The organism is Streptomyces himalayensis subsp. himalayensis (genome assembly GCF_013778455.1).
Lineage (GTDB): Bacteria > Actinomycetota > Actinomycetes > Streptomycetales > Streptomycetaceae > Streptomyces > Streptomyces himalayensis.
On sequence record NZ_JACEHE010000017.1, the window covers coordinates 172,539 to 221,718 of the forward strand.

The 49,180-nt window shown below is 70.4% G+C and carries 39 protein-coding genes and 1 pseudogene (1 of these 40 running past the window's edge); 25 read left to right on the plus strand and 15 right to left on the minus strand.

Annotated features, from left to right (window positions below; genetic code table 11):
* A protein-coding gene (locus H1D24_RS26400) for a hypothetical protein (protein ID WP_181660182.1) crosses the window boundary here: on the plus strand, window positions 1-900 show its 3' portion. The gene continues 171 nt to the left of window position 1, outside the view; 900 of the gene's 1,071 nt are visible here — the last part of the coding sequence; its start codon lies off the left edge, out of view; it ends in the stop codon at window positions 898-900.
* Between the two features lie 78 nt (window positions 901-978).
* On the opposite strand, the gene H1D24_RS26405 is transcribed toward H1D24_RS26400, so the two are convergent.
* Window positions 979-2,733 carry a TIGR03767 family metallophosphoesterase gene (locus tag H1D24_RS26405; protein ID WP_181660183.1) on the minus strand — a complete coding sequence of 585 codons (1,755 nt, stop codon included), beginning with the start codon at window positions 2,731-2,733 and terminating at the stop codon, window positions 979-981.
* 346 nt (window positions 2,734-3,079) lie between these two features.
* On the minus strand, window positions 3,080-3,541 hold the full coding sequence (locus tag H1D24_RS26410; protein ID WP_181660184.1) for an NUDIX hydrolase: 462 nt from the start codon (window positions 3,539-3,541) through the stop codon (window positions 3,080-3,082).
* A gap of 265 nt (window positions 3,542-3,806) precedes the next feature.
* On the opposite strand from H1D24_RS26410, the gene H1D24_RS26415 reads away from it, so the two are divergent.
* Window positions 3,807-7,139, plus strand: a complete 3,333-nt coding sequence (locus H1D24_RS26415; protein ID WP_181660185.1) for a S8 family serine peptidase — start codon at window positions 3,807-3,809, stop codon at window positions 7,137-7,139.
* A 117-nt stretch (window positions 7,140-7,256) separates the two neighbouring features.
* Here H1D24_RS26415 and H1D24_RS26420 read toward each other — a convergent pair whose 3' ends face one another.
* Together H1D24_RS26420 and H1D24_RS26425 are read right to left on the minus strand one after the other, a co-directional pair.
* Window positions 7,257-7,997 carry a hypothetical protein gene (locus tag H1D24_RS26420; protein ID WP_309484447.1) on the minus strand — a complete coding sequence of 247 codons (741 nt, stop codon included), beginning with the start codon at window positions 7,995-7,997 and terminating at the stop codon, window positions 7,257-7,259.
* 1 nt (window position 7,998) lies between these two features.
* Window positions 7,999-8,514 (minus strand): sigma-70 family RNA polymerase sigma factor, encoded by a 516-nt coding sequence (locus tag H1D24_RS26425; protein ID WP_220137272.1) that lies wholly within the window; start codon window positions 8,512-8,514, stop codon window positions 7,999-8,001.
* 180 nt (window positions 8,515-8,694) lie between these two features.
* On the opposite strand from H1D24_RS26425, the gene H1D24_RS26430 reads away from it, so the two are divergent.
* Complete coding sequence (locus tag H1D24_RS26430) at window positions 8,695-9,723, plus strand: aspartate-semialdehyde dehydrogenase (protein WP_181660187.1); 1,029 nt, start codon at window positions 8,695-8,697, stop codon at window positions 9,721-9,723.
* 43 nt (window positions 9,724-9,766) lie between these two features.
* Here H1D24_RS26430 and H1D24_RS26435 read toward each other — a convergent pair whose 3' ends face one another.
* The gene (locus H1D24_RS26435; protein WP_181660188.1) at window positions 9,767-9,931 is read right to left on the minus strand and encodes a hypothetical protein; all 165 of its coding nucleotides are present in this window, start codon (window positions 9,929-9,931) and stop codon (window positions 9,767-9,769) included.
* The gene (locus tag H1D24_RS26440) at window positions 9,931-10,521 is read right to left on the minus strand and encodes a Uma2 family endonuclease (RefSeq protein WP_181660189.1); all 591 of its coding nucleotides are present in this window, start codon (window positions 10,519-10,521) and stop codon (window positions 9,931-9,933) included. The genes H1D24_RS26435 and H1D24_RS26440 overlap by 1 nt, the downstream gene beginning before the upstream one ends.
* Window positions 10,522-10,679: 158 nt before the next feature.
* Between H1D24_RS26440 and pepN the strand changes: the two genes are divergently transcribed.
* Entirely contained in the window at window positions 10,680-13,250 is a 2,571-nt protein-coding gene (gene pepN, locus H1D24_RS26445) for an aminopeptidase N (protein ID WP_181660190.1), read from the plus strand.
* A 57-nt stretch (window positions 13,251-13,307) separates the two neighbouring features.
* Here the strand turns inward: pepN and H1D24_RS26450 are convergent, their stop codons facing one another.
* Window positions 13,308-14,237, minus strand: coding sequence for an EamA family transporter (locus H1D24_RS26450; RefSeq protein WP_181660191.1), 930 nt, complete (start codon window positions 14,235-14,237; stop codon window positions 13,308-13,310).
* Between the two features lie 145 nt (window positions 14,238-14,382).
* Between H1D24_RS26450 and H1D24_RS26455 the strand changes: the two genes are divergently transcribed.
* Window positions 14,383-14,910 (plus strand): MarR family winged helix-turn-helix transcriptional regulator, encoded by a 528-nt coding sequence (locus tag H1D24_RS26455; RefSeq protein ID WP_181660192.1) that lies wholly within the window; start codon window positions 14,383-14,385, stop codon window positions 14,908-14,910.
* Between the two features lie 16 nt (window positions 14,911-14,926).
* On the opposite strand, the gene H1D24_RS26460 is transcribed toward H1D24_RS26455, so the two are convergent.
* Entirely contained in the window at window positions 14,927-16,453 is a 1,527-nt protein-coding gene (locus tag H1D24_RS26460; RefSeq protein ID WP_181660193.1) for an FAD-dependent monooxygenase, read from the minus strand.
* Between the two features lie 100 nt (window positions 16,454-16,553).
* On the opposite strand from H1D24_RS26460, the gene H1D24_RS26465 reads away from it, so the two are divergent.
* Window positions 16,554-17,156: a TetR/AcrR family transcriptional regulator gene (locus tag H1D24_RS26465; protein ID WP_181660194.1), complete on the plus strand. Its 603-nt coding sequence runs from the start codon at window positions 16,554-16,556 to the stop codon at window positions 17,154-17,156.
* 116 nt (window positions 17,157-17,272) lie between these two features.
* Here H1D24_RS26465 and H1D24_RS26470 read toward each other — a convergent pair whose 3' ends face one another.
* The 3 genes from H1D24_RS26470 to H1D24_RS26480 form a co-directional block, all read right to left on the minus strand.
* Entirely contained in the window at window positions 17,273-17,512 is a 240-nt protein-coding gene (locus H1D24_RS26470; protein WP_181660195.1) for a hypothetical protein, read from the minus strand.
* 93 nt (window positions 17,513-17,605) lie between these two features.
* Entirely contained in the window at window positions 17,606-19,639 is a 2,034-nt protein-coding gene (gene malQ, locus H1D24_RS26475) for a 4-alpha-glucanotransferase (protein ID WP_181660196.1), read from the minus strand.
* The gene (locus tag H1D24_RS26480) at window positions 19,640-19,906 is read right to left on the minus strand and encodes a hypothetical protein (protein WP_181660197.1); all 267 of its coding nucleotides are present in this window, start codon (window positions 19,904-19,906) and stop codon (window positions 19,640-19,642) included.
* A gap of 377 nt (window positions 19,907-20,283) precedes the next feature.
* On the opposite strand from H1D24_RS26480, the gene H1D24_RS26485 reads away from it, so the two are divergent.
* From H1D24_RS26485 to H1D24_RS26505, 5 genes are all read left to right on the plus strand, one after another.
* A complete protein-coding gene (locus H1D24_RS26485) occupies window positions 20,284-23,490 on the plus strand; it encodes a beta-N-acetylglucosaminidase domain-containing protein (protein ID WP_181660198.1) in 3,207 nt (1,068 codons plus the stop codon).
* A 276-nt stretch (window positions 23,491-23,766) separates the two neighbouring features.
* The gene (locus tag H1D24_RS26490; protein ID WP_181660199.1) at window positions 23,767-24,186 is read left to right on the plus strand and encodes a hypothetical protein; all 420 of its coding nucleotides are present in this window, start codon (window positions 23,767-23,769) and stop codon (window positions 24,184-24,186) included.
* Window positions 24,187-24,273: 87 nt separating this feature from the next.
* Window positions 24,274-25,560, plus strand: a complete 1,287-nt coding sequence (locus H1D24_RS26495; protein ID WP_181660200.1) for a hypothetical protein — start codon at window positions 24,274-24,276, stop codon at window positions 25,558-25,560.
* A 38-nt stretch (window positions 25,561-25,598) separates the two neighbouring features.
* Window positions 25,599-26,147 carry a hypothetical protein gene (locus H1D24_RS26500; RefSeq protein WP_181660201.1) on the plus strand — a complete coding sequence of 183 codons (549 nt, stop codon included), beginning with the start codon at window positions 25,599-25,601 and terminating at the stop codon, window positions 26,145-26,147.
* Window positions 26,144-26,884: an ABC transporter ATP-binding protein gene (locus H1D24_RS26505; RefSeq protein WP_181660202.1), complete on the plus strand. Its 741-nt coding sequence runs from the start codon at window positions 26,144-26,146 to the stop codon at window positions 26,882-26,884. The genes H1D24_RS26500 and H1D24_RS26505 overlap by 4 nt, the downstream gene beginning before the upstream one ends.
* Before the next feature lie 259 nt (window positions 26,885-27,143).
* Here the strand turns inward: H1D24_RS26505 and H1D24_RS26510 are convergent, their stop codons facing one another.
* Window positions 27,144-27,680, minus strand: coding sequence for an HNH endonuclease (locus tag H1D24_RS26510; protein ID WP_067273458.1), 537 nt, complete (start codon window positions 27,678-27,680; stop codon window positions 27,144-27,146).
* 460 nt (window positions 27,681-28,140) lie between these two features.
* Between H1D24_RS26510 and H1D24_RS26515 the strand changes: the two genes are divergently transcribed.
* On the plus strand, window positions 28,141-29,205 hold the full coding sequence (locus H1D24_RS26515; protein ID WP_181660203.1) for a mechanosensitive ion channel family protein: 1,065 nt from the start codon (window positions 28,141-28,143) through the stop codon (window positions 29,203-29,205).
* Between the two features lie 94 nt (window positions 29,206-29,299).
* Here H1D24_RS26515 and H1D24_RS26520 read toward each other — a convergent pair whose 3' ends face one another.
* The 3 genes from H1D24_RS26520 to H1D24_RS26530 are packed head-to-tail and all read right to left on the minus strand — an operon-like array spanning window position 29,300 to window position 31,101.
* Window positions 29,300-30,238 (minus strand): hypothetical protein, encoded by a 939-nt coding sequence (locus H1D24_RS26520; RefSeq protein WP_181660204.1) that lies wholly within the window; start codon window positions 30,236-30,238, stop codon window positions 29,300-29,302.
* Between the two features lies 1 nt (window position 30,239).
* Entirely contained in the window at window positions 30,240-30,770 is a 531-nt protein-coding gene (locus tag H1D24_RS26525; RefSeq protein WP_181660205.1) for a tetratricopeptide repeat protein, read from the minus strand.
* Window position 30,771: 1 nt separating this feature from the next.
* The gene (locus tag H1D24_RS26530; protein WP_181660206.1) at window positions 30,772-31,101 is read right to left on the minus strand and encodes a hypothetical protein; all 330 of its coding nucleotides are present in this window, start codon (window positions 31,099-31,101) and stop codon (window positions 30,772-30,774) included.
* Between the two features lie 357 nt (window positions 31,102-31,458).
* Here H1D24_RS26530 and H1D24_RS26535 point away from each other — a divergent pair, with 357 nt between their 5' ends.
* The 13 genes and pseudogenes from H1D24_RS26535 to H1D24_RS26595 all read left to right on the plus strand — a co-directional run.
* Window positions 31,459-32,688 carry an ROK family transcriptional regulator gene (locus H1D24_RS26535; RefSeq protein WP_181660207.1) on the plus strand — a complete coding sequence of 410 codons (1,230 nt, stop codon included), beginning with the start codon at window positions 31,459-31,461 and terminating at the stop codon, window positions 32,686-32,688.
* A 326-nt stretch (window positions 32,689-33,014) separates the two neighbouring features.
* Window positions 33,015-34,346, plus strand: coding sequence for an ABC transporter substrate-binding protein (locus H1D24_RS26540; protein WP_181660208.1), 1,332 nt, complete (start codon window positions 33,015-33,017; stop codon window positions 34,344-34,346).
* Window positions 34,347-34,357: 11 nt separating this feature from the next.
* Window positions 34,358-35,317 carry a carbohydrate ABC transporter permease gene (locus tag H1D24_RS26545; protein WP_181660209.1) on the plus strand — a complete coding sequence of 320 codons (960 nt, stop codon included), beginning with the start codon at window positions 34,358-34,360 and terminating at the stop codon, window positions 35,315-35,317.
* A gap of 6 nt (window positions 35,318-35,323) precedes the next feature.
* Window positions 35,324-36,241 (plus strand): carbohydrate ABC transporter permease, encoded by a 918-nt coding sequence (locus tag H1D24_RS26550; RefSeq protein ID WP_181660210.1) that lies wholly within the window; start codon window positions 35,324-35,326, stop codon window positions 36,239-36,241.
* The gene (locus H1D24_RS26555; protein WP_181660211.1) at window positions 36,238-37,503 is read left to right on the plus strand and encodes a 6-phospho-beta-glucosidase; all 1,266 of its coding nucleotides are present in this window, start codon (window positions 36,238-36,240) and stop codon (window positions 37,501-37,503) included. Before H1D24_RS26550 ends, H1D24_RS26555 begins: the two co-directional genes overlap by 4 nt.
* A complete protein-coding gene (locus H1D24_RS26560) occupies window positions 37,500-38,498 on the plus strand; it encodes an N-acetylglucosamine kinase (protein WP_181660212.1) in 999 nt (332 codons plus the stop codon). The genes H1D24_RS26555 and H1D24_RS26560 overlap by 4 nt, the downstream gene beginning before the upstream one ends.
* Before the next feature lie 429 nt (window positions 38,499-38,927).
* Window positions 38,928-40,394, plus strand: coding sequence for a GlnX family signal transduction membrane protein (locus tag H1D24_RS26565; protein WP_181660213.1), 1,467 nt, complete (start codon window positions 38,928-38,930; stop codon window positions 40,392-40,394).
* A 14-nt stretch (window positions 40,395-40,408) separates the two neighbouring features.
* Window positions 40,409-41,392 (plus strand): glutamate ABC transporter substrate-binding protein, encoded by a 984-nt coding sequence (locus H1D24_RS26570; protein WP_181660214.1) that lies wholly within the window; start codon window positions 40,409-40,411, stop codon window positions 41,390-41,392.
* 89 nt (window positions 41,393-41,481) lie between these two features.
* A complete protein-coding gene (locus H1D24_RS26575) occupies window positions 41,482-42,834 on the plus strand; it encodes a hypothetical protein (protein ID WP_181660215.1) in 1,353 nt (450 codons plus the stop codon).
* Between the two features lie 47 nt (window positions 42,835-42,881).
* Window positions 42,882-45,494, plus strand: a complete 2,613-nt coding sequence (locus H1D24_RS26580; protein ID WP_181660234.1) for a serine/threonine-protein kinase — start codon at window positions 42,882-42,884, stop codon at window positions 45,492-45,494.
* Between the two features lie 100 nt (window positions 45,495-45,594).
* Window positions 45,595-47,040 carry a PP2C family protein-serine/threonine phosphatase gene (locus H1D24_RS26585; RefSeq protein ID WP_181660235.1) on the plus strand — a complete coding sequence of 482 codons (1,446 nt, stop codon included), beginning with the start codon at window positions 45,595-45,597 and terminating at the stop codon, window positions 47,038-47,040.
* Between the two features lie 78 nt (window positions 47,041-47,118).
* A complete protein-coding gene (locus H1D24_RS26590) occupies window positions 47,119-48,468 on the plus strand; it encodes a vWA domain-containing protein (protein WP_181660216.1) in 1,350 nt (449 codons plus the stop codon).
* A gap of 103 nt (window positions 48,469-48,571) precedes the next feature.
* Window positions 48,572-49,180 (plus strand): annotated as a pseudogene (locus tag H1D24_RS26595) (FHA domain-containing protein); the annotation flags it as partial.

Here is a 49,180-nt window from a genome sequence, read left to right on the forward strand (position 1 = left end):
CATCTTCTCCACTCCGGGCCACCCACCAGCGAGGAACGGCTGCACGCCGTGCTGCTCTACGCCGGGAACGCGTCTCCCCGCCGCGCGGCGCTCACCGTCCCGGCGCAGCCCGCCCCGGGAGAGCCGCATGGCCCCGGAGAGCAGCGGATCTCCTACGGCGACGCAATGATCACCGGCCTGGCGGCGCTCACGCTGCACCGTCTCCCGTCCGCTCCTCCGCTGCTCTCCCTCAACCGCATCGACGTGCTGGTGCCGCGCACGCGTCGGCTGCGCTCGACGGGTTTCGCCCGGCTGGTCCGCGCGCCCGAGCTGCCCGTACCGGAGCAGGTCACCGGCCTGCCGGTGGCGCCGGTGCCGCGGGCGCTCGCCGACGCGGTCGCGGAGCTGTCGGACGCCGAGGCGGTACGCCGCCTGCTCACCGAGGCCGTACGGGGCGGTCACTGCGACCCGGCAGCCGTCGTAAGGGAGTTGGCCGAGGCGCAGCTGCTGAACCGGCCGCACGTCGTGGACGCCGTCGAATCGCTGCTCGCCGAGGGACGGGCCATCGCGGAGGACCGGCTGTACCGGATGGTGCGCGAGCACCGGCTGCCCGACCCGCTGTGGAACGTGGACCTGCGGCTGCCCGGAGGGCCGCACCTGGGTGGCGTGGACGCGTACTGGCCCGACCAGGCGGTGGCCGTCGAACTGGACACGCGGGCGCCCCGCCAGGACGAGGACGCGCTGTGGTCCGAGTACGCCCGCAAGCGCGAGCACTTGGAGCGGCTCGGCATCACCGTCGTCCACCTCACGCCGAAGAAGCTGCGTGACGCGCTCGAGCAGCAGGCGACGGTCGTACGGACGGCGCTCATGGCCTCTGCCGACCGCGAACCGGCGGCGTATGTGGTGGTGCTGCCCCGCTGACGTACCGGATGGGAACCAACCGGAGGGAGTGAAGGGGCGGATCCCGCAGGACCGGGACCGTCCCTTCACCGTTGCGCGTCACGCCTTCTTGAGGACCAGCTCCGTGTTGCGGTCGCCTGCCGTGCCGGACAGGGTGTCGCGCCTGCCCGGCGCGTTGAACGACAGTTCCCGGTACAGGGCCGCCAGGCCCGTCTGGGAGAGGTCGGCGAAGTCCGTGGCGTGCGGGGCCGCGGACTCGATCAGCGTGGTGAACAGCGAGATGGTGCCGTCGTTGTTGTCCACCAGCTCGATCACTCGGGCCAGCTGCGGGAAGTCGATGTGGGAGGCCGTGGAGATCTCCCAGAAGGTGCCATGCGGGGTGATCTTGTTCTTGTGGCTGTGGCCGTTGACCCAGGCCAGGACGCCCCGGTGGCGGCCCAGGAGTGCGAGGACCTCGTCGCCGCCGTGCCGTGCCTCGCCCGCGCGCGCGGGGTCGCGGTTCAGATTGCGCATCGTCTTGCTGGTGTGGTGGCTGAAGACGATGACGTACTCGTCCTTGTGCGCCTTCAGAGTGCGTTCCAGCCACTTGAGCTGGGCCGTGCCGAGCGAACCCTCGTAGTGGCCGCCCGGGTCGGTCGTGTCCAGGCTGATGCCGAGCACGTCGTCGGCGATGCGGAAGGAGTAGTACTGGGTGACCGAGGCGAGGTTGGCGGCGGTGTAGCCGTGGCCGACCGGGCCGGGCCCGGTGTGGGCCGGGTCGAGGTGCGCCTTGAGGTACTCGGCCGGGGTGAAGGGCGCGCGGGACTCGTCCGGCGTGACCGAACGCATGCGCCGCGCCTCGCTCTTCAGTACCTCCTTGAAAACCGCGCCCTTGGGGTCGCCGCCCTGCTTGACGTTCTTCCACAGGGCCGCGCCCTGCGCCTCGGGCAGCGACATCAGCTTGCGCCCGCCCACGGCGAAGTCGGCGAAGAAGGAGTCGCCGGGCGCATAGCAGCCGCCCGGGAGCGAGTCGTGGTTGCCGACCGTCGAGTACCAGGGGAGGTTGAGGCCCGGGCTGCGCACCTCGCGGATGGCCGCCTCCAGGAACCCGTCGACGCGCGGGAACCCGAGCTGCTTGTCCGCGTCGCGCAGGGCGTCGTCCGGCTGCCAGTACAGCTTCAGGCCCGAGTTCTGCACACCCTCGTAGCGGCGGGGATCGCCGGTGTTGGGCGTGATGCGGCCGCCGCTCATGGTCTTCAGGAACCATTCGAGCTCGGAGCGTGCGTTGTTGTCGGTGTTGTCACCGGTCGTCATGACGAAGTGCAGCGGGGATCCGGTGGCGGGGGCGCCGCGCAGCGCGTTGACGCGTTCCACGAGGGAGATCGCACCGGCCACGGACAGCGCCTCCTGCGGCCGCCAGGCGCTGGCGGTCGACGCGCGCAGGTACTCGTAGCGCAGTGGATGCTGGACGTCGACCAGGTGCAGATCGGTGAACTGCACGAAAGCGGCGAGTGCCGTGCGCCGTTCGGTGCGGCCGGACCTGGGGGCGGCCAGATCGGACCGTACGACGCGCTCCCAGGCAGGGCCGTCGCCGAGCCGCCGGTAGCCGGACGCGCCGGAGCGCGGCGCGGCCACCGTGCTCAGCGTGGTGCCCGCCTCGTACGGGGCGAGCGGCGCGGGGGGCGCCTCCCGGGAGGACACGGACACCGCCGTCGGGACCGCCGCGGGGGCCGCCGCGGCCTCCGCGCTGCCGGGACGGAGCGCGTAGCCGATGCCCGCGGAGAGGGACACGGCTCCGGTGGCGGCGAGCAGCGTACGGCGGTTGACGGACGTGGCGGCGGCAGCGGCTGTGGCCACTGAGCGTATGCGCGACATGGCGCGGTCTCCCCGAGTGCGAACGCGTCGGCAGTGGGCACGAGGAGTCAGGAGTGCGAAACTCCTCGTTTCCACTGGATCGTTGGCAGCGGGGATGACCTGCGCGTTAACTCGGCGGCAACGGGCAGCACCGATCGCCGGACGTGGATCTTGGACTACCGTGCGTGACACGGAGCCCTCTCCGGCCGGAGAGGAGGCAGTCACTCCGCGTTCACTTTCCGGGGTACCGGAGCGGTTCAAGAGCGCCGAGCCGGTTCAAGAGCGCCGAGCCGGTTCAAGAGCGCTGAGCCGGTTCAAGAGCGCCGAGCCGGTTCAAGAGCGCCGAGCCGGCTCCCGAGCGCTTGAGCTACGTGCGGCGCTCCGGCACCGCATGGCCGTCGGCCGGCCGTTCCCGCCACATCCGCAGTCCGATGTCGACGAGCTCGACCCGCTGCAACCGCTCGACCTCCTCCAGCGCGTGCCAGGCGGCCATGTCCGTGGAGCCGTTCTCCTCGTACCGCAGGGAGCCGCCGGTGATCTGGGCCTCGTAGACGATGCGCAGCCCGTGGAAGTCGGCGACCGCGCCGAGCCTGCGCGGATAGCGGCGCAGCACCGAGTGGACGCCGAGCAGCGCCGCCGGCTGAACCGCGTAGCCGGTCTCCTCGCCGACCTCGCGGATCACGGTGTCGTAAGGGTCCTCGCCGTGGTCCATGCCCCCGCCCGGCAGCGTCCAGTGCCTGCTGCCGTCGCCCGCCACCCAGCGGGCGAGCAGCATCTGACCGTCCCTCACGCACACGGCGTAGGCCGCCACCCTCAGTTCCTTCTGCATGCGCAGACGTTAGGCCGCGTCGGCTCACCGCACCTACCCGTCGGGCCCCCGGTCCGTTGCGTCGCCTACGCGCGTCACACGGCCCAAATCCCTCTATCGCCCGCCTTATCCCCCATGGCGTATGGCGGAAGTACGCCACGGACCCAATCCGCCACAGGCAAAAACTCCACAAACAGTGGTCTCATACGTAAAGCTGAGCGGCCATCAGGCACCGAATTCCGGACTCACGTACGAGAGTCCCGGACCTTCACCCACAAGGATGCTGATGACCTCCGACTCCCAGCGCGTACCCGCGTCCGGTGCGAGACGCGTGGCACGCGTCGTCGTGGCCGCGGGCCTGGTGGCCGCGCTCTCCGCGGCCGGGCCGCTACCCATGGCCTTCTCCGCGGACGCGGACCCGACGCCGGCACCGGCACCGGCACCGGCCGACTCGACCGTCAAGTCGGCCGACGACAAGCTCGGTTCGGCGGACGCCGAGCTCCTCGCCGAGGCCAAGGCCGAGGGCGACAAGAACGTCACCTTCATGGTGGCGACGACGCCCGGCAAGACCGAGCAGGTCGCCGAGCAGCTCGACGCCGTCGACGGCGGTCTGGTCGGCAAGACCATCGACAAGCTCGGCTATGTCCGCGCCACAGTTCCCACGGGCAAGGCGGACAAGGCCATTGCGGCCGCGCAGAAACTTTCCTCCGTCCAGGCGATCGACCTCAAGCAGGAGATCCCGCTGGACGACCCGACGCCGGCCGCCGACAAGGCCAAGGGCGCCGGTACCGCCGCCGAGGGCGCCTACGCCGCTCCCGGCAAGAACACCCCGGCCAAGAACCCGTACAACCCGTCCTTCGAGACGGGCTCGGTGGACTTCGTCCAGGACCACCCGACGTACGACGGCCGCGGCATCACCATCGGCATCCTCGACTCCGGTGTAGACCTGGGTCACCCGGCGCTGCAGAAGACGACCACCGGCGAGCGGAAGATCGTCGACTGGGTGACGGCGACGGACCCGGTCTCCGACGGTGACGGCACCTGGCGCCGTATGACCACCTCGGTGTCCGGTCCGAGCTTCACGATCACCACGGCGAGCCAGGGCACCGAGAAGTTCACCGCCCCCGCCGGCGGCTACAAGTTCAACTACTTCGCCGAGGCCGCCACCACCGGCGGCGACATGGCCGGCGACCTGAACCGCGACGGCGACACCACCGACGTCTGGGGCGTGCTGTACGACGCGGCCGCGGGCACCATGACCGTCGACCTCGACGACGACCTGGACTTCACCGACGAGACGCCGATGAAGCCGTACAAGGACGGCTTCCAGATCGGCTACTTCGGCACCGACGACCCGTCCACCGAGGTCGCCGAGCGCATCCCGTTCGTCGCCGAGATCCGCAAGGACGTCGTCTACAACGCGGCCGGCGACAAGGCCGACTACGTCAACATCGGTGTCATCGAGGGCTCCCACGGCACCCACGTGGCCGGTATCACCGCCGCCAACAGCCTGTTCGGCGGGAAGATGAGCGGCCAGGCGCCCGGCGCCAAGCTGGTCTCGTCCCGTGCCTGCACCTGGTCCGGCGGCTGCACCAACATCGCGCTGACCGAGGGCATGGCCGACCTGGTCATCAACCGGGGCGTGGACATCGTCAACATGTCCATCGGCGGTCTGCCCGCGCTCAACGACGGCAACAACGCGCGCGCCCGCCTCTACACGCGCCTCATCGACGACTACGGCGTGCAGCTGGTCATCTCGGCCGGCAACTCCGGCCCGGGCACGAACACCATCGGCGACCCGTCGCTCGCCGACAAGGTGCTCTCCGTCGGCGCCACCGTCTCCAAGGAGACCTGGGCCGCCAACTACGGCTCGGTCGTGGAGAAGAAGTACGCCATGTTCCCCTTCTCCTCGCGCGGTCCGCGTGAGGACGGCGGCTTCGCCCCGACCATCTCCGCGCCGGGTGCCGCGATCAACACCGTCCAGACCTGGGTGGCGGGCCAGCCGGTCGCCGAGTCGGGCTACAGCCTTCCGGCCGGCTACGGCATGCTGCAGGGCACCTCGATGGCGTCCCCGCAGGCCGCCGGCGCCTCCGCGCTGCTGCTCTCCGCCGCCAAGGCGAAGGGCATCCACCTCACCCCGGCGAAGCTGCGCACCGCACTGACCAGCACCGCCGACCACATCACCGCGGTGCAGGCGTACGAGGAGGGCGCGGGCCTGGTCAACGTGCCCGACGCGTGGGAGGCCGTCGAGGAAGGCGCGACCGCTCACGAGTACACGGTCAAGGCGCCCGTCGACACCAACATCGACGAGTTCCTCGCGGAGCCCGGCGTCGGCACCGGCGTCTACGACCGCGAGGGCGGCCTGAAGCTGGGTCAGAAGAAGGTCTACGAGGTCACGGTCACCCGTACCTCGGGTCCCGACCGGGCGGTGCGCCACGAGCTGGACCTGGCCAACAACTCGGGTGACACCTTCTCGATCGTCGGCCCGGACGAGATCAGCCTCGGTCTGAACAAGCCGGTCACCGTCAAGATCGCCGCGAAGTCGCGCTACTCGGGCGTCCGCAGCGCGATCCTGGAGGTCGATGACCCGAGCACCGAGGGGATCGACAAGCAGATCCTCAACACGGTCGTCGTGTCCAACGACCTGACGAGCGGCTCGTACACCTTCGCCGCCTCCGGCTCGGTGCAGCGCAACAGCACCAAGTCGTACTTCGTGACGGTGCCCGAGGGCGCCACCTCCCTCGAGGTCGCGATCGGCGGGCTGGTGGGCAAGAGCCAGACCCGGTTCATCGCGATCCACCCGTACGGCGTTCCGGTCGACGTGACCTCCACGCCGAACTGCTACAACAACTACCTCGACGGCAACGGCTGCCGCCCAGACCTGCGCTCGTACGCGAACCCGCAGCCGGGCGTCTGGGAGATCGAGGTCGAGTCGCGCCGTACGTCGCCGCTGCTCGACAACCCGTACAAGCTCGACGTCACCGTGCTGGGCGCGGCCTTCGACCCGGCCGTGCAGACGATCCCGGAGGCCAAGGCCGGCACCCCGGCCGCCGTCTCCTGGAAGGTGACAAACGGCTTCGCGGCGATCGACGGGACGCTGAAGGGCGGCCCGCTCGGCTCCTCGAAGACCACGCGACCGACCATCGCCGAGCGCGAGACGCAGACCACCACGGTCGTCGTGCCCGAGGGCGCGGAGCGGCTCGACGTCGCCATCGGCAATGTGTCGGACGCGGCGGCGGACCTCGACCTGGTGGTGAAGGACGCCTCCGGCGAGGAGGTCGGTTCGTCCGCCGACGGGGACTCGGAGGAGTCCGTGAGCCTCTCGAAGCCCGCCGCCGGCACGTACACCATCGAGGTGTACGGCTACGGCATCCCGTCCGGCTCGACGGCGTACGACTACCTCGACGTCTTCTTCTCCTCCTCGCTCGGCGAGGTCAAGGTCGACGAGTCGAAGGCCGTGCAGCTCGGCCACGGCGCGTCGACGGACGTCACGGCCGAGGTCGTCGCGAACGCGGCGGCTCCTGAGGGACGCGAGTTCTTCGGCGAGGTGCAGCTGCTGAACGGGCGCGGCACGGTCGCGGGCGTCGGCAGCGTGAAGATCGAGAAGGTCACGCCGTAACGGGTGACCCCTCGCAGGGAGGGGCGGGCGCTCTTGCGGGCGCCCGCCCCTTCCGCTTCCCCCTTCCCCCGCGCCCCGCTGCCGGGTCCCCCGCCGGGCCCCCGCGCCCCCACCGGCTCAGTCGCCGCACTCCATGCCGCGGGCCTTGGGCAGCGCCTTCGTGATCCAGTCCCGCTCGTCGGCGACGTCCTTGCCCACGGACCAGATGTCCGGCGTCGCCTGGCCGAGCGGGATGCCGATCAGCACGTGGTCGCCCTGTTTCAGACGGGGATCCACGTCCACGTCCATCGGGAACGAGATCTGCTCCTTCCCGCTGCCCGGCTTGTAGTAGCGCTCCACGTCCAGGTGGATGAGGTCGAGCCGGGAGCCGGTGACGGGCTCGACGCGCTCCACGGTGCCCTCGACGATCAGACGGGCGCAGGCCACGTACCCCACGGCGGACTGGCTCTGGCTCCCGGAACCTGCCTTGGCGTCACCGTTCTCCCCCTGCACCACGCCCTTGTCGGCAGCAGCGCTGTCGCTCGCCCCGCTCCCGGCCTGCGTCACCAGCCAGCCCCCACCGACGACCATGGCGGCGGCGGCCGTCACCGCCGCGACGCCGAGCGCCAGGGTGAAGCCGCGCCGGACGCGACCGGGCCGGACCGCCACCGGGCGGCGCACGGGACGCGGCTCCGGAGGCCGAGCCAGCGCGTCCCCCACCGTCCGCAGCTGCTCCCTCAGCAGTGCGAGATCCGTCACAGCGGCGTCGTACTCCGCCATGAAGTCGGTGTCCCCCCGGATGTCGTCCGGTACGGGCGCGTCGGTGATCGCTAGCATCAGAGCGTCCTCGTACGACCCGTACGCATTCTCCCCGGCCACGTCACACCACCTCGTCCTCGTGCAGCCGTGCCCGCAGCGCCCGTACGGCCGTGTGCAGCCTGCTCTTGACCGTCCCCTCGGGGATGCCGAGCTGCTCCGCTATTCCCCGTACCGGCAGATCCGCGTAGAAGCGCAGCACCACGACCTGACGCTGGTCGTCCGGCAGCGTGTCCAGGCCCTTGGCCACGGCGAGCGAGAGCACCCGGGTCTCCTCGACCACCGGGTGCTCCTGCCGCAGCGAGGCCAGCCGCTCGCCGAGCCGCTCCTGACGGCGGCGTGCCCGGTGCCAGTCCATGGCAAGGTTCGACGCGACGACCGCGGCCCACGCGGACACGTCGCGCGGCGCGTCCTGCCCCTTCGCGGCCCGTTCCAGCAGCCTGAGCCTGACCTGCTGCACACCGTCCGGCAGATCCGCGTACGGCACTCCCCCCAGTGCCAGCACGGCCCGCACCCGGTCCTCCTGGGCCGCGTCCAGCGGGTCCGCGTCACGGACTCTTCGGACTTTTCGCCGCAGCAATGCCACCCTCCCCTCCCCGCATTTCCCCTACGACGCCGGAGCGCCCCGAAACGTTCGCGCGACTCTCCCCGTCCGCGAACCGTCCGCCCCTCGGACAATGGATTGGAAAAGCGGCCGGGGGCATACGCATCATGGAGCCGCACCCGCAGCTCAGCCACACGCATGCAAGAAGGAGTCCTCGTGAGGGTCGGAATCGTCGGAGCCACCGGTCAGGTCGGCACAGTCATGCGCAGGATCCTCGCGGAGCGGGACTTCCCGGTGAGTGAACTGCGCCTGTTCGCCTCGGCCCGGTCAGCCGGTTCGACGATCGACTGGAAGGGCAGCCCCGTGACGGTGGAGGACGCCTCCACCGCCGACTACACGGGCCTGGACATCGTCCTCTTCTCCGCGGGCGGCGCGACCTCGAAGGCGCTGGCCGAGAAGGTCGCCTCGCAGGGCGCGGTCGTGATCGACAACTCGTCGGCCTGGCGCAAGGACCCCGAGGTCCCGCTGGTGGTCTCCGAGGTGAACCCGCAGGCGATCGCGAACCGCCCCAAGGGCATCATCGCCAACCCGAACTGCACGACGATGGCCGCGATGCCGGTTCTGCGTCCGCTGCACGAGGAGGCGGGCCTCGAGGCGCTCGTCGTCGCCACCTACCAGGCCGTCTCCGGCTCGGGCCTCGCGGGCGTCGCCGAGCTGCACGGCCAGGCGCAGAAGGTGATCGCCGACGCGGACAAGCTCACGCACGACGGCGAGGCCGTGGACTTCCCGGAGCCGGGCGTCTACAAGCGCCCCATCGCCTTCAACGTTCTCCCCCTCGCGGGCTCCATCGTCGACGACGGCCTGAACGAGACCGACGAGGAGCAGAAGCTCCGCAACGAGTCCCGCAAGATCCTGGAGATCCCGGAGCTCAAGGTATCCGGCACCTGCGTGCGCGTCCCGGTCTTCTCCGGCCACTCCCTGCAGGTCAACGCCCGTTTCGCCCGCCCGATCAGCGTGGAGCGCGCCACGGAGCTGCTGTCCGACGCCCCCGGCGTCGAGCTCTCGGAGATCCCGACCCCGCTGCAGGCCGCGGGCAAGGACCCGTCGTACGTGGGCCGCATCCGCGTCGACGAGACCGTCGAGAACGGCCTCGCGCTGTTCGTCTCCAACGACAACCTCCGCAAGGGCGCGGCGCTGAACGCGGTGCAGATCGCGGAGCTGGTGGCGGCGGAGCTCGGCCGCTAGTCGTACGCGGTGAAGGGGGCGGCCACCGACCGGTGGCCGCCCCTCAGTCATCGTCCCCACAGATCAGAGCGGTGGTCTCGGCGCGCATCCGCGCACGCGCCTGCTCGGCCTCGGGAGAGTTGAGCCACGGATGGCGCTCCATGGCTTCTGCACGTACCTCGCGCCATGAACGCCCCGGCACCTGACCCTCGACCTCGTTTTCGCCCATCACGGCAGCTTCGGCGGGTAGAGCTTGAACTGCGAGGTGTCGACCGCGAACGAGAACGGTTCCGGCAGCTCGATGGCATCGCCGAACTGGTACGGGTCGACCCTGCGGTAGGTCATCTTCTCCGGCTTGGAGTGCAGCTCGATGAGGCCTTCGTTGGGGTCGATGAGCAGGTAGAGCGGGATCCCGCTCATCGCGTACCACATGCGCTTCTTGATGTAGTCGCTGTCCCTGTCCGAGGAGACGACCTCGATGACCAGGTCCACCCGGTACGCGGGGAACGGGTTCGGGTTGTCCTGGATCGCCTCGGAGGTCGTGACGGTGAGATCCGCCTTGGGCTCGAAGCTCGAGATCTCGGAGATCAGGGCCTGCTCGGGGAGGGCCTCCCAGCCCGCCGCGTCGAACTGCGTGGCCAGCTTGGTCACGATGCGGTTGTGGAACGGTGCCGCCGATGCCTGCATCACGATCTTTCCGTCGATGAGCTCGATCTTCAGCTGATCGAGCTCGGGGAGCGTCTCCAGAAAGCGCAGCAGTTCGTGCCCGTCCTTGCTCCGCATGACGTCCTCGACAGTTTCGTGGTGCATCAGGGTCATCGCGGCGCCTCCTTTCCCGCTCAGCGTAGGAACGGCGGCGGCCGACAAATCCAAGGTAGCTGTCTTTCGCCACGATCGGGTGAACCCGGCCCGGCGTGCAAGGATGAACGGAAAACGGTGGAAGTGAAGACGCACCGAGGACCCGAGGAGATGACCGCGTGCCTGGCACGAATCTGACCCGTGAAGAGGCGCAGCAGCGGGCGAAGCTGCTCACCGTGGACTCGTACGAGATCGATCTCGACCTCTCCGGCGCGCAGGAGGGCGGCACCTACCGGTCCGTGACCACGGTGCGGTTCGACGCGGCCGATGCCGGGGCCGAGACCTTCATCGACCTGGTGGCGCCGACGGTCCACGAGGTCGTGCTCAACGGTGACGCGCTGGACCCGGCCGAGGTCTTCGCCGACTCGCGCATCAAGCTCGCGGGCCTGCTGCAGGGGCCGAACGAGCTGCGGGTCGTCGCGGACTGCGCGTACACGAACACCGGTGAGGGCCTGCACCGTTTCGTCGACCCGGTCGACAACCAGGCCTACCTCTACACCCAGTTCGAGGTGCCGGACGCCCGCCGCGTCTTCGCGAGCTTCGAGCAGCCGGACCTGAAGGCCACCTTCCAGTTCACCGTGAAGGCGCCGAGCGGCTGGACGGTGATCTCCAACTCGCCGACGCCCGAGCCGAAGGACGACGTCTGGACATTCGAGCCGACGCCGCGCATCTCGACGTACATCACGGCGCTGATCGTCGGCCCGTACCACTCGGTCCACAGCGTGTACGAGAAGGACGGGCAGAGCGTGCCGCTGGGCATCTACTGCCGGCCCTCGCTCGCGCAGTTCCTCGACTCGGACGCGATCTTCGAGGTGACGCGCCAGGGATTCGAGTGGTTCCAGGAGAAGTTCGACTACGCGTACCCGTTCAAGAAGTACGACCAGCTCTTCGTGCCGGAGTTCAACGCGGGCGCGATGGAGAACGCGGGCGCGGTGACCATCCGCGACCAGTACGTGTTCCGCTCGAAGGTGACGGACGCGGCGTACGAGCGGCGCGCCGAGACCATCCTGCACGAGCTGGCCCACATGTGGTTCGGCGACCTCGTGACCATGGAGTGGTGGAACGACCTGTGGCTGAACGAGTCGTTCGCCACCTACACCTCGGTGGCCTGCCAGGCGTACGCGCCCGAGTCCCGCTGGCCGCACTCCTGGACGACCTTCGCCAACTCGGAGAAGACCTGGGCGTACCGCCAGGACCAGCTGCCGTCCACGCACCCGATCATGGCCGAGATCCGCGACCTGGACGACGTCCTGGTCAACTTCGACGGCATCACGTACGCGAAGGGCGCCTCAGTCCTGAAGCAGCTCGTCGCGTACGTCGGCATGGACGAGTTCTTCAGCGGCGTGCAGGCGTACTTCAAGCAGCACGCGTACGGGAACACGCGGCTGAGCGACCTGCTGGGCGCGCTGGAGGAGACCTCCGGGCGTGACCTGAAGACGTGGTCGAAGAAGTGGCTGGAGACGGCCGGCATCAACATCCTGCGGCCGGAGATCGAGACGGACGCGGACGGTGTGATCACGTCCTTCGCGATCCGCCAGGAGGCTCCTGCGCTCCCGGCCGGTGCCAAGGGTGAGCCGACCCTCCGCCCGCACCGCATCGCGATCGGCCTGTACAACATCGACGACGAGAGCGGGAAGCTGCTGCGCGACGACCGCATCGAGCTGGATGTCGACGGTGAACTGACCGCCGTACCGCAGCTGGTGGGCAAGCGCCGTCCGGCGGTCGCGCTGCTCAACGACGACGACCTCTCGTACGCGAAGGTCCGGCTCGACGAGGAGTCGCTGAAGACCGTCACCGAGCACCTCGGCGACTTCGAGGCCTCGCTGCCGCGCGCCCTGTGCTGGGCCTCCGCCTGGGACATGACGCGCGACGCCGAACTGCCGACCCGCGAGTACCTGTCGCTGGTGCTGTCCGGCATCGGCAAGGAGTCGGACATCGGCGTGGTCCAGTCGCTGCACCGCCAGGTGAAGCTGGCGATCGACCTGTACGCGGCCCCGGCCTGGCGCGAGACGGGTCTGGCGCAGTGGACGGATGCGGCGCTGGAGCACCTGCGGGCGGCCGCGCCCGGCAGCGACCACCAGCTGGCGTGGGCCCGCGCCTTCGCAGCGACGGCGCGCACGGACGAGCAGCTCGACCTGCTAGCCGCCCTTCTCGACGGCACGGAGACGATCGAGGGTCTGGTCGTCGACACCGAGCTGCGCTGGGCGTTCGTGGAGCGGCTCGCGGCCACCGGCCGGTTCGGCGAGGAGGAGATCGCGGCCGAGTACGAGCGGGACAAGACCGCCGCGGGCGAGCGCCACGCCGCCACCGCACGGGCCGCCCGCCCGACCGTCGAGGCCAAGGCGGAGGCCTGGGCGTCGGTCGTCGAGTCCGACAAGCTCCCGAACGCCGTGCAGGAGGCCGTGATCGCCGGCTTCGTGCAGACGGACCAGCGGGAGCTGCTGGCCCCCTACACGGAGAAGTACTTCGCCGCGGTCAAGGACGTCTGGGAGTCCCGTTCGTACGAGATGGCCCAGCAGATCGCGGTCGGCCTGTACCCGGCGCTGCAGGTGGAGCAGGCCACGCTGGACGCGACGGACGCCTGGCTGGCCTCCGCCGAGCCGAACGCGGCCCTGCGCCGCCTGGTCTCGGAGTCCCGCGCGGGCATCGAGAGGGCGCTGAAAGCGCAGGCTGCGGACGCGGCGGCGTAGTTCTTCGTACGTGTGTGAGTGGGGTGCCCCTCGGCCCGAGGGGCACCCCACTCGTCATCAGGAGCGGATCCGTTGGGCGCCCTGCTCCACTCCCTGCTCCACGGACGTGATCCACAGGACGCCCCGGGCAGTCGAGGCACGCGGCCGCACCTGACCGACGAGCGTCGCGCCGAACGCGATCGCCATGCCCACCAGCTGCACCGGCGTGAGCACCTCACCGAGGGCGGCCCAGCCGATGATCGCGGCGGTCAGCGGGGAGAGCGGGCCGAGGAAGGTGACCTGTGTGGCGGTGAGGCGGCCGATGCCTCGGAACCAGAGCCAGTACGCGATCGCGGTGTTGGCGAGCGCCAGATAGATGTAGCCGGCGATGTTGCGGTCGTCGAGCGCGGGCGGGGCGCCCTCGATCAGAAACGCCGGCGGCGCGATGAGAAGGCCGCCCGCGGTGAGCTGCCAGCCGGTGAGTGCGAGTGGGCCGACGCCCTCGGGGCGCCCCCATCGCTTGGTGAGTACGGTTCCGGTCGCCATCGACGCGGTCGAGGCCAGGGCGGCCAGTACGCCGATGAGGTCCAGCGACGACGCGGCCTTGAGGACGACCAGGCTGACGCCGAAGGCCGCCGCGATGCCGGTGAGCAAGGTGCGCTGGGTCGGCCGCTCGGCCAGCAGCAGTGCGGCCAGACCCGCGACGAACAGCGGGCCCACCGAACCGACCACCGCGGCCATACCGCCGGGCAGCCGGTACGCGGAGAGGAAGAGCAGCGGGAAGAACGCGCCGATGTTGAGCGCGCCGAGCGTCGCCGCCTTCCACCACCAGGCACCGGTCGGCAGGACTCGCGTGAGCGCGAGCAGGACGACTCCCGCGGGCAGGGCGCGCATCAGCCCCGTGAACAGTGGACGGTCCGCCGGCAGGAACTCCGTCGTGACGGCGTAGGTGGAACCCCAGGAGACGGGGGCGAGGGCGGTGAACAGGACGGTGGTGGCGCGCTTCATCCCGACGGTTCCCTCCGGCGCGTGGCTCGACTCGACACTGAGTAGCTTAGCACTAAGCTACTTTTGAGCAAGTGGATTAGTAGATGGATACTTGCTGCCGAGTTAGTTTCTTGCCGCCGATCGAACCTGCGCCGATACTTTTCCCATGAAGACCACCCCGCAGGACAAGGCGACCGAGCAGGTCAAGGACGCCGTCGACGCGATCATCGAGCAGTGGGCCACCGTCAGGCCCGATCTCGACACCACCGCGATGGAGGTCTTCGGCCGCGTCTACCGGCTCGCGCGCACGATGGGCGACCGCGTCGAGAAGGTGTACGCCCCCTTCGGCATCTCGCGTGGCGAGTTCGACGTGCTCGCCACACTGCGCCGGGCCGACAAGCCGTACACGCTCTCGCCGCGCCAGCTCTCCGCGGCGCTGATGCTGACCACCGGCGGCATGACCGGCCGCCTCGACAAGCTGGAGCGGGCCGGGCTGCTGCGCCGCTCCCCCGACCCGCACGACCGGCGTGCGCTCCAAGTCACGCTCACCGAGAAGGGGTTGGCTGTCGTCGAGGAGGCGGTCGTCGCGGGCCTTCAGGTGCAGACCGAGGCGCTGTCGGCGCTCGACGAACAGCAGGCCGGCCAATTGGCCGACCTGCTGCGGAAGTTGCTCGCGGGCGCGAGCAGCGACTGACGCTTACGTACGACGTTCAGTTGCCCGCCGTCGTGGGCTGTTCCCCCACCGCGGAACGCCTGCCCACAGCCGTGGCGACCGCGTCCTCGATCGTCGTCGCGTCCGCCGACTCCGACGCCCACGCCACGTACCCGTCCGGCCGCACCAGCAGCGTCGTGCGGCGGTCGCTCGTCCAACGGGTCACTGTGAGACGGTCCTTGCGGTCGCCGGCGTCGATGGCGGTGGCGTCGGCCGCGGTGATCAGGACGAACTTCCCGCCCCGCAGGGCCTCGTAGAGGCGGCCACCCTCCAGGGCCACGTCCGGGACGCGCTTGCCGGTGAGCGGGTGGGCGCCGCGCGGCGCCGGGTACGCGTAGCCGATGCCGGTGATCTGGCCGACCATCTTGGTGCGGGCGGGGCGCGCGATGCCGAGGAACGCGGTGAGCGCGGCGCGGGCCGCCAGCGTCCACGGGTACTTCGCCATCGCGAGCCGCACGATTCCGCCGCTGGAGCGCAGCACGGCCTTGCCGACCGGGTGCCGCTCGGTCTGGTAAGTGTTCAGCAGGCCTTCCGGAGCGTGGCAGTTCAGCACCGCGGCGAGCTTCCACCCGAGGTTCGCGGCGTCCTGCAGCCCGGTGTTCATACCCTGGCCGCCGGCCGGGGTGTGCACATGCGCGGCGTCCCCGGCGAGGAAGACGCGGCCCACCCGGTACTGGGGCGCCTGCCGCTCGTCGCTGTGGAAGCGGGACATCCAGCGGGCGTCGTGCATCCCGAAGTCGCGGCCCAGGGCCAGCCGGGTGATCTCCTTGATCTCTTCGAGGTCGACGGGGTCGCTGTCGGGGACGTCGCGGCCGCGGTTCCATCCGATGACGCGGTAATAGCCGTCGCCGAAGGGGGCGATGAAGGCGAAGGCGTCCCCCACGGCGTTGACAGTCAGCAGGGTCTCCGGCGGCTCGGCGAGCAGCACGTCCGCCAGGACGACCGAGCGGATGACCGACTTGCCCGGGAAGGGCTGACCGATCGCCTGGCGGACCGCGCTGCGCAGACCGTCGGTACCGACCACGTACGCGGCCCGCCGCGTGGACTTCTTGCCGTCCGGGCCCCCCACCTCGACGGTCACCCCGTCGGCGTCCTGCGTCAGACCCGTCACCTCGGTGTCGTACGCGAACCGCACGCCCGCCTCGACCGCGCGCCGCTCCAAGGCCGCCTCGACCTCGTACTGCGGCAGCACGAGGAGGTGGTTGAAGCGGGACGGGAGGGTGGTGAGGTCGATGGTGAGGCGGGTGAAGAGGCGGAGCCGGTCGAGGCGCTGCCCCTTGGCCTCCAGTTCGTCCGCCAGGCCGCGCGCGTCGAGCTGTTCGAGCGTGCGGGCGTGCAGGACGAAGGCGCGGGACAGGTTGCTGATGCCGTGCGGCCGCCTCTCCAGCAGCGTGACGGGGATACCCGCCTCGGCGAGATCGCCGGCCAGCAGCAGGCCCGTGGGGCCGGCGCCGACGACGATGACCCGGCGGTCGTCGTCGCGGTCTTGGTCGTTGCGCTGAGTCGATCCGGTCCTGCCGTTCATGGCGGCCTCCCTGATGCCAACACCTGTTGGTCAACGCTTGTTGGCTAACGTACGACTCCGGCTATGGACTGTCAACAGCCGTTGGCCTACGGTTGTTGGCATGTCCGAAAGCGTCTCCCCACCCGCACCCGCCGGCACGGGTCCGTCCGGGCGCCCGCGCCGCTCCGACGCCACCCGTACCGCCATCCTGACGGCTGCCCGCGAGCGCTTCGCCGCCGAGGGATACGAACGCGCCACCATCCGCGCCATCGCCAAGGACGCGCGGATCGACCCGTCGATGGTGATGCGCTACTACGGCAGCAAGGAGGGGCTTTTCGCGGCCGCCTGCGTCTTCGACCTGCACCTTCCGAACCTGGACGGGACTCCCTCGCAGGACGTGGGCCGGACGCTCGTGAACCACTTCCTCGACATGTGGGAGGAGAACGAGGTGCTCACGGCGCTGCTGCGGGTGGGCGTCACCAACACGGCGGCCGCCGAGCGCATGCAGGAGATCTTCAAGGAGCAGCTGCTGCCGGTCGTACGGCAGGCCTCCCCCGATGCGGGAGCTCCGGCCCGCGCCGCGCTGGTGGCGTCACAGATCCTGGGCATGGCCCTGACCCGCTACGTCCTGCGCTTTCCGGTCACCGTCGCACTGAGCCGCGAGGAGATCGTGGACTGGCTGGCACCGACGGTGCAGCGCTACCTGACGGCGGACAAGCCGTAAGGCGGCGGGACGGAACGGGGAAAGGCGTGCGGACACGTCGAGGGCGCCTCTCCGCACGGTGTACGCGGAGAGGCGCCCTCGACGAAAGCGATCGGGCGGGCCGGAGGCCCTGGGGGTCAGCCCTGCTTCTGCTGCTTGCGGGACTTGTCGCCCACCATCACAAGACCGGCGATCGCTAGGAAGATGACGATCGGCAGCACGACGTACAGGCCCAGCGTCTCGATCACGCTCAGGCCGGGGCCCGGGTCGTCGCCGTCGTCAGGGACCAGCGCGGAGGCGGGGGACGACATCAGCAGCATCATGAGCGTCGTACCGGCAGCCAGGGCGCCGGCGCGCAGGGCGTTCTTCTTGTCCACGGTGCCAACGTAGCGAACCGCCGAACGGGCCGCGCGCCCGGGGTGCCGTACGAGCCCGCTCGGCGCGCTCTCAGGGCCTGAGCACGTCGATCCTCAGGCCCTGAGCACATCGATCAGCGCACGCAGCCGGGGCGACGCAGCGAGCTGCTCGAGGGTGACAGGGCGGCCCTCGGCGTCCGCGATCGGCAGCCGCCAGTTCGGGTACTGGTCCCAGGTGCCCGGCAGGTTCTGCGGGCGCCGGTCGCCGACCGTGTCCGGCAGCCACAGGCCGATCATGCGGGCCGGGGTGCGCAGCAGGAAACGGTGGACGGCGCGGATCTGCTCCTCCTCGTCGACCGGGCCGTCGGGCAGCAGCCCGAGCCGCGCCAGCAGTGCGAGCCATTCGCCGACGTCGGTGGCGGCCTCGGCGCGCTCCTCGTCGACCGGGCGGGTCAACAGGCCCAGTTCGGCGCGGAGTCCGACGTGGTCGCCGGTGAGCCGGGACGCGGTCGACGGCAGGTCGTGGGTGGTGGCGGTGGCCAGGCAGTCGGCGCGCCACTCCTCCGGTGGCAGCGGCAGCCCCGTACCGTCCCAGTCCCGCTCGAACCAGAGCACCGAGGTGCCGAGGATGCCGCGGTCGTGCAAGGTCTCGCGCACGCCGGGCTCGACGGTGCCGAGGTCCTCTCCGATGACGAGGGCGCCGGCGCGGTCCGCCTCCAGCGCCAGGACGGCGAGCATCGCCTCCGCGTCGTAGCGGACGTACGTCCCTTCCGTGGGGGGTTGCCCCTGAGGGATCCACCAGAGCCGGAAGAGGCCCATGACGTGGTCGACGCGAAGGGCGCCGGCATGCCGGAAGAGGGCGCGCAGCAGGTCGCGGTACGGGGCGTAGCCCGAGGCGGCGAGCCGGTCCGGGCGCCAGGGGGGCAGGCCCCAGTCCTGGCCGCGCGCGTTGAACGCGTCCGGGGGCGCGCCCACCGTCATGCCCGCCGCAAGGTGGTCCTGCAGCGCCCAGGCGTCCGCGCCGCCGGGGTGGACACCGACGGCGAGGTCGTGGACCAGCCCGATCGGCATGCCCGCGTCATGCGCCGTGCGCTGGGCGGTGGCGAGCTGGGCGTCGGTGAGCCAGGCCAGGAGGGTGTGGAAGTCGACGCGGTCCCGCTGCTCCTCGCGGGCGCGTGCGGTCTCCGCCGAGCGCGGGTCCTTCAGGCCCTCGGGCCAGGTGTGCCAGTCCGGGCCGTGCACCTCGGCCAGCGCGTACCAGGTGGCGTGGTCCTCCAGCGCCTGCCCTTCGGCGGCGAGGAAGTCCTGGTAGGCGGCCCGCCGGCCCGGGCCCAGCGGCACGTTCCGCACGAGCTCCAACGATTCCCGCTTGAGCGCCCACACTGCGTCGCGGTCGATGAGGGCGCCCTTGTCCAGGACCGATGCCCGCAGAGCGGCGGCCCGCCCCAGCACCCCTTGGGCCTTCTCACGGTCGGGTCCCGCGAGATACGCGTACTCGGGGATGTCCTCGACGCGCAGATGGACCGGGTCCGGGAACCGCCGGGACGAGGGCCGGTACGGCGAGGGGTCGGTCGGGGCACCGGGTACGGCCGCGTGCAGCGGGTTGACCTGGACGAACCCCGCCCCGAGCGAGCGGCCCGCCCAGGCGGCGAGCTCGGTGAGGTCGCCGAGGTCGCCCATGCCCCACGAGCGCTCCGAGAGCAGCGAGTACAGCTGGACGAGCAGCCCGTACGTCCGGCCCGACGGACCCGGCACGTGATCCGGTGCGACGACCAGATGCGCCCGGGCGGTGCGGCCGTCGGGAGCGGTGGCGTGCAGCGCGTGGACACCGGGCGGCAGGCCCAGGGCGGATGCCCGGGTCTCGCCCTGCTCCGTCTCGATCCGCAGGCTCGTGCCCGGCGGCAGGTCCGCCACGGCGGCGGGCTCGCGTCCCGGCCGGGCCACCACCGTCGGCGGAAGCAGCCGCTCCCGTATCTCGGCCTCCCGGGCCTCGAGCGCGTGCCCGATGGCCTCGGGCGTGCTCGCGTCGACGCCCAGCGCCGCCAGCGTGGCGACGACCGCGGAGTCCGGCGCCTGGACCGTCCGGCCGGGCGACGGGGAGTACGAGGTGGCGACGCCGTGCAGCGCGGCGAGCCGGGCAAGGGGCATCTACGCTCCCATGGGGTCCTGGGACGCGGCCGCGCCGGTGGGGGTGGGTTCGCTGGTGAGCGGGGCGACGTCGGCGAGCGGCGGCTCGCTGGTCAGCGGGGCGGCAGCCGCGAGGGGCGGTTCGCTGGTGAGGGGCGCCTCCGCGCAGGCGCCTTCGGCGGTGAAGCACATGCATTCGTCCGGCGCGTTGGCCGGGGCGGGGATGACCTCTGACAGGTCCATGGGTTTGGAGAGGGCGGAGAGCAGAAGGTTCGCCGATGCGGCCACAAGGGCCTCCTTGTCGTGGGCCGGGCATCTCCCCGGCATGGCCGGGCGTGCATGGTCAGGCAGCCCATACCCCGTGGGCGCGACCGCAGACGTATTGGGTCGATCAACGTGGTCCTGGTCACATTCTGTTCCGCGGGCGGGAGTTGATCCAGTGGGCGCGGCGCCGAGGCCGCAACTCCCTGGAGCAACTGCGCCACAGCGGCCACGCTCGTTGACACTCTGCGTGGGTGAATGGTGGGCTCTCTGTCACCGTTCGGGGCCTGTGACGACTCGGCCTGTGACGACTCGGCCTGTGACGACTCGGCCTGTGACGACTCGGCCTGTGACGACTCGATGAGCGGCAAGTGGAACGCAGTTGACCGACGAGGAGAAAGCCCGTGCAGCTCGGCCGCAGGGGACGCGGAAAGAGGGCGGCTGCCATCGCGTGCGCCGTCGTCGCTGGTGCGCTGGGGGCGGGCGCGCCGGGCGCTGCGGCGATTCCTCCGCCGCGGGGCGCTACGGCGGGTTCTTCGCTGCCGGATGCTGCGACGGTCCCGCAGCCTCGGGAGGCTGCGACGGTTTCCCCGCGGCCGGATGTGCCGTCCGCGGCCTCGGCCGATGACCGCGGGCGGGAGACGGAGACGTCTCCTCCGCCGGAGACGTCTCCGGCGGAGAAGGCTCTTCCGGCGGAGAAGGCTCTCCCGTCTGTCCGGCCCCGCCCCCAGTCGATGCGCGCCGGCGGCGCGGCGGCCACAATCACCGACGACGTCACCCTGGCCGCGCCCAGCGGCACGGATCCGTACGCGATGCGGGCTGTGCGCGCCCTGCTGCGCAAGGCGGGCGCCCGGCGCATCACGGAGGTTCGGGACGGTGCGGCGCTCCCCGCCGGGCGCGGGCTGGTGATCCGCGCGCGCGAGGAGGCGGCCCGCGCGAGCGCCGGGCCGGGCGCCGGCCGCCCGCGCGGGGGTAGCGGGGAAGTCGGGGGCTCCCTCCGGGCCCTCGGTGCCGCCGAGCGCGGCGATCTGCCGGCCGGTGGGTACCGGCTGGCCGTGGGACGCGTCGGCGGTCGTGACACAGTGGCGGTCTCGGGGGCCGGCGAGGACGGCCTGTTCCACGCGGTGCAGACGCTGCGCCAGCTGGTGACCGGGCGCCGCATCGCCGGTGTGGTCGTGCGCGACTGGCCCGGCACCGCCGTACGGGGCATGACCGAGGGGTTCTACGGCACGCCCTGGACGACGCGGCAGCGGCTGGCCCAGCTGGACTTCATGGGGCGGACGAAGCAGAACCGGTATCTCTACGCACCCGGCGACGACCCGTACCGCCAGACGCGCTGGCGTGAGGCGTACCCGACCGCGCAGCGCGCCGGTTTCCGCGCGCTCGCCGAGCGGGCCCGCCGCAACCATGTGACGCTCGCCTGGGCCGTGGCGCCGGGCCAGGCGATGTGCCTGTCGTCGGACAGCGACCTGGGCGTCCTGATCCGCAAGCTGGACGCCATGTGGGCGCTGGGGGTACGCGCCTTCCAGCTCCAGTTCCAGGACGTCAGCTACAGCGAGTGGCACTGCGAACAGGACACCGCCGCCTTCGGCTCCGGGCCCCGAGCGGCCGCGAAGGCGCACGCGCGCGTGACGAACGCGGTGGCCCGGCATCTCGCGAAGCGCCACCCGGGCTCCGCCCCGCTGTCGCTGATGCCGACCGAGTACTACCAGGACGGGCGGACCGCCTACCGCACGGCGCTGTCGGGCGCCCTCGACGAAGGTGTAGAGGTGGCCTGGACGGGCGTAGGCGTCGTACCCAGGACCATCACAGGTCCCGAACTCGCCTCGGCACAGCGGGCGTTCGGCTCCCGGCATCCGCTCGTCACGATGGACAACTACCCGGTCAACGACTACGCGCAGGACCGCATCTTCCTCGGCCCCTACACCGGTCGCGAACCGGCCGTGGCCACCGGCTCCGCGGCGCTTCTCGCCAACGCGATGGCGCAGCCCGCGGCCTCCCGCCTGCCGCTGTTCACGGTCGCCGACTACGCCTGGAACCCGCGGAACTATCGGCCGCAGGAGTCCTGGCCGGCCGCGATCGACGACCTCGCCGGCGGCGACGAGAAGACCCGCGAGGCGGTACGCGCGCTGGCCGGGAACAACGCCTCATCCGTACTCGGCGCCGACGAGTCCGCGTATCTGAGGCCGCTCATCGAGGAGTTCTGGCAGGCCCGTACGGTGCAGGACGACGCGCGGAACGAGGCGGCGGCGCGGCGGCTGCGGGCGGCGTTCTCGGTGATGCGCCACACCCCAGGGCGCCTGTCCGGCACCGCGCTGGGCGGCGAAGTGCAGCCCTGGATCGAGCAGTTGGGGCGCTACGGAGCGGCTGGCGAGACGGCCGTCGACATACTGCTCGCGCAGGCGCGCGGCGACGGCGGTGCGGCCTGGCGGGGGGCGCGGGTACTCGCCCGGCTCGCCGGCGAGCGGGAGGCCGGCCTGCTGGGCGGCGGGGCGGCCGCGGACCGGGTGACGGTCGGCAGCGGCGTACTCGGCCCGTTCCTGAGGCACGCCGAGCAGGCGTACGCGAGGTGGTCCGGGGTCGCCCAGGAGCCGGCCGCGACGGAGCAATCCGCGCAGGAGGATGCCGTGCGGGGCGGCACGATCCGTTTCGCGCGCGTGCGCCCGCTGGCCGCGGTGACCGCGATGACAGCCCCCGGCACCCCCGGCACCGTGGAGGCGCACATCCCGGGCCAGGGCTGGCGCCGTCTCGGCGGGCTGGCGGCCGGCGGCTGGACGGAGCTTTCGGCGAGAGGGCTGCGCGCCGACGCGGTGCGGGTCACCGGCCCCGCAGAAGGGAGCGCCAGGTCCCTCAGGCGGGGGGTGAGCGTCGAGCATCTCGTCCCCTGGTTCGCCGACTCCCCCGCCGCCGAGGCGCAGCTCACCCACGAGACCGACGCGGTGGTCGGCGGCGCCACCCAGCGGCTGAGCCTGCGGCTGACGCCGCGGCGCCCCGCAGACGTCCGGGACAGGGTCACCGTGCGGGCGCCGCGCGGCGTCGTCGTGCGGGTTCCGCGGGAGACGACGCTGCCCCGCGGCACAGCGGTGACCGTGCCGCTGCACGTCACCGTCCCGGAGGGGACACCGGCCGGGACGTACCCGATTCGCGTCACGTTCGGGGACACGACGCGCACCGTCGTCGTGCGTGCCTGCCCGCCCACCGGGGGCCCGGACCTCGCGCGGGGCGCCGCCGCCCGCTCGTCCGGCGACGAGACCGCGGACTTCCCGGCGTCGGCGGCGGTCGACGGCGACCCGGAAACCCGCTGGTCGTCGCCCGCCGACGACGGCGCATGGTGGCAGCTGGAGCTGCGCAGGCCGGCCCGCATCGGCGCGTTGGTCCTGCACTGGCAGAACGCCTACGCATCGGCGTACCGCATCCAGGTCTCGTCGGACGGCAGGACGTGGCGGACCGCCGCGGCCGTGCGGGACAGCCAAGGCGGCCGCGAGACGATCCGCATGGACGCGCCGGGCACCCGCTTCGTCCGCGTACGGGGCGAAAAACGAGCCACGCGCTTCGGCTACTCACTGTGGTCGGTGGAGGCGTACGAAGTGGCGAACAAAGCAGCAAATTAGCCCCGGGACCTTAGCTCTCCGCTGCAGTCAGTGCGGCTTAACTGTCGCTCCGACACAGTTCACCTGAGAAACCGAAGAATGCCCGGAAACGGGGGTCCGGGTGCGACTTCCCACAAAGGGCCAGAATCGCCGTAGGCCATAATAGACATTCGACGCAATCCAACAGGTCGATTGACGTGCACACGCCTACCTCATACATTCTGAGCGTTCACTGGAAATCCACTCTCTGGAGAAGTTCCCACACCTTGCACCCTGGGGGGTCGCGTGCCCGCGAGAATGACCACGAAACAAAAAGTTGCCGTCGCTACCGGAATCATTTCGGCACTCATACTGGCAGGCGCACCAGCCGCATACGCCAACTGGACCGGCTCCATCAGCGGAGAAGGCGTTGGCTACGAGTCCCAACGCTGGGCCGACGAACAGTACTCACAGCTATGGCTCCAAGACTGTTCCGCTTCCAATGGAAGCTCCAGCACGAACATGAGGTACTACCGGGACATATCCTTTGCCCCGGACCCATATTATGACGACAAAACGTTCACGGAATGCTTCAAGGGCAATAACTACTTGAGCATGGGCGAGTGGCACGACCTCCCGTCAGGCGAATACTATTTCCAGATCATGGAAATCGGTGGCGGTTCATCAGGAACGCTCTCCGTCTACAAGACATCCGTAGACACCACCGCCGCAGACTAGTAGACGCAGGCGTACATATATCCGGGGCGGGCTCCGACGGCGTCCGCCCCCGGATTCTCCTGCCCCGTTGGCCTGAAAGATGCCTTGATGAGACTTCGCACCAGCCTGCGAGCCAGCTGCGCACTGTGGGCCCTGCCGTTTGCGATCGCGCTATCCCTCTTTTACTACTTTGCGGCCAACTCGACCGCACCCCCTAACGCCCTCCATTTTGCGCCAGCAATTACCAGCGCTCCGATCCTTCCTTTGTACGCTATTGCGTATGCCTTCGCAGGATCGCTGGCCACATGGGAGAGTGGTCGACTTCGCAGTGCCGGCATCTGGGCACTTTCCCCAGCGCGTTCGCGTTACCGGGTCGCCGCGCATGCCCTGCTCCCCGTGCTGGGTACTTCGTGGATCGTGCTGATCCTGCCGACCACACTGGCGCTGGTGCAGTACACAACCTTTCCCACCCTGGACAGCCTGCGGCTGCTGGCGATGGCAATCCTTGTATGCGCCGGACATGCGGTGCTCGGTTTCGCGATCGGCATGCGCGTCTCGCACGTCATTGCTGCCCCCATCGTGGCCGCCACTATCTGGGTGATGGTGGCTTTCAGTTGGGCGGTTGATCCGCCTTGGCTGCGACATGTTTCTGGCCAGTACCCCACTGATCTGATGTTTGGCGAAGTACCCAGCCTTATCTCACTGACACCTCACATCCTGCTGACTTGGGGCATTGCAGCAGGCGTTTCACTTCTGTGGCTACCACTGCGGTCGGGGCTTGCGCGCATCACACTCGGCTTTGCCATTGCTCTAGCAGGGCCAGTCGGCGCTTACGAGATCGCCCGGGACTGGAGTTACAACCCTCCGCTCACAGTCGGCCAGGCAGAGATGGCCTGTTTGGGCGAGTCGCCTAAGGTCTGCATGCCCGAAGCGACAGCCAGTCACCTGCCGAAAGTGCGGCGCGACGTCGTGTCGGTCCTGAACGGTCTCGAGGCGGCTGGGATAAATACCTCTCCGGTCGTCATCACCGACCGGGTGGTGGACGGACGATTCAGTCGGCCGTCGACCGCAAAATCCTGGCGGCTGCCGCTGACCGCCGCAGCAGAGCGGGGGAGCGTACGTTTCCAGACTCTGGGAGCCGCTGTGCGGTTCCCTTGCACCCGGCCAGACTTTGCTGCAGCCCGTCCAGCAATGCTCTGGGCGGCCGAGGTCACTCACCTGTCAGATTCGTATCGCAAATGGGTGTCTCAGCAGGGAGAGCCAGCAACCGACGACACCGCAGGTTCGTGGGCGGATACCCAGAAAGTGGTTGCCAAGACACGGCTCTTGCCAGTCGAACAGCAGGCACAGTGGTTCGCAAAGATAATCAACAATGCCTGTGACGAAAAGGCGTGACAATGTGGTGGTTCAAAGCACGCCGTGTCCACACCGTCGTGGCCGCTTCCCTGGCAGCCGTCGCCGCACTTGCGCTGATATTCCAGGACGGTACGGTCAGGCTGCCTTCCCTGACTGTAGCCTCCGGAACCGTCGTGCTGGCACTGTTTATTCCCATTCCTCTGGTAGCTGGGCTCATGACCAGTCTGGAATCCCGCCTGCCCGGTCCGGAAGCCACTGGCACTCGTCATGTGCAGGCCATGGACGCTGCACTCGTCATCGCCGCTGTGGCGCTGACGACGCTCCTGTGTATCGGGCTCGGTGCTGCCCTCGGCTCCTCGTCGAGTTACACGGTGGGCCGCAATTCCATGTTCCTCACGGGGCTGATGCTCTGTGCGCGCCCACTGATGGGCCGCCCTGCGGTCATGATGCCGGTGGCCTGGCTGATCACCACCGTCCTGTGCGGCTTCCGTCCGGGAAACGACCCCCGCCCCTGGACCATCGTCCCCGAGCCGCCGCTCGCGCCCCACGCCGCCGTCGGCGCACTCCTGACGTTCCTCATCGGCATCGCCGTCCAGCTCCACACCTCCTCAAGGACCCTGAAATGACCCTGGAACTGGCCGCCTGCACCTACACGTACAGCCGCCGTAAGCCGCCAGTCCTGCGCGACTTCGATTACCGGCTCCCCGAAGGCCTGACGGTCCTGCTCGGCCCCAACGGCGCCGGGAAGTCCACCGTGTTGAAGCTTGCCGCTTCAGTCCACCGTCCTGGCACCGGCACCGTGACCTTGGATGGCGTCCCATCCCATGCGAAGTCGTACCGTCAGCACGTGGCCTGGATGCCGCAGGACATCACGCCGATGCCCTCGCTCACGGCACGTGAGTACGTCGCCTACATCGGCTGGCTGAAAGGCATGAAACGCGACGTGGCATGGGAGCAGGCCCAGCGAGCCCTGGCGCGGGTAGAGCTCTCCGAGCTGTCCGACACCAGGACCAGCCAGCTCTCCGGCGGCCAGTTGCGCAGGATCGGCGTGGCCGGCGCGCTGGTGCACAACGCGCGGGTCCTGCTCCTGGACGAGCCCACCGCAGGCATGGACCCGCGGCAGCGGAGGGTCTTTCGAGACATCCTGCGCACTCTCGCTGGTGACGTCCAGGTGCTGATGTCCACGCACGACGTGGCCGACCTCGCCGAGGAAGCCGACCACGTCACCGTTCTGTACGAGGGGCAGATACTCCATACCGGATCCACGGACACGTTCCTCGCTCACACGCCCGCGGGGACCGCCCCCGGACGCGCCGCCGAGAGCGCCTATACAGAGCTACTCACCCGCCACGGGGCAAGCTGAAGACTGCGACTCTCCCGGCCACCCCCGCCGCATCTAAGCCGCCGAAGGAGGAAGCCCCTGGGCGAGGCCGCTCCATTCCGCCCTGACTTCTTGCCGACTTCTTGCCTGCGGTCAGCCAGGCGATGGGCAGCCCGGATCCTGCGGTGCGGCACTAGGGCCGCGGTGGAGGCAGTGCTGCGCGCCCGACGGCCTGTCGCCCGGAAGAGACAAGCGTCACCCGGGCGACCTGCCGACAGGGGAACACGAAGGCCCGGATCCGTCAGGCAGAGATGCCGTCGATCCGGGCCATCGCGTCCTCCGCGCCGTACGGCTGCAAGTACGGCAGCCAGCGCGGGTCCCTATGGCCGGTCCCGATGATGCGCCACGCGAGTCCCGTGGGCGGGGCGGGCTGGTGTCGCAGCCGCCAGCCGAGCTCCCGCAGGTGCCGGTCGGCCTTGACGTGGTTGCAGCGGCGGCAGGACGCCACCACGTTGTCCCAGACGTGCTTGCCTCCACGGCTGCGCGGGATGACGTGGTCGACGCTGGTTGCGACGCCACCGCAGTACATGCACCGGCCGCCGTCGCGGGCGAAGAGCGCCCGCCGGGTCAGAGGAACGGGCCCCCTGTAGGGGACCCGGACGAACCGCTTGAGCCGGACCACGCTGGGTGCGGGGACAGTGACGGTCGCGCTGTGCATGAAGGCGCCGGACTCCTCGAGGCAGATGGCCTTGTTCTCGAGGACGAGGACGAGCGCGCGGCGGAGCGGTACGACGCCGAGTGGCTCGTACGACGCGTTGAGGACCAGGACGTGCGGCACGGATGCCTCCTTGTACGCCGGCGGCGCGTGGCTCGCGCCGGGACGATCTGTTGTCAGTCTGACCTCATGCCTGGTCGAAGCGCCACCATGTCCGGGTAACGGGATGAGGGAGTTTTCCCCGCACGCCCTGCTCCAGGTGCCGCTCGAACCCGTCGGCCTGTGGTTCGGCCAGCGATTCCGGGGATGGTCCCGCGGAAGTGTGCGGTCGGCCACACTCCTTCCGGGCGGGCGGCCGTGTGCAGTCGGCCACACCGCCCAGGGGCGCGCGGTCGCCCTACCTCCTTCATCCCCTGGTGAGCACAGTCTCTCCCTCGAACATCACAACGATCCACACACAATGCCCCGTTAGTGTGGTGTGTCTGCCCGAGCGGTGCGCACCGTGCGACCGTCGTCCCAGAACGCCCTGCGACCGCTGTCTCCGGACGGCCCGGGCAGGCCGCTACGCCTGGAGGTACCTGCCGTGTTCTTGTCCGTCCTGCCGGCCGCCGGATCCTCGTCGTCGGATCCGAAGAAGGTCACACTCGAGGACGCTCAGGAAAAAGCGACCAACGCCGCGAGCTGGGTCGAGCAGAACTGGTCGACCTGGCTCAGCATCGGCCTTCGCGTCCTGCTGATCATCATGATCGCCGCGGTGCTGAGAGTGGTGATCCGGCGTGCGATCACCAAGCTGATCGAGCGCATGAACCGCACCGTGGGGGCCGTGGACGGCACCGCGCTGGGCGGACTGCTGGTCAATGTGGAGCGGCGCCGCCAGCGCTCCCAGGCCATCGGCTCGGTGCTGCGCTCGGTCGCGTCCTTCCTGATCATGGGTACGGCCGCGCTGATGATCCTCGGCATCTTCGAGATCAATCTGGCGCCGCTGCTGGCCTCGGCCGGTGTCGCGGGTGTCGCGATCGGTTTCGGCGCGCGCAACCTGGTCACGGACTTCCTCTCCGGTGTCTTCATGATCCTCGAGGACCAGTACGGCGTCGGGGACACCATCGACGCGGGCGTGGCCTCCGGCGAGGTCATCGAGGTGGGCCTGCGGGTGACGAAGCTGCGCGGCGAGAACGGCGAGATCTGGTACGTCCGCAACGGCGAGGTCAAGCGCATCGGCAACCTCTCGCAGGGCTGGGCGACGGCGGGCGTCGACGTGACGGTCCGCCCGACCGAGGACCTGGACCGGGTCAAGACCGTCCTGGCCGAGGTCGGCCAGGACATGGCCAAGGACGAGCCCTGGAACGAACGGCTCTGGGGCCCTGTGGAGGTCCTCGGCCTCGACAGCGTCATGCTCGACTCGATGGTCGTCCGGGTATCCGCGAAGACCATGCCGGGCAAGGCCCTGCTCGTCGAGCGCGAACTGCGCTGGCGGATCAAGCGGGCGTTCGACGAGGCGGGCATCCGTATCGTCGGCGGCCTCCCGGCCCAGCCGGAGGACGAGAGCGCGGCGGCCGACCCGACGGCGGGCATGGCGCCGCCGTCGGCATACGCGTCGACGACGTCGCCGCAGTCGGTGGCGGCTTCGCCGATCGCGCCGACGAAGTAGGGGGCGGCGCGGCACGCAGCCTGCACAGAGAGGCGGCACCCGGAGATCCAGGTGCCGCCTCCCGGCGGAGACGGGGTGCCGCCTCACCAAACGGTCAGATCAGGTCTTCGTCCGGCTGGTGAGTGCCACCCTTCTTCTCCCGGAGCGTCGCGCGTACGCGCTCGAGCACCTGGGGGAAGTCCAGCGGGTCGCTGGAGTCCACCGTGACGTCGGCGGCGCTGGAAACCCTGAGAGTGACGGAGGAGCGGTCGCCGCTGGAGACAATGATCTGCATCTGGCGCACGGTGTCGTATCGGGCGAAGGACGCCACCTGTGAAGGCCTCGGCGTGATCGAGATGCCCTGCCGGTGCAGCGGCACCGACGCCGTACGCACCGCCACCACGTCCTGGTAGTGGTACTCATGTGTCTGCTCCGACTGCAGCTGGCCCGAGAACAGATCGAGCTCGCAGCGGTAGATCGCAAGTTGGTAGTGGGTCGGGCAGATCACCATGAACTCGTAGCGCGAATAGCGCATCCGGCCGTCGTCACCGATGGCACTGCGGCAGGGGAACGCCGGGCCCCAGACCGCCAGTTGATTGTCTCCCAGCCCGCCGGCGCCGCCCTGCGCTCCGGTCTTGGCGGCGATGTCCTCGAAGCTCGCTCCGCCGGGTCCGGTGACGGCGCGGGGCGCCACCAGGTCGTCGGGGGTGAGTCCGAGCTGAGGCAGCGACCGGTTCACGATCGAGAAGGCGTCCGTGGCGATGAGCTGGTCGATGTCCGTGTCCGAGGGGCGCGGCACGGCCATGGCGTAGGCGGCATCGTACGCCCGCTTGGCACTCCAGCCTTTCAGCCCGCAGATCGCACCGGCCACCAGCACGACGAAACCCAGGAAGGAAGCGCCCCCGTCTGCGGCTACGAGCAGCAGCAGTCCGAGGACGGCACCGCCGCCGCCCAGGGCCATCTTCAACTGCGCGGCCTGCAGATCTGCCGGATCGGGCGGGTCGATGAAGTAACGGGCGATCCAATGCGCAGGCGGTCGCGCGGTCGAGGTCACGTCAGTTCTCCCTGGATGTCGAGCGAGGTGTCACGCGGCGCAGCCGGCGGTCGAGAAGGCCCCTTGTCCGGCTTTCCGGTACGGGCACGTGGTCGAGGATCTCCCGGCCTCTTTCCGGGTCGACGAGTGAGACGAGACGGCGGGTGTCGGCCGTCGGCGGGCTGGGCCGACCGCTGCCACGTGTGAGCAGACCGTCGTTGATGATGAGCGCGAGCACCTTGGCGTGGTGGCAGTCGGGCTCGTCCGTCACCAGCCGGACGAGTCGCTCTGTCAGCCCCTGGATCTGCCGTGTGCCATAGCGGTCGGGGTGACGGCCGCGGAGCGCGGCGAGCACCAGCTGGAAGCGAGCCGCGCCGTCGCCTGGCTCCCTCTCGAGAACGCGCTTCAGATGGCCGATCGCCGTTTCGTAATCCCGCGCTTCGAGTGCTGCCGCGGCGGCGGCCCGGTGATCTACCAGCGGACCGCCGTTGATGATGGTGTCCGCGTTCTGGATCAGGTCCGCTCGCTGGCTGCCGATGTGGAAGTCCGCCATGTCAGCCGAGTGGCAGTGCGGCGACGATCGCCTCCAGCGAGCCCACGATGCCGGCGGTCGCCGCGACCCCGGCAAGGAGTTCGGCAGCCTTGGTCAGCCCGGCACGGATGCGGCCCGGGCTCGCGGTGGGTGAGGAGGCCTCCTCCAGGGCACCGACGAGCTCGGCCGCCGCTTGGGCCGCACGGTCGTCGTTGTCCGTGGTATGCCCGCGCAGCTCCTCGATGAGCTGGGTCAGCGTCTGTGTCAGATCGCCCGGCAGGCCACCATGGTTGTGGATCACATCGGCGTTCTGAATGAAGCCGCTCTGCTGCTTGATGTGGAAGGTCGCCATAGAAGCCCCCGTGGCGCTGATGAGTGCACCAGGCACTCCAGAAATCAACTCCCTTATTTTATAGGGGAATTCCCAACAGAGCCACAGGCGTCCGCGCACCACCACTGCCCCGGTGGCGCCCGGAGTGCCACGGTGCACGCAGCCCCGGCAGGTAACGGCTCTGTTTCCTGCAAGGGCGGTTTCTCTTGGCGCCTTGACGGCTTCTCCGTCCCGGGCCTACCTTCCTCCCCAACCGATAGGAAACTTTCCTAACAGTGCTCGCGACAGTGCCGACAGTGCCCGGGAGGTGATCCCTGGATGGACTTCCGGCCAGGGCCACTGGGAAGCTGGGCAGCGGAAAGGCAGGTGGCGACACGCATGGCAGGGACCGGATCCGTATCCACCGGTACGCCGGGCACTCCCCGCGTCCTGCGCGCCATGAACGACCGGGCCGCGCTCGATCTCCTGCTGGAGCACGGGCCGCTGTCCCGGACGAGGATCGGCAAGCTCACCGGTCTGTCGAAGCCGACCGCCTCCCAGCTGCTGGCCCGTCTCGAGGCCGCCGGGCTCGTGATCGCCACCGGAACCAGCGAGGGGCTGCCGGGGCCCAGCGCACAGCTGTACGCGGTGAATCCCGCCGCCGCCCGGGTCGCCGGGCTCGATGTCACACCCACGGGCATCCGGGCCGCGGTCGCCGACATCACCGGCCGCACCGTCGGCACCTACGAACTGCCGACACCCGGCCGCAGCGCCCAGGGCGCCATCGAGCGGGTGCTGCACGCCCTGGACGGCGCGGCCAAGGACGCCGGGCTGCACCGCACCGACATCCACCGGCTGGTGATCGGCACACCCGGCGCCTTCGACCCCACCACCGGCAATCTGCGCTACGCCAGCCACCTGCCCGGCTGGCACTCCCCCCGGCTGCTGGAGGAGCTCGCCGCGGCCCTGGGCCCCCTCCCCTTCGAGGTGGAGAACGACGTCAACCTCGCCGCCGTGGCCGAGCAGCGCATCGGCGAGGCGCAGGGGTGCGAGAACTTCACCCTCCTCTGGGGGGAGAGGGGCTTCGGTGCCGCCGTCGTGATCGGCGGCCGGCTGCACCGGGGCGCCACCGGAGGCGCGGGCGAGGTCGCCTTCCTTCCGCTGCCCGGAGCGCCGCTGGTACGCAACGTCGCCCGCAGCAACGCGGGCGGCTTCGAGGAGCTGGCGGGCCGCCGGGCCATCCTGCGGCTGGCCCGCGACCACGGTCTGACTCCTCCGCCCGGCGGAAGCCTCACGCAGAAGGCCGCGGCGGTGGTCGCCGAAGCGGCACGTACGCCCGAAGCAGGGGAAGCCGTGCTCGCCGAGTACGCCACCCGGCTGGCGACCGGACTCGCCGCGATCGTCGCGGTGGTCGACCCCGAACTGATCGTTCTGGCCGGCGCCGTGATCACCGCCGGAGGGGAGCAGCTGCGCTCCCTGATCCAGTCCGAGCTGGCGGAACTGGCCGTACCCAGACCCGTGATCCGGCTCAGCACGATGCCGGACCATCCTGTGCTGTGCGGAGCCCTGCAGTCGGCCCTCGGGGCCACCCGTGACGAGGTATTCGACACCACGGATCGCACCCCCTGATCCGCGGGCACGGCCTGGTCCTCCCCCTCACCCCGGCACCCTCAGACGCCCCGTGACCCGGGGCACGCGCACCCTCCCCTCGAACGCCCTTCCCCCCGGACAACCACCGCCGCGCGCACGCCTGTTCACGTAATCAACTCACTGATCGCCCGCCCGTCCGTGCTTCAGCACACCCTCGCACGGCCCGGTACGCACCACTACATGCCGATACATCCCCCCTCCCCTGCACCCCGCACGGCCCCTACACCCCCGCACGGCCCCTACACCCCGCACGCCCAGACACACCTTCCCTCCCCGATCCGGTCCCTGCTCCCAAGGAGTTCTCCATGCCCAGAATCTCCCGCGTATGCCTCGCCGGCGCGGTCACCGCGCTCGCCCTGACCGCCACCTCCTGCACCGGTTCCAGCACCTCCGGCGCGACCGACGACGCCGGCAAGCCGTCCACCATCACCTTCTGGCACCCCTGGAGCGCTCCCACCGAGGTCAAGGCGATCGAGGCGAACGTCGCGGCCTTCGAGAAGGCGCATCCCAACATCAAGGTCAAGGTCGTCGGCAACGTCGACGCCGACAAGGTGAACCAGGCGCTGCGCGCCGGCGGATCCAACGCCCCCGATGTGGTGGCATCCCCCGAGACCAGCAACGTCGGCAAGTTCTGTTCGTCCGGGGTCTTCGCCGACCTCGACCCGTTCCTGAAGAAGTCGAAGATCGACACCGCCAAGACGTTCCCCAAGCCCATGCTGGACTACACCCAGTTCGAGGGGACGCGCTGCGCACTCCCCCTGCTCGGTGACGCGTACGGCCTCTACTACAACAAGACGGCGTTCGAGAAGGCCGGCATCACGTCCCCGCCCAAGACCCTGTCCGAGTTCAAGGCCGACGCGATCAAGCTGACCAAGACCAAGGGCGACAGCTACTCCCAGCTCGGCTGGATGCCGAACTTCCACGGCTACGAGGTCACCGTGCCGCACCTGGCGGCGCAGTGGAGCCCCACGTACTTCGACGCCTCCGGCAAGTCGAACGTCGCCAAGGACCCGGCCTTCAAGGAGCTGCTGACCTGGCAGTCGGACATGGTGAAGGCGCTCGGCGGCTACAAGAAGCTGGAGAAGTACCGCTCCACCTTCGGTGACGAGTGGTCAGCGCAGAACCCGCTGCACACCGGCCAGATCGCCATGAACATCGACGGCGAGTGGCGCGGCGGCATGATGGAGGACGCGGGCGTGGACTTCGAGTGGGGCGTCGCGCCGTTCCCCGTGCCGGACGACCAGGCGGACACCTACGGCAAGGGCTTCCTGACCGGCACGGTCATCGGGCTCGCCAGCACCAGCGGCAAGCAGAACGCGGCCTGGGAGCTGGTGAAGTACATGACCACCGACACCGACGCGGTCGTGTCCTTCGCCAACGCCATCAACAACATCCCCTCGACCTTCGAGGCGCTGAAGTCCCCCAAGCTCGAGGACGACCAGGCGATGCAGGCCTTCGTGAAGATCGCCGAGAACCCCGACAGCAACACCACACCCGCGGCGATCAACGGCAGCGCCTACCAGGACACCCTGCAGAACTTCGCCTACGACTACGAGTCGGGCAAGGAGAAGGGCCTGGACGCCGGGCTGGAGAAGACGGCCGAGCAGATCGACACCGACATCGCCCAGGCGAAGTAGGCCCGTAGGTCATGACGATCCTTCACGGCCACTCGGCGGCGCTTCGCTCGAAGCGCCGCCGGGAGGGGATGCGTACGCTGGCGTTCCTCTCCCCGTGGCTCATCGGTTTCAGCGTCTTCTTCGTCTATCCACTGGTCTCCACCGTCTACTTCTCGCTGATGAAGTACGACGGCTTCCGGCCGCCCACCTGGAACGGCCTCACCAACTGGACATATGTCTTCACGCAGTACCCGTTCTTCTGGGCCGCGATGCGCAACACCCTGTGGCTCGTGGTGATCATGGTGGCGTGCCGGGTGGTCTTCGGCCTGGGAATCGGACTGCTCATCACCAAGATCAAGACGGGGGCGGGTCTGTTCCGTACGGCCTTCTACCTCCCCTACCTCGCCCCGCCCGTGGCGGCGACCCTGGCTTTCGCCTTTCTGCTCAACCCCGGTACGGGACCGGTCAACCAGGTGCTCGGCGACCTCGGTCTGCCGCAGCCCGGCTGGTTCAACGACCCGTCCTGGTCCAAGCCGGCGCTGACCCTGCTCGCCCTGTGGGGCATCGGCGACCTCATGGTCATCTTCATGGCGGCACTCCTGGACGTACCCAAGGAGCAGTACGAGGCCGCGGAACTCGACGGCGCGGGGCCCTGGAAGCGGTTCCGCTACGTCACGCTGCCGAACATCTCCCCCATCGTGATGTTCGCCGTGGTCACGGGGGTCATCCAGACCATGCAGTACTACACACAGCCGCTCATCGCCGGTAAGACGGCCAGCGGCGTCATCGGCGCCGGCGCCGGCCAGATCTACGAGCCCGGCTATCCGGGCAAGTCGACGCTGACCCTCCCCCAGCTCGTCTACAACCTGGGCTTCCAGCGCTTCGACACCGGCTCCGCCTGTGTCGTCGCGCTCGTCCTCTTCGCCCTGTCCATGGCGTTCACCGCGCTGCTGATGCGCCGCCGCGGCGGCCTGATCACGGTGGAGGACTGATCCCCCATGACCAACACCGTCACCGCACCACCGTCCGTGTCCACCTCGCGCGGCCCGGCCGACGCGGCCGGCCGCGGATCCGCGGCCCGTACCGCCCGCCGCAAGGCGCTGCTGCACTGGATCGCCGTCCACTCCCTCGGCATCGCCGCCGCGCTGTTCTTCGTGATGCCGTTCGTCTTCATCCTCCTCACCTCGGTGATGGACGACCGGCAGGCACTGACCAGCGCCCTGTGGCCGAGGTCCTGGAACTGGGACAACTACGCACAGGTCTGGAGCGCCCCCGGCTTCCTCACCTGGTGGCGCAACACCCTGATGTACGCGGGCCTGGGCACGCTCCTCACCGTGGTGTCCAGCCTCCCGGTGGCCTACGCCCTCGCCAAGTTCCGCTTCCGCGGCCGCCGGGTCGCGATGATGCTGGTCATCTCCGCGATGATGCTGCCGCCACAGGTCATCATCGTTCCGATGTATCTGTTCTGGGCCAAGCAGATGCATCTGACCGGCACGCTGTGGCCGCTGATCATCCCGATGGCGTTCGGCGACGCCTTCAGCATCTTCCTGCTGCGCCAGTTCCTGCTGACCATCCCCGACGAGTACCTCGACGCGGCCAAGGTCGACGGCTGCGGTGAACTGCGCACGCTGCTGCGCGTCGTGGTGCCGCTGGCCAAGCCGGGCCTCGCCGCCGTCGCCCTGTTCCAGTTCTTCTACTGCTGGAACGACTACTTCGGCCCGCAGATCTACGCCAGCGACAATCCCGCCGCCTGGACGCTCAGTTACGGCCTCGAGTCGTTCAAGGACAACCACCACACCAACTGGAACCTCACGATGGCCGCGACGCTGCTCGTCATGGCACCGGTCATCGCCGTCTTCTTCTTCGCGCAGAAGGCGTTCATCGAAGGCGTGACACTGACAGGAGTCAAAGGGTGAAGCTGGCAGTCGTCGGCGGCGGATCGACGTACACACCGGAACTGATCGACGGTTTCGCCCGGTTGCGCGACACCCTGCCCATCGAGGAGCTCGTGCTCGTCGACCCGGCCACCGACCGCCTCGAGCTGGTCGGCGGGCTGGCCCGGCGGATCTTCGCCAGGCAGAGGCACGACGGGACGATCGTCACCACGTCCGACCTGGACGCGGGTGTCGACGGCGCCGACGCGGTGCTGCTCCAGCTGCGCGTCGGCGGGCAGGCCGCCCGCGAGCAGGACGAGACATGGCCGCTGGAGTGCGGCTGCGTCGGGCAGGAGACGACGGGCGCGGGCGGCCTCGCCAAGGCGCTGCGCACGGTCCCCGTGGTCCTCGACATCGCCGAGCGCGTGCGGCGCGCCAACCCGGGCGCCTGGATCATCGACTTCACCAACCCGGTGGGGATCGTGACGCGGGCGCTGCTCCAGGCCGGTCACAAGGCGGTCGGCCTGTGCAATGTGGCGATCGGTTTCCAGCGGAAGTTCGCGCGGATGCTGGGGGTCGCGCCCGGCGATGTGCATCTGGACCATGTGGGCCTCAACCACCTCACCTGGGAGACCGGTGCCCGGCTCGGCGGCCCCGAGGGCGAGAACGTCCTGCCGCGGCTGCTCGCCGAACACGGCGACGCCATCGCGGCGGACCTGCGCCTGCCCCGGCAGATCATCGACCGCCTCGGCGTCGTCCCCTCGTACTACCTGCGCTACTTCTACGCGCACGACGAGGTCGTACGAGAGCTCCGTACGAAGCCGTCGCGGGCCGCCGAAGTGGCCGCCATGGAGAAGCAGTTGCTGGAGATGTACGGCGACCCGGCGCTGGACGAGAAGCCGGAGCTGCTCGCCAAGCGCGGGGGCGCCTTCTACTCGGAGGCGGCCGTCGACCTGGCCGCTTCGCTGCTCGGCGGGGGAGGCAGCCCGTATCAGGTGGTGAACACGTACAACAACGGGACGCTGCCGTTCCTCCCCGACGACGCGGTGATCGAGGTGCAGGCCGCCGTGGGGTCCAAGGGCGCCACACCCCTCGTGGTGCCCCGGCTCGACCCGCTGTACGCCGGTCTGATCGCGAACGTGACGGCGTACGAGAACCTGGCCCTCCAGGCCGCGCTGCACGGCGGGCGCGACCGTGTGGTCAGGGCCCTGCTCGCCCACCCGCTGGTCGGCCAGTACGAGTACGCCGAGGCCCTCACCGACCGGCTGGTCGCGCACAACCGGGAGCACCTCGCGTGGGCATGACCGCACCGGAGTCCGGCGTCGGGACCGCCGGGTCCGTTCTCGCCATCGACGCGGGAAACAGCAAGACCGACGTCGCGGTGGTCGCCGCCGACGGCAGAGTCGTCGGAGCGGCCCGCGGCGGCGGGTTCCGGCCGCCTAAGGTCGGCGTCGAGACGGCCGTGGACGTTCTCGCCGACGCGGTCGGCCGGGCGTTCGTGCAGGCCGGGGCCGACCGGGTCGGGCATGTCTCCGCCTGCCTTGCCAACGCCGATCTGCCAGTGGAGGAGGAGCAGTTGGCGGCCGCACTGGGACGGCGCGACTGGGGCGGGAGCGTCGAGGTGCGCAACGACACCTTCGCGGTCCTGCGGGCCGGCATCGCCGAGCCGCGCGGCGTCGCGGTCGTCTGCGGCGCGGGCATCAACTGCGCGGGCATGCGGCCCGACGGACGCGTCGCGCGGTTCCCCGCGATCGGCCGTATCTCCGGGGACTGGGGCGGGGGCTGGGGGCTGGCCGAGGAGGCGCTGTGGCACGCGGCACGCGCCGACGACGGACGGGGCGGCCCTACCGCGCTGGCTCACACCCTTCCCGGCCACTTCGGGCTCGACTCGATGTACGCGCTGATCGAGGCGCTGCACCTCGAGCACATCGCCGTACCGCGGACGCACGAGCTCACCCCCGTGCTGTTCGCCACCGCGGCCGACGGCGACCCGGTGGCACGCTCGATCGTCGACCGGCTCGCTGACGAGGTCGTGACCTGGGCGACGGTCGCTCTCGAACGGCTCGACCTGCTGGACGAGGAGACACCGGTGCTGCTCGGGGGCAGCGTCCTGGCGGCCCGGCATCCCCAGCTGGACGGCCGCATCCGCGAGCTGCTGGCCGAACGCGCACCGAAAGCGGTGCCCCAGGTCGTCGCCGTACGGCCGGTGCTGGGCGCGGCGTTGCTGGGCCTCGACCATGTGGGCGCACCGGAGGAGGTGCACGCGCGCGTGCGGGCGCATTTCGAGAACGGGGGCTGACAGGCGCGTCGAGGGCGCCTCCGCCGGGGCTTCGGGCTCACCACCCGAAAAGGGAACGCGAATCGCTCGCACCTCCTCCGTAGGGTGATGCGCGCGCAGGGCTGACCACCCCTCATTTCGTGGGCGAGGGCTCTCCGTTGCTGCCCCCGCATCAACGGCAGCCCTGGGAGCCCCATGCGGCGCCCGGTACCGCGGCGGCTGTCCCGTTGACGGGGCGGGTGCGGCCGGGAAACCGAAGGGGTCTCGCTCACGTGTTTCAAGGGAGAGGGGGCGGTGCGGGGAGGCTCCGCTGCGCTGCAATCCGAACAAGATCCAGTCAATGCCTGTGCGGATGTCAGTCCCGGCGGCAATACTTGCCGCCGTGCACTTCTTCCCGCGTGCCTGCGCACCGGGCGGCAGTGACCGACGAATGACCATGGGGGAGGTCAAGTGACATACCCGCCGAACGGAGGGGCGGCGCCGCCGGGTCCGGCCTTGCCCACCATGCTGGCCATCCCGCCGCAGCCGGGCGCCTCACCGGCGCCGGCCGGCCCGTCCGGGCCGCTCGCCGCCGTGCCCTCCCGGCGCACCGCGTGGTCGGAGGGCGTCGACCGGCTGCGCACGGCGGCGACGACCGAGCCCGGCCGGCTGCGGATCATCGGGGCCGTACTGGCCCTGCTGGTCGTGGCGTTCGGCGCGGTCGCCACGTGGGAGATGTCCGAGCGCTCGGCCGCGGCCGACGACGTGCTGAACCGCAGCCAGCCCCTGAGCAGAGACGCGGCCGACATCTACCGCTCCCTCGCCGACGCCAACACCGCGGCGTCCAGCGGCTTTCTGGCGGGCGGCCAGGAACCGGCCGAGGTCATCGACCGGTACGAGAAAGACATCAGGACCGCCTCCGAGAAGCTGGCCACGGCGTCCGCGAACTCCGGATCCGACCCGGCATCGGCGGCCGCCATCGCCAAACTGAACAAGCTCCTCCCGGAGTACACGGGCCTCATCGAGCGCGCTCGCGCCAACAACCGCCAGGGCCTGCCGCTGGGCGGCGCCTATCTGCGGTACGCCAACGACAAGATGCAGACGATGCTGGACGCCGCCGAGCAGCTCTACAAAGAGGAGAACGAGCGACTCCGCGCGGACTACGACGACGCGACTCCCTATCCATGGGCGGCGATAGGCATCGGCGCGCTCGCGCTCGGCGCGCTCGTCTGGGCTCAGCGGCGCAACTACCACCGCACGAACCGGGTGTTCAACCATGGCCTGGTCGCCGCGACGGCCGCCTCCGCGGTGGTCCTGCTCTGGCTCCTCGTCGGCCACACGGTGGCCAGGGCCGGACTCGACGATTCGTACGACCACGGCGTCCGCTCCCTGAACGTGCTGAACGACGCCCGCATCGCCTCCCTCAAGGCGCGGGGCAACGAGAATATGACGCTGGTCAGCAGGGGCGCGGAGACCCGCGAGGTGGGCGATGTGCCCAAGGACAAGTTCGACCTCGAATACCAGAGCCAGATGGAGCAGCTCGGCGGCGCCGAGGGCAGCACGGGTCTGCTGGGTACGGCGGCCTCGCTGGCCGACGACGCGGCGGGCAGGGAGCCCGTGGCCGAGGCGATCGAGAACGTGAAGGACTGGAAGGACCGGCATAAGAAGGCGCGTGGCGAGGACGACTCCGGCAACTACGAGGGCGCGCTGAAGAAGGTGATCGGGGCCAGGGACCAAGACCCGACGGACGAGTCCTTCGAGAATGTCGACGACGCACTGGAGAACGCGCTCGAGTACGAGCAGCAGGAGTTCAAGCTGGCGGCGCAGGACGGGCGGAATGCCATGACCGGCCTTCCCGTGGGCGCCGCGGTGCTCGCCGTCCTGGGCGCGGCGGCTGCCGTGCTCGGCATCGGACGCAGGCTTTCGGAGTACCGGTGAAAGGGGGCGCCAGGATGCTGAGGGGACGCCTGCGGAGCAGCTTGCGGGGCTGGGGCGGCGTGGCCGCGATGGCGGTGGCCTGCGCCCTGACGGCCGTCTTCGCACTGCTGCTGCCGCTGACCCAGGCGCGTGGGGACGGCAGCACGGGCCAGGGCGGACAGGGCGTGGCCGAGGGCGCCCAGGTGAAGGCCGACGACTGCAACCCCGAGGCAAGCCTGCGGCCGTCGCCCAACGACGGACCCTACGTCGAGGACATCAAGAAGCGCGGCTATCTGACCGTCGGCGTCGACCAGAACAGCTACCGCTGGGGCTACCGCGACCCGAACAAGTCGGAGAGCAAGCTGGAGGGCTTCGACATCGACCTGGTGCATGCGATCGCCGAGGAGATCCTCGGCCCCGAACCCGACATCCGGTTCCGCGCCGTCCCCACCAACCAGCGCATCCCCGCCATCAAGAACGGCGATGTCGACATGGTGGTGCGCACCATGACGATCACCTGCGATCGCCTCGACGATGTGGCCTTCTCCACGGCCTATTTCAAGACGGGCCAGCAGGTGCTCGCCCCCAAGAACTCTGATATCACCGGCTACAACAAGACGCTCAAGGACAAGAAGGTCTGTTCGGCAAAGAGCTCCACCGCGGAGGACGAGCTTGAGAAGAACTCCTTCGGTGCCGATACCTCGACCAAGGTGCCGAACCAACTCGACTGCCTGGTAAGGCTCCAGCTCGGTGAGGTCGACGCGGTCGTGACCGACGGTGCCCTGGCCGCAAGCCAGGCCGCGCAGGACCCGACGGTCATGCTCATGGGCGAGCCGTTCACCGAGGAGTACTACGGCGTGGCGATGAAGAGGGAGGCGGAGGACCTGGTCCGGCGCGTCAACCAGGTGCTGGTGGACTACCGCAAGGGCGACTGGCAGGCCTCGTACGAGGACTGGCTGGCCGACGTGCCGGGCATGGCCGACACGGCGGAACCTCCCGCCCCGGAGTACAGCGACTGAGGCGTGAGGGCAACGACCCTGGTACCACTGAAGAGTTGATCCGCCCCCGAACGCGAGGGCGACGACGACGGAAAGCAGAGAGGTGATCGATGGGCGTCGCGGGGCCCCCCGGGCCGGTGATGGACCGGGACGAGGTGGACCGTGCGCTGGCGCGGCTCGGTGCGGAGCACGAGGCCATCGAGACCTCGCTCCTCGCCCTGCAGGACCACGCGGGCCGCAGGCTCCTCGAGGGCGCCCGGCTGACCGGCATCACCCAGTCCCGCTGGACGGACACGGAGCGCGCCATCACCGTCCTGTGGTCGTACTTCGACGCTTACACGGCCGCCGTGCGGGCCGCGCGTGACCTTCGGGCGCGCCGGCGCTGGCCCAGCCGCGAGGACCTGCTCGAGCTGACGGAGCTGCTGCGCGGTGAGAGCGTCACCGTGTCCGGCGGTGCCGCGGCCGGGGGCGGCCCCTCTCCGTCGATCACCGGCCCGGCCAGGCTCAGTGAGAGCTACACGCTCCAGGAGCTGGTGGAGCGGATGAACGAGCTCTACGCGCAGTCGCTCGACATGGTCGTCGCGGCGGACGCCGTGTGGTCCGCGCTGCCCGCCCGTATCGACCTGCTCTCGGCGGAGCTGCAGCGCACGCGCCAACTCGCACACTCCGTGGGCGTACGACGGGGCGAGCATCCGGCGGGCGACGACCTGGAGCGGATCACAAGTGCGCTGCTCCAGCTGCGCGAACAGGTGATCTCGGACCCGCTGGCCTTCTGGCAGGCGTCGCCGGGCGGCAGTTCTGCGCCCGGCGGCGGCCGGCCGGACACCGCGCGGTACGACCGTGAGGCGCAGGCCCTGGAGGAGGTGCGCCGCGAGATCGACGCGGTACTCACCGTCCGCCAGGACGCGGAGGCCCGGCTGGTGAAGCTGCGCGACGTGCTCTCGCGCGCGGACCGCACGCTCGCCGAGGCACGGTCCGCGCGCGGCGAAGTGCTCGCCAAGATCGCCGCGTCCGAGGTGCCCGCCGTGTCCGGGCCGCCGACAGCGTTGCAGGAGCAGCTGACGAGGGCCGCCGAGTACCGCAGGCACGGCCAGTGGAACCGGCTCTCGCCGCTCCTTGAGTCGCTGGAGCAGAAGGCGGAGGACGAACTGCTTCGCGCCCGTGAGTCGTTGACAGCCGTCACGGCGCCGCTCGCGGTCCGCGCGGAGCTGCGCGGCCGCCTCGACGCGTACAAGGCGAAGGTCGCGCGGCTGGGCATGGCGGAGGACCCGCTGCTGGTAGAGCGGTACGACACGGCGCGCCGGATGCTGTGGAGCGCGCCCTGCGACCTGCGTGCGGCGGAAGCGGCGGTGCTGCGCTACCAGCAGGCGGCCGTCGAGGTGGTGGCTCCGCGGGTTCCCGGCCAGGCCGGGCCCGTGGACCGGAGGGGGCCCTCGGGGAGCGACAGAGGTGATGCGGTGTGAGTGAGCAGCAGTGCCAGCGACCGGGTTGCCCGGGTGCGTACGAGGACATGGGCGGCGGCGAACTGTACTGCGACACGTGCGGTCTGGCGCCGGTCGTCTCGCAGAAGGGCATGGTGGGGTCGTCGCCGACGGGCATCACGGGCGGCGGCAGGGGATCGCGGGCATCACGCGGCTCCCAGGGCTCCGGCAGCAGCAGCGTGCGCGGCGGTTCGCGCAGCTCCCGTACGTCGTCCCGCTCCTCGTCGTCGCGCAGGTCGGTGTCGGGGCGGCTGTCCCGGTCCCTGTCCGGCCGATCGACGTCGCGGTCGGTGTCGGTGCGCAGCTCGGGTTCCGCGGCGGGATCCTCGGGGCGGGGCCGCCTCGGCGCGGGCCTGGTCCAGGTGCCGGACGTGCCCCGCCCGGACCCGCGCGCGATGGTGCTCGACAACCCCGAGGTGCCGGAGCGCAAGCGGTTCTGCTCGCGCTCGGACTGCGGTGCGCCGGTGGGCCGCCCGCGCGGGGACAGGCCCGGACGTACGGAGGGCTTCTGCACCAAGTGCGGCCATCCGTACTCGTTCGTGCCGAAGTTGCGCGCGGGCGACATCGTGCACGGCCAGTACGAGGTCGCGGGCTGCCTGGCGCACGGCGGTCTCGGCTGGATCTATCTCGCCGTGGACCGCGCGGTGTCCGACCGCTGGGTGGTCCTCAAGGGCCTGCTGGACACCGGCGACCAGGACGCGATGGAGGCCGCGATCTCCGAGCGCCGCTTCCTCGCCGAGATCGAGCACGCCAACATCGTCCGCATCTACAACTTCGTCGAGCACCTCGACCAGCGCACCGGCTCCATGGACGGCTACATCGTCATGGAGTACGTGGGCGGCAAGTCCCTCAAGGAGATCGCCAACGGCCGCCGGACGCCCGACGGGCGGCGTGATCCGCTGCCGGTCGAGCAGGCCTGCGCATACGGCATCGAGGCCCTGGAGGCCCTCGGCCATCTGCACAGCCGGAACCTGCTGTACTGCGACTTCAAGGTCGACAACGCCATCCAGACCGAGGACCAGCTCAAGCTCATCGACATGGGCGCGGTCCGCAGGATGGACGACGACGAGTCGGCGATATACGGCACCGTGGGCTACCAGGCGCCGGAGGTGGCGGAGGTCGGCCCGTCGGTCGCGTCCGACCTGTACACGGTCGCCCGGACCCTCGCGGTCCTGACCTTCGACTTCCAGGGCTACACGAACGTCTTCGTGGACTCGCTGCCGGACCCCGGCAACATCGAGGTCTTCCGCAAGTACGAGTCGTTCTACCGGCTCCTCGTGCGCGCCACCGACCCGGACCCGGCCCGCCGCTTCGCCTCCGCGCAGGAGATGTCGGAGCAGCTCACCGGCGTACTGCGCGAGGTCGTCGCCCTCCAGACGGGCCGCCCGCGTCCGGCACTGTCCACGCTGTTCGGACCCGAACTGCGGGTGACCGACACGGAGTTGTTCGCCGAGCCGGCCGGGGATGTCTCACGGCTGGGGGCACGGGTGGTGCCCGCGCCTCGGTGGGGGCGGAAGGCAGGCGCCGTGGGTGGCGCGGCTCTGTCCTCAGGCGCGGCTGTCCCCTCGGGCAGCGGAGGCACGGCGATGCCTGGCGGCGGAGCCGCCGGGATCCCGGCCGGCGGTGCGGGCGCCGGAGGCACAGCGACATATGGCGCCGCCACCGCACCGGTGGCCATCGTCAAACCCGTCCAGAGCGCCGCAACGGCTCTCGCCCTGCCTGTCCCCCGCGTCGACCCGAACGACCCCAACGCCGGGTTCCTCGCCGGCCTGATGGCCTCCGCGCCCGCGGAGCTGATCACCGTGCTGCGCGCGGCACCGGCCGGCTCCCCGGAGCTGCGGCTGCGCGAACTGCGGGCCCTGCTGGAGATGGGCGAGCACGAGCCCGCCTCCCGCGTCCTCGAGGACCTGGAGAGCGACCACCCCGACGACTGGCGCGTCGTCTGGTACCGCGGCATCACCGCGCTGGCCACCGATGACCACGAGGTCGCGGCACTGTCGTTCGACGCGGTCTACGACGCGTTCCCCGGCGAGCCCGCACCCAAGCTCGCGCTCGGCCTCTGCGCGGAGATCCTGGGACAGCTCGACAACGCCGCCGAGTACTACCGCCTCGTATGGACGACCGATCCCAGCTATGTGAGCGCCGCGTTCGGGCTGGCGCGTGTGCAGCTCGCGGCGGGCGACAGGCGCGGCGCCGTGCATACGCTGGAGTCCGTGCCGGAGTCGTCCATCCACTACACCGCCGCGCGGGTCGCGGCGGTGCGGGCGCGGCTGCGGCACGCTGGAGGCACCTCCCAGACCCTCAAGGCACCGGGGGAGGCCGACCCCCTCCTCGACGATCTGACGACGGCCGCGGGCCAGGTCGAGGCACTGGGCGCCTTCGGACTGGATGCCGTACGCCGCGAGCAGCTGTCGGCCGAGGTTCTGGGCACGGCCCTGGACTGGGTACTCTCCGGTAGCCAGGGTTCCGGGCAGCTGAACGGCGACCGGACGGCGCTGCTCGGCAGTGAACTGGACGAACGCGGACTGCGTCTCGGTCTCGAGCGTTCGTACCGGACCCTTGCCCGCCTCGCCCAGGGCGGCGAGGAGAGGATTCAACTCGTGGAGCGGGCCAACCGGTTCCGCCCTCGGACGTGGGTGTGATGCGCCGCCGAACCGGGGGACGCACCCCCGTCACCCGGACCGCAGCACGAGCAGGACGCGCCCCGTACGCAGTGGTGAGGTGAAGTGAGTGACGCCGCAGATGCACCAGCTGGCTGCCGGGGCGACGTGTCCCAGCTGCGAGGAGCCGCTGGAGTCGGGTGACCGGTTCTGCGGTGCGTGCGGGTACGACCTGTCGGCGCTGACCGCGCCGGAGGACCACCCCACGATCGCCATGAACGGCGCGGAACCGGCCCAGTCCCCGGCCCCTTCCGTGGACTGGCCGACCGCCCCCGAGGTGGACAGTTCCGACACCCCCGTGCCGGTACATCTTCCGACCGACCTCCGCGGCATCGAGTCGGGAGGCCGGGCACCCTCTCGTGACGTACTCCCTCAGGGCCTTCAGGGCCTGGGAGGTGCCCCCATCGGCGGAGTACCCGCATCGCAGGAACCATCTGGGCAATCCGGACCGCCTGGATCATCCGCACGGCCAGGAGCTGCCGGTTCCGCCTCCGCCGACGGCGACTACACCCTTGCCGCCCCGGACCCCGCAGGGGACGACGACCCCGGTAACGCCCCCACCGATCCACGGACCGTCCCACCGGGCGAGCTGTCGGCGCCCGAGGCCGATACGAAGCGGTGCGTCGCCTGCCGCACGGGCCGCGTCGACCAGGACGGCTACTGCGAGCACTGCGGGCACGCCCAGCCGCGCGAGCGCGACCACATGGAGCAGGAGTTGGGCGCGGTCGCCGCGGTCAGCGACCGCGGCCTGCGCCACCACCGCAACGAGGACGCGTTCGCCGTCTCCTCGACCGCCCTGCCCGACGGCTCGCTTGCCGTGGTCGCCGTCGTTTGCGACGGCGTGTCGTCGGCGACCCGCCCCGACGAGGCGTCACTCGCCGCGTCCCGGGCCGCGAACGAGTCGCTCCTGGAGAGCCTGCCGCGCGGTGCGCACCCGCAGCAGGCCATGCACGAGGCGATCATCGCCGCCTCCGACGCAGTCAACTCACTCGCCGAGGAGCAGACTTCACCGCAGGAGCACGCTCCGCACCACCAGAACGCCCCCGCGTGCACCCTGGTCGGCGCCATCGTCGCGGGCGGCCTGCTGGTCGTCGGCTGGGTCGGCGACAGCCGCGCGTACTGGGTGCCGGCCGACCGCACGGCCCCGGCGGCGCGGCTCACCGAGGACGACTCCTGGGCCGCGCAGATGGTCGCCGCGGGTCTGATGAGCGAGGCGGAGGCCTACGCGGACGAGCGCGCCCACGCCATCACGGGCTGGCTCGGCGCCGATGCGTACGAACTCGAGCCCCACACGGCTTCCTTCAAGCCGGACCGGCCGGGTGTGGTGGTGGTGTGCACGGACGGGCTGTGGAACTACGCGGAAGCGGCGGAGGAGATGGCCGAGGCGATCCCCGCCGACGCCGGCGAACGCCCGCTGCGCAGCGCCCAGGTGCTGGTCGGCCATGCGCTCGACGGTGGGGGCCACGACAACGTAACGGTGGCGGTCCTGCCGTTCCCGGCCCCGCCGCAGGGGGCAGGATCGGCCTGAGACAGAGCCCGGCGAGTCACTTCACGTACGCATTGTTCGCCCACGTGCCGTGGGAAGTCTCAGGGGGGAGCAGAGTCCATGGCCAACTTCTCGAAGTCCACCGTGCCGCAGTTCTCGGTCGAGGTCTACCAGAACGAGTACCTGCCCGAAGGCGGCCGTGAGGTGAACGCGATCGTCACGGTGAGCTCGACCGGGGGCGGCACGATCGGCTCCGCGACGGCCGCCCCGCACCTCTACTCGGCGGGTCGGGCCCCGGACGCCGCGGTGGCGATCATGGTCGACTGTTCGGGTTCGATGGACTATCCGCCGACGAAGATGCGCAACGCCCGCGACGCCACCGCGGCCGCCATCGACACCCTGCGCGACGGCGTGCACTTCGCGGTGATCGGTGGCACGCATGTGGCCAAGGAGGTCTATCCGGGCGGCGGCCGGCTGGCCGTGGCCGATGCGGCGACCCGTGACCAGGCCAAACAGGCGCTGCGCAGGCTGTCGGCGGGCGGCGGCACCGCGATCGGCACCTGGCTGCGTCTGGCCGACCGCCTGCTGTCCTCCGCGGATGTGGCCATCCGCCACGGAATCCTGCTGACCGACGGCCGCAACGAACACGAGTCCCCGGAGGATCTGAAGGCCGCCCTCGACACCTGCGCGGGCCGCTTCACCTGTGACGCCCGCGGTGTCGGCACGGACTGGGAGGTGAGCGAGGTCACCGGGATCGCCTCCGCGCTGCTCGGCACCGCCGACATCGTCGCCGACCCTGCGGGCCTCGCCGAGGACTTCACGCAGATGATGGAGACGGCGATGGGCAAGGAGGTCGCCGACGTCTCGCTGCGCCTGTGGACGCCCATGGGTGCGGAGATCAAGTTCGTGAAGCAGGTCGCGCCCACGGTCGAGGAGTTGACCGACCGTCGCACGGAGGCAGGCCCGCGCGCCGGGGACTATCCGACCGGTTCCTGGGGCGACGAGTCCCGCGACTACCACGTCTGCGTCGAGGTGCCCGCGGCCGGCATCGGCCAGGAGATGCTCGCCGCCCGCGTATCGCTGGTGATCCCTCAGGGTGCGGGAGACTCTGCCCAGACGCTGTCCCAGGGTCTCGTACGGGCGGTGTGGACCGACGACATGGCGGCGTCGACGTCGATCAATGCGCAGGTCGCCCACTACACCGGCCAGGCAGAACTGGCACAAGTCATCCAACAGGGCCTGGATGCCCGTAAAGCGGGAGATGTCGATGGGGCAACGGCCAAACTGGGACGCGCTGTTCAGCTCGCCAGCGCCTCCGGAAACGCGGATACTGCGAAACTCCTTGCGAAGGTGGTGGACGTGGTCGATGCCGCGACAGGTACTGTGCGACTGAAAGCGAAGGTCGAGGAGGCCGACGAGATGACTCTCGAGACTCGGTCGACGAAGACGGTTCGCGTGAAGAAGTCGTAGGAACTGCCGTAGCACAAGACGCACGCACATACCGGCAGACCGGCCGACGCGGCCGGAGCGAGAGCGGCCTTGGGGCCGGAGAAGGAGAGGGGGAAGCGCCGACATGCCGACCTGCCCGAACGGACACCAGTCGGGTTCCGACGACTGGTGCGAGGTCTGCGGTCACCGCATGGCCGGTGCCGTGCCCCCGCCCCCGCCGCCGCCCCCGGCCCCCGGGTACGGCTTCCCGCCGCCAGCTCCCGGCGCCCCGCAGGGCGGACGGCCGCATCTCGGCGGGCCCGACGCGGCGCCCGACGCCGAGCTCTGCCCGCAGTGCCGCACCCCGCGCGAGGGCGGGGCGCCGTTCTGCGAGGAGTGCCGCTGGAACTTCCTGACGAACACGGCGACCTCGTACACCCCTGCCGCCCCGCGCCCGCCGGCCCCCGGTCCGGGTCCTGGCGGGCCCAGCCCGGCGCTGCAGTTCCAGCAGCAGCCGGGTCCCGGTCCTGATCCGTACGAGTACCAGAGCTCGCGTCCCTCGCAGATGAACCGGCCTGCGGAACCGATTCCGCCCTTCGGAGGCGATCCGTCGGCGCAGGTCGCGCCGCCCAGCCCTGGGGGTCCGGGCGGTCCCGGGGGTCCGGGCGGTCCCAGGGGTCCGGGCGGTCCTGGAGGGCCGGGCGGTCCTGGTACCTCGGGTGGTCCCGGTATGGCCGGGGGCCCGGGAGGGGCC

Bases quoted from the DNA above. Each gene is read 5' to 3' on its own strand.
- H1D24_RS26415 (WP_181660185.1), top strand. From the start codon at position 3,807: ATGACCTCCGACTCCCAGCGCGTACCCGCGTCCGGTGCGAGACGCGTG.
- H1D24_RS26525 (WP_181660205.1), bottom strand. From the start codon at position 30,770: ATGGCGGACTTCCACATCGGCAGCCAGCGAGCGGACCTGATCCAGAAC.
- H1D24_RS26505 (WP_181660202.1), top strand. From the start codon at position 26,144: ATGACCCTGGAACTGGCCGCCTGCACCTACACGTACAGCCGCCGTAAG.
- malQ (WP_181660196.1), bottom strand. From the start codon at position 19,639: ATGCCCCTTGCCCGGCTCGCCGCGCTGCACGGCGTCGCCACCTCGTAC.
- H1D24_RS26580 (WP_181660234.1), top strand. From the start codon at position 42,882: ATGGGCGGCGGCGAACTGTACTGCGACACGTGCGGTCTGGCGCCGGTC.
- H1D24_RS26450 (WP_181660191.1), bottom strand. From the start codon at position 14,237: ATGAAGCGCGCCACCACCGTCCTGTTCACCGCCCTCGCCCCCGTCTCC.
- H1D24_RS26530 (WP_181660206.1), bottom strand. From the start codon at position 31,101: ATGGCGACCTTCCACATCAAGCAGCAGAGCGGCTTCATTCAGAACGCC.
- H1D24_RS26410 (WP_181660184.1), bottom strand. From the start codon at position 3,541: ATGCAGAAGGAACTGAGGGTGGCGGCCTACGCCGTGTGCGTGAGGGAC.
- H1D24_RS26570 (WP_181660214.1), top strand. From the start codon at position 40,409: ATGCTGAGGGGACGCCTGCGGAGCAGCTTGCGGGGCTGGGGCGGCGTG.
- H1D24_RS26405 (WP_181660183.1), bottom strand. From the start codon at position 2,733: ATGTCGCGCATACGCTCAGTGGCCACAGCCGCTGCCGCCGCCACGTCC.
- H1D24_RS26460 (WP_181660193.1), bottom strand. From the start codon at position 16,453: ATGAACGGCAGGACCGGATCGACTCAGCGCAACGACCAAGACCGCGAC.
- H1D24_RS26495 (WP_181660200.1), top strand. From the start codon at position 24,274: ATGAGACTTCGCACCAGCCTGCGAGCCAGCTGCGCACTGTGGGCCCTG.
- H1D24_RS26550 (WP_181660210.1), top strand. From the start codon at position 35,324: ATGACCAACACCGTCACCGCACCACCGTCCGTGTCCACCTCGCGCGGC.
- H1D24_RS26575 (WP_181660215.1), top strand. From the start codon at position 41,482: ATGGGCGTCGCGGGGCCCCCCGGGCCGGTGATGGACCGGGACGAGGTG.
- H1D24_RS26590 (WP_181660216.1), top strand. From the start codon at position 47,119: ATGGCCAACTTCTCGAAGTCCACCGTGCCGCAGTTCTCGGTCGAGGTC.
- H1D24_RS26465 (WP_181660194.1), top strand. From the start codon at position 16,554: ATGTCCGAAAGCGTCTCCCCACCCGCACCCGCCGGCACGGGTCCGTCC.
- H1D24_RS26455 (WP_181660192.1), top strand. From the start codon at position 14,383: ATGAAGACCACCCCGCAGGACAAGGCGACCGAGCAGGTCAAGGACGCC.
- H1D24_RS26440 (WP_181660189.1), bottom strand. From the start codon at position 10,521: ATGACCCTGATGCACCACGAAACTGTCGAGGACGTCATGCGGAGCAAG.
- H1D24_RS26585 (WP_181660235.1), top strand. From the start codon at position 45,595: ATGCACCAGCTGGCTGCCGGGGCGACGTGTCCCAGCTGCGAGGAGCCG.
- H1D24_RS26490 (WP_181660199.1), top strand. From the start codon at position 23,767: ATGACCACGAAACAAAAAGTTGCCGTCGCTACCGGAATCATTTCGGCA.
- H1D24_RS26540 (WP_181660208.1), top strand. From the start codon at position 33,015: ATGCCCAGAATCTCCCGCGTATGCCTCGCCGGCGCGGTCACCGCGCTC.
- H1D24_RS26560 (WP_181660212.1), top strand. From the start codon at position 37,500: ATGACCGCACCGGAGTCCGGCGTCGGGACCGCCGGGTCCGTTCTCGCC.
- H1D24_RS26545 (WP_181660209.1), top strand. From the start codon at position 34,358: ATGACGATCCTTCACGGCCACTCGGCGGCGCTTCGCTCGAAGCGCCGC.
- H1D24_RS26435 (WP_181660188.1), bottom strand. From the start codon at position 9,931: ATGGGCGAAAACGAGGTCGAGGGTCAGGTGCCGGGGCGTTCATGGCGC.
- H1D24_RS26535 (WP_181660207.1), top strand. From the start codon at position 31,459: ATGGCAGGGACCGGATCCGTATCCACCGGTACGCCGGGCACTCCCCGC.